Annotated in this window: 58 protein-coding genes (2 of these 58 cut by a window edge); 46 read left to right on the top strand and 12 right to left on the bottom strand. The window is 44.6% G+C overall.

Going from position 1 to position 57,671, the window contains the following annotated elements:
* The 6 genes from ACFVRY_RS18560 to ACFVRY_RS18535 form a co-directional block, all read left to right on the top strand.
* A protein-coding gene (locus tag ACFVRY_RS18560) for a response regulator transcription factor (protein ID WP_387501744.1) crosses the window boundary here: on the top strand, positions 1-27 show its end. The gene continues 1,050 nt to the left of window position 1, outside the view; 27 of the gene's 1,077 nt are visible here — the last part of the coding sequence; its start codon lies beyond the left edge, outside the window; its stop codon occupies positions 25-27.
* Positions 28-396: 369 nt separating this feature from the next.
* Positions 397-1,572, top strand: a complete 1,176-nt coding sequence (locus ACFVRY_RS18555) for an acyl-CoA dehydrogenase family protein (RefSeq protein ID WP_387501800.1) — start codon at positions 397-399, stop codon at positions 1,570-1,572.
* A gap of 43 nt (positions 1,573-1,615) precedes the next feature.
* A complete protein-coding gene (locus tag ACFVRY_RS18550) occupies positions 1,616-2,881 on the top strand; it encodes an ABC transporter substrate-binding protein (protein ID WP_387501742.1) in 1,266 nt (421 codons plus the stop codon).
* Between the two features lie 95 nt (positions 2,882-2,976).
* The gene (locus tag ACFVRY_RS18545; RefSeq protein WP_387501740.1) at positions 2,977-3,849 is read left to right on the top strand and encodes a carbohydrate ABC transporter permease; all 873 of its coding nucleotides are present in this window, start codon (positions 2,977-2,979) and stop codon (positions 3,847-3,849) included.
* Between the two features lie 2 nt (positions 3,850-3,851).
* The gene (locus tag ACFVRY_RS18540; protein WP_175370696.1) at positions 3,852-4,697 is read left to right on the top strand and encodes a carbohydrate ABC transporter permease; all 846 of its coding nucleotides are present in this window, start codon (positions 3,852-3,854) and stop codon (positions 4,695-4,697) included.
* Positions 4,698-4,730: 33 nt separating this feature from the next.
* Positions 4,731-6,143, top strand: coding sequence for a Sapep family Mn(2+)-dependent dipeptidase (locus ACFVRY_RS18535; protein ID WP_387501739.1), 1,413 nt, complete (start codon positions 4,731-4,733; stop codon positions 6,141-6,143).
* Between the two features lie 164 nt (positions 6,144-6,307).
* On the opposite strand, the gene gap is transcribed toward ACFVRY_RS18535, so the two are convergent.
* Positions 6,308-7,318 carry a type I glyceraldehyde-3-phosphate dehydrogenase gene (gap, locus tag ACFVRY_RS18530; protein WP_387501738.1) on the bottom strand — a complete coding sequence of 337 codons (1,011 nt, stop codon included), beginning with the start codon at positions 7,316-7,318 and terminating at the stop codon, positions 6,308-6,310.
* A gap of 234 nt (positions 7,319-7,552) precedes the next feature.
* Between gap and ACFVRY_RS18525 the strand changes: the two genes are divergently transcribed.
* The 5 genes from ACFVRY_RS18525 (at position 7,553) to ACFVRY_RS18505 (ending at position 11,465) form a co-directional block, all read left to right on the top strand.
* Complete coding sequence (locus ACFVRY_RS18525; RefSeq protein WP_387501737.1) at positions 7,553-8,152, top strand: TetR/AcrR family transcriptional regulator; 600 nt, start codon at positions 7,553-7,555, stop codon at positions 8,150-8,152.
* A gap of 199 nt (positions 8,153-8,351) precedes the next feature.
* Complete coding sequence (locus ACFVRY_RS18520) at positions 8,352-9,191, top strand: DM13 domain-containing protein (protein ID WP_387501736.1); 840 nt, start codon at positions 8,352-8,354, stop codon at positions 9,189-9,191.
* Between the two features lie 65 nt (positions 9,192-9,256).
* The gene (locus ACFVRY_RS18515) at positions 9,257-9,724 is read left to right on the top strand and encodes a DoxX family membrane protein (protein ID WP_387501735.1); all 468 of its coding nucleotides are present in this window, start codon (positions 9,257-9,259) and stop codon (positions 9,722-9,724) included.
* A 6-nt stretch (positions 9,725-9,730) separates the two neighbouring features.
* The gene (locus ACFVRY_RS18510) at positions 9,731-10,423 is read left to right on the top strand and encodes a response regulator transcription factor (protein ID WP_387501734.1); all 693 of its coding nucleotides are present in this window, start codon (positions 9,731-9,733) and stop codon (positions 10,421-10,423) included.
* Between the two features lie 4 nt (positions 10,424-10,427).
* Complete coding sequence (locus tag ACFVRY_RS18505) at positions 10,428-11,465, top strand: sensor histidine kinase (RefSeq protein WP_387501733.1); 1,038 nt, start codon at positions 10,428-10,430, stop codon at positions 11,463-11,465.
* Between the two features lie 67 nt (positions 11,466-11,532).
* Here ACFVRY_RS18505 and pdxR read toward each other — a convergent pair whose 3' ends face one another.
* Complete coding sequence (gene pdxR / locus ACFVRY_RS18500) at positions 11,533-12,936, bottom strand: MocR-like pyridoxine biosynthesis transcription factor PdxR (protein ID WP_387501732.1); 1,404 nt, start codon at positions 12,934-12,936, stop codon at positions 11,533-11,535.
* Positions 12,937-13,069: 133 nt separating this feature from the next.
* On the opposite strand from pdxR, the gene ACFVRY_RS18495 reads away from it, so the two are divergent.
* From ACFVRY_RS18495 to ACFVRY_RS18475, 5 genes are all read left to right on the top strand, one after another.
* The gene (locus tag ACFVRY_RS18495; RefSeq protein WP_387501731.1) at positions 13,070-14,326 is read left to right on the top strand and encodes an MFS transporter; all 1,257 of its coding nucleotides are present in this window, start codon (positions 13,070-13,072) and stop codon (positions 14,324-14,326) included.
* A 61-nt stretch (positions 14,327-14,387) separates the two neighbouring features.
* A complete protein-coding gene (locus ACFVRY_RS18490; RefSeq protein WP_387501730.1) occupies positions 14,388-15,242 on the top strand; it encodes an NAD-dependent epimerase/dehydratase family protein in 855 nt (284 codons plus the stop codon).
* A gap of 99 nt (positions 15,243-15,341) precedes the next feature.
* Entirely contained in the window at positions 15,342-15,647 is a 306-nt protein-coding gene (locus ACFVRY_RS18485) for an ArsR/SmtB family transcription factor (RefSeq protein WP_387501729.1), read from the top strand.
* Positions 15,648-15,866: 219 nt separating this feature from the next.
* Positions 15,867-17,045 carry an MFS transporter gene (locus ACFVRY_RS18480; RefSeq protein ID WP_387501728.1) on the top strand — a complete coding sequence of 393 codons (1,179 nt, stop codon included), beginning with the start codon at positions 15,867-15,869 and terminating at the stop codon, positions 17,043-17,045.
* A 260-nt stretch (positions 17,046-17,305) separates the two neighbouring features.
* Positions 17,306-17,479 (top strand): hypothetical protein, encoded by a 174-nt coding sequence (locus tag ACFVRY_RS18475; RefSeq protein ID WP_387501727.1) that lies wholly within the window; start codon positions 17,306-17,308, stop codon positions 17,477-17,479.
* Positions 17,480-17,877: 398 nt separating this feature from the next.
* Here the strand turns inward: ACFVRY_RS18475 and ACFVRY_RS18470 are convergent, their stop codons facing one another.
* The gene (locus ACFVRY_RS18470) at positions 17,878-18,081 is read right to left on the bottom strand and encodes a hypothetical protein (RefSeq protein ID WP_387501726.1); all 204 of its coding nucleotides are present in this window, start codon (positions 18,079-18,081) and stop codon (positions 17,878-17,880) included.
* Positions 18,082-18,375: 294 nt separating this feature from the next.
* Here ACFVRY_RS18470 and ACFVRY_RS18465 point away from each other — a divergent pair, with 294 nt between their 5' ends.
* The gene (locus tag ACFVRY_RS18465; RefSeq protein WP_387501725.1) at positions 18,376-19,038 is read left to right on the top strand and encodes a hypothetical protein; all 663 of its coding nucleotides are present in this window, start codon (positions 18,376-18,378) and stop codon (positions 19,036-19,038) included.
* A gap of 520 nt (positions 19,039-19,558) precedes the next feature.
* Here the strand turns inward: ACFVRY_RS18465 and ACFVRY_RS18460 are convergent.
* The 4 genes from ACFVRY_RS18460 to ACFVRY_RS18445 form a co-directional block, all read right to left on the bottom strand.
* Entirely contained in the window at positions 19,559-20,161 is a 603-nt protein-coding gene (locus ACFVRY_RS18460; protein WP_387501724.1) for a TetR/AcrR family transcriptional regulator, read from the bottom strand.
* A gap of 18 nt (positions 20,162-20,179) precedes the next feature.
* Entirely contained in the window at positions 20,180-20,785 is a 606-nt protein-coding gene (locus ACFVRY_RS18455) for a CPBP family intramembrane glutamic endopeptidase (RefSeq protein ID WP_387501723.1), read from the bottom strand.
* A 713-nt stretch (positions 20,786-21,498) separates the two neighbouring features.
* Positions 21,499-23,001, bottom strand: coding sequence for an alpha/beta hydrolase family protein (locus ACFVRY_RS18450; RefSeq protein WP_387501722.1), 1,503 nt, complete (start codon positions 22,999-23,001; stop codon positions 21,499-21,501).
* 300 nt (positions 23,002-23,301) lie between these two features.
* Positions 23,302-23,643, bottom strand: a complete 342-nt coding sequence (locus ACFVRY_RS18445; protein WP_387501721.1) for a winged helix-turn-helix transcriptional regulator — start codon at positions 23,641-23,643, stop codon at positions 23,302-23,304.
* 105 nt (positions 23,644-23,748) lie between these two features.
* Here ACFVRY_RS18445 and ACFVRY_RS18440 point away from each other — a divergent pair, with 105 nt between their 5' ends.
* The 12 genes from ACFVRY_RS18440 (at position 23,749) to ACFVRY_RS18385 (ending at position 35,274) form a co-directional block, all read left to right on the top strand.
* Complete coding sequence (locus tag ACFVRY_RS18440) at positions 23,749-24,606, top strand: arginase family protein (RefSeq protein ID WP_387501720.1); 858 nt, start codon at positions 23,749-23,751, stop codon at positions 24,604-24,606.
* Positions 24,607-24,751: 145 nt separating this feature from the next.
* Positions 24,752-25,552, top strand: coding sequence for a MerR family transcriptional regulator (locus tag ACFVRY_RS18435; RefSeq protein ID WP_387501799.1), 801 nt, complete (start codon positions 24,752-24,754; stop codon positions 25,550-25,552).
* A 165-nt stretch (positions 25,553-25,717) separates the two neighbouring features.
* Positions 25,718-26,971: a TraB/GumN family protein gene (locus ACFVRY_RS18430; protein ID WP_387501719.1), complete on the top strand. Its 1,254-nt coding sequence runs from the start codon at positions 25,718-25,720 to the stop codon at positions 26,969-26,971.
* Positions 26,972-26,992: 21 nt separating this feature from the next.
* Positions 26,993-27,304, top strand: coding sequence for a YbjQ family protein (locus ACFVRY_RS18425; RefSeq protein WP_387501718.1), 312 nt, complete (start codon positions 26,993-26,995; stop codon positions 27,302-27,304).
* A gap of 436 nt (positions 27,305-27,740) precedes the next feature.
* Entirely contained in the window at positions 27,741-28,508 is a 768-nt protein-coding gene (locus tag ACFVRY_RS18420) for a MerR family transcriptional regulator (protein WP_387501798.1), read from the top strand.
* A gap of 65 nt (positions 28,509-28,573) precedes the next feature.
* The gene (locus tag ACFVRY_RS18415; RefSeq protein ID WP_387501717.1) at positions 28,574-29,833 is read left to right on the top strand and encodes a TraB/GumN family protein; all 1,260 of its coding nucleotides are present in this window, start codon (positions 28,574-28,576) and stop codon (positions 29,831-29,833) included.
* Between the two features lie 139 nt (positions 29,834-29,972).
* Positions 29,973-30,767, top strand: a complete 795-nt coding sequence (locus ACFVRY_RS18410; RefSeq protein ID WP_387501716.1) for a CPBP family intramembrane glutamic endopeptidase — start codon at positions 29,973-29,975, stop codon at positions 30,765-30,767.
* A gap of 258 nt (positions 30,768-31,025) precedes the next feature.
* A complete protein-coding gene (locus ACFVRY_RS18405; RefSeq protein WP_387501715.1) occupies positions 31,026-31,328 on the top strand; it encodes a MerR family transcriptional regulator in 303 nt (100 codons plus the stop codon).
* Between the two features lie 104 nt (positions 31,329-31,432).
* Positions 31,433-32,374 carry an MFS transporter gene (locus ACFVRY_RS18400; RefSeq protein ID WP_387501714.1) on the top strand — a complete coding sequence of 314 codons (942 nt, stop codon included), beginning with the start codon at positions 31,433-31,435 and terminating at the stop codon, positions 32,372-32,374.
* A gap of 208 nt (positions 32,375-32,582) precedes the next feature.
* The gene (locus tag ACFVRY_RS18395; RefSeq protein ID WP_387501713.1) at positions 32,583-33,350 is read left to right on the top strand and encodes a MerR family transcriptional regulator; all 768 of its coding nucleotides are present in this window, start codon (positions 32,583-32,585) and stop codon (positions 33,348-33,350) included.
* A 92-nt stretch (positions 33,351-33,442) separates the two neighbouring features.
* Positions 33,443-34,234: a CPBP family intramembrane glutamic endopeptidase gene (locus ACFVRY_RS18390; protein WP_387501712.1), complete on the top strand. Its 792-nt coding sequence runs from the start codon at positions 33,443-33,445 to the stop codon at positions 34,232-34,234.
* Positions 34,235-34,482: 248 nt separating this feature from the next.
* Complete coding sequence (locus tag ACFVRY_RS18385) at positions 34,483-35,274, top strand: CPBP family intramembrane glutamic endopeptidase (RefSeq protein WP_387501711.1); 792 nt, start codon at positions 34,483-34,485, stop codon at positions 35,272-35,274.
* Between the two features lie 208 nt (positions 35,275-35,482).
* Here the strand turns inward: ACFVRY_RS18385 and ACFVRY_RS18380 are convergent, their stop codons facing one another.
* Positions 35,483-37,219 (bottom strand): sensor histidine kinase, encoded by a 1,737-nt coding sequence (locus ACFVRY_RS18380; protein WP_387501710.1) that lies wholly within the window; start codon positions 37,217-37,219, stop codon positions 35,483-35,485.
* Positions 37,216-37,950 carry a response regulator transcription factor gene (locus ACFVRY_RS18375; RefSeq protein ID WP_387501709.1) on the bottom strand — a complete coding sequence of 245 codons (735 nt, stop codon included), beginning with the start codon at positions 37,948-37,950 and terminating at the stop codon, positions 37,216-37,218. The genes ACFVRY_RS18380 and ACFVRY_RS18375 overlap by 4 nt, the downstream gene beginning before the upstream one ends.
* A gap of 177 nt (positions 37,951-38,127) precedes the next feature.
* Here ACFVRY_RS18375 and ACFVRY_RS18370 point away from each other — a divergent pair, with 177 nt between their 5' ends.
* From ACFVRY_RS18370 to ACFVRY_RS18360, 3 genes are all read left to right on the top strand, one after another.
* The gene (locus ACFVRY_RS18370) at positions 38,128-38,439 is read left to right on the top strand and encodes a YbjQ family protein (protein ID WP_387501708.1); all 312 of its coding nucleotides are present in this window, start codon (positions 38,128-38,130) and stop codon (positions 38,437-38,439) included.
* Between the two features lie 46 nt (positions 38,440-38,485).
* On the top strand, positions 38,486-40,822 hold the full coding sequence (locus ACFVRY_RS18365) for a M13-type metalloendopeptidase (protein ID WP_387501707.1): 2,337 nt from the start codon (positions 38,486-38,488) through the stop codon (positions 40,820-40,822).
* A 186-nt stretch (positions 40,823-41,008) separates the two neighbouring features.
* Positions 41,009-41,467, top strand: coding sequence for a tautomerase family protein (locus ACFVRY_RS18360; protein WP_387501706.1), 459 nt, complete (start codon positions 41,009-41,011; stop codon positions 41,465-41,467).
* Positions 41,468-41,585: 118 nt separating this feature from the next.
* Here ACFVRY_RS18360 and ACFVRY_RS18355 read toward each other — a convergent pair whose 3' ends face one another.
* A complete protein-coding gene (locus ACFVRY_RS18355) occupies positions 41,586-42,128 on the bottom strand; it encodes a TetR/AcrR family transcriptional regulator (protein ID WP_387501796.1) in 543 nt (180 codons plus the stop codon).
* A 267-nt stretch (positions 42,129-42,395) separates the two neighbouring features.
* Between ACFVRY_RS18355 and ACFVRY_RS18350 the strand changes: the two genes are divergently transcribed.
* From ACFVRY_RS18350 to ACFVRY_RS18315, 8 genes are all read left to right on the top strand, one after another.
* Positions 42,396-43,367 carry an alpha-L-fucosidase gene (locus ACFVRY_RS18350; protein ID WP_387501705.1) on the top strand — a complete coding sequence of 324 codons (972 nt, stop codon included), beginning with the start codon at positions 42,396-42,398 and terminating at the stop codon, positions 43,365-43,367.
* Between the two features lie 209 nt (positions 43,368-43,576).
* Positions 43,577-45,241 carry an ABC transporter substrate-binding protein gene (locus ACFVRY_RS18345; RefSeq protein WP_387501704.1) on the top strand — a complete coding sequence of 555 codons (1,665 nt, stop codon included), beginning with the start codon at positions 43,577-43,579 and terminating at the stop codon, positions 45,239-45,241.
* Between the two features lie 19 nt (positions 45,242-45,260).
* Entirely contained in the window at positions 45,261-46,670 is a 1,410-nt protein-coding gene (locus ACFVRY_RS18340; RefSeq protein ID WP_387501703.1) for an amidohydrolase, read from the top strand.
* A gap of 48 nt (positions 46,671-46,718) precedes the next feature.
* Positions 46,719-47,738: an ABC transporter ATP-binding protein gene (locus ACFVRY_RS18335; protein WP_387501795.1), complete on the top strand. Its 1,020-nt coding sequence runs from the start codon at positions 46,719-46,721 to the stop codon at positions 47,736-47,738.
* Complete coding sequence (locus ACFVRY_RS18330; protein ID WP_387501702.1) at positions 47,735-48,715, top strand: ABC transporter ATP-binding protein; 981 nt, start codon at positions 47,735-47,737, stop codon at positions 48,713-48,715. The genes ACFVRY_RS18335 and ACFVRY_RS18330 overlap by 4 nt, the downstream gene beginning before the upstream one ends.
* A 29-nt stretch (positions 48,716-48,744) precedes the next feature.
* A complete protein-coding gene (locus ACFVRY_RS18325) occupies positions 48,745-49,695 on the top strand; it encodes an ABC transporter permease (RefSeq protein ID WP_387501794.1) in 951 nt (316 codons plus the stop codon).
* 50 nt (positions 49,696-49,745) lie between these two features.
* On the top strand, positions 49,746-50,627 hold the full coding sequence (gene opp4C / locus ACFVRY_RS18320; protein WP_387501701.1) for an oligopeptide ABC transporter permease: 882 nt from the start codon (positions 49,746-49,748) through the stop codon (positions 50,625-50,627).
* Between the two features lie 53 nt (positions 50,628-50,680).
* Entirely contained in the window at positions 50,681-51,397 is a 717-nt protein-coding gene (locus ACFVRY_RS18315; protein WP_387501700.1) for a gamma-glutamyl-gamma-aminobutyrate hydrolase family protein, read from the top strand.
* 141 nt (positions 51,398-51,538) lie between these two features.
* Here the strand turns inward: ACFVRY_RS18315 and ACFVRY_RS18310 are convergent, their stop codons facing one another.
* On the bottom strand, positions 51,539-51,742 hold the full coding sequence (locus ACFVRY_RS18310; protein ID WP_387501699.1) for a hypothetical protein: 204 nt from the start codon (positions 51,740-51,742) through the stop codon (positions 51,539-51,541).
* 7 nt (positions 51,743-51,749) lie between these two features.
* Entirely contained in the window at positions 51,750-52,112 is a 363-nt protein-coding gene (locus tag ACFVRY_RS18305; protein ID WP_387501698.1) for a nuclear transport factor 2 family protein, read from the bottom strand.
* A 224-nt stretch (positions 52,113-52,336) separates the two neighbouring features.
* On the opposite strand from ACFVRY_RS18305, the gene ACFVRY_RS18300 reads away from it, so the two are divergent.
* The 6 genes in view from ACFVRY_RS18300 to solA are tightly spaced (at most 58 nt apart) and all read left to right on the top strand, a layout consistent with a single transcriptional unit that may run on beyond the window.
* The gene (locus ACFVRY_RS18300) at positions 52,337-53,950 is read left to right on the top strand and encodes an HAL/PAL/TAL family ammonia-lyase (protein ID WP_387501697.1); all 1,614 of its coding nucleotides are present in this window, start codon (positions 52,337-52,339) and stop codon (positions 53,948-53,950) included.
* 43 nt (positions 53,951-53,993) lie between these two features.
* A complete protein-coding gene (locus tag ACFVRY_RS18295) occupies positions 53,994-54,836 on the top strand; it encodes a transporter substrate-binding domain-containing protein (protein ID WP_387501696.1) in 843 nt (280 codons plus the stop codon).
* Positions 54,837-54,894: 58 nt separating this feature from the next.
* A complete protein-coding gene (locus ACFVRY_RS18290) occupies positions 54,895-55,572 on the top strand; it encodes an amino acid ABC transporter permease (RefSeq protein ID WP_387501695.1) in 678 nt (225 codons plus the stop codon).
* Entirely contained in the window at positions 55,559-56,281 is a 723-nt protein-coding gene (locus tag ACFVRY_RS18285) for an amino acid ABC transporter ATP-binding protein (RefSeq protein ID WP_387501694.1), read from the top strand. The genes ACFVRY_RS18290 and ACFVRY_RS18285 overlap by 14 nt, the downstream gene beginning before the upstream one ends.
* A gap of 15 nt (positions 56,282-56,296) precedes the next feature.
* The gene (locus tag ACFVRY_RS18280; protein WP_387501693.1) at positions 56,297-57,085 is read left to right on the top strand and encodes an IclR family transcriptional regulator; all 789 of its coding nucleotides are present in this window, start codon (positions 56,297-56,299) and stop codon (positions 57,083-57,085) included.
* 50 nt (positions 57,086-57,135) lie between these two features.
* On the top strand, positions 57,136-57,671 hold the start of the coding sequence (solA, locus tag ACFVRY_RS18275; RefSeq protein ID WP_387501692.1) for an N-methyl-L-tryptophan oxidase. 592 nt of this gene lie beyond the right edge of the window; the window shows 536 of its 1,128 coding nt (coding positions 1-536); the start codon lies at positions 57,136-57,138; its stop codon lies off the right edge, out of view.

Raw genomic sequence — 57,671 nt, 5'->3', positions numbered from 1 at the left:
CATTTGGAGGACGACTATATAAGATGAACAAAAGAAAGTAACAAAAAACGAGAAGGAACGAAGGGAAATGGTTGGAACTGTAGGAGCGAAAGCGATCGCCTAAAAGCTTTCCGCAGGAAAGCTCGCATCGGAAGCGGAAGCAAAGGCTGTGCCCAGATTTCAACTGCTAGAAGCGGTTTAATCGAAGAAATCTGGGGACAACAGCGACCGGAAGTCCAAATATTCACCGTAGTGACGACCGAAATTTAAGTGGAGAGCTTAAGCTAAAGTTCGTCTTATATAGTACGGTTTTTTACAATAAAAAACTCGGATTTTTTATATTCAATTTTTAAGGAAATAACATTACTATTAAACGAAGTAAACCACTATGGATTATGAGAAAGGCAGTTGTTAATGATGACATACTCTGATTCTTCAGATCGTTTTATACGAAATGAGCGGGAAGCGAAAATTGCAGCAAGAGCAGATCAGCTAGCAAAGATTTTTGCAGAGCGAGCTCCTAAGCATGATCTTGAAGGAACATTTCCCTTTGAGAATTTTAATGAATTAAGAGATAGCGGATACCTTGCTCTTACCGTACCAAAGCAATATGGAGGAGAGGAAGCATCGATTTACGAACTGGTTCTTTCTCAAGAGCGACTGGCAAGAGGAGACGGCTCCACTGCACTAGCAATCGGATGGCATATTGGTTTATTGAAGCAGCTTCATCTATCAGGTGCAATTCCAGAAGAGCTTTTTAGTGAGCTATGTCTTGAGGTTGTAAATGATGGGCTTGTATTGAATGAATTGGTAAGTGAGCGAGCAATGGGCAGTCCGACTCGGGGTGGAAAGCCTGAGACGAAAGCAGTTAAAGTTGAGGGTGGCTGGCGGATTACGGGTCAGAAATCGTATTGTACGTTAAGTCCGATTCTTAACAAGTTTATTATTGCAGCTACGATGTCAGATACCGATACTGTAGGATCATTTCTCGTAGAAGCTGGCGATGGCGTCAAAGTGCTGGAGACATGGAATACGATGGGCATGCGTTCTACAGGCAGTCATGATATTGCCATGAAAGAGGTATTTGTTCCGGACCGATATCTCATTCGTGGTAAAACAAGTGATCGACCGCGCAAGCCTGTACCAACAGATGGTAACATGCTACATATTCCTGCTTGTTATCTCGGAATTGCACATGGTGCCAGGGATTTCGCCCTTTCATTTGCAGCGAACCACCAGCCTAATTCATTACAGGTTCCAATCGCTGAATTGCCCAATATTAAGCGTCTAATTGGAGAGATTGAACTTGATTTAATTACAGCAAGAACCTTCCTTTATGATACTGCAGATCGTTGGGATAAGGAAATCAACAATCGTGAAAATTTGAAGATTGAGCTAGGTGTGGCCAAACATCTTGCTACCAATGCGGCACTACGTGTGGTTGATCATGCGATGAGAATTGTAGGCGGGTTGAGCCTTTCTAAGAATTTCCCGCTTGAGCGAATGTATCGCGATGTTCGTGCCGGACTTCATAATCCGCCAATGGACGATGTTGTCATTACGAATTTAGCCAATCGTGCATTAGGAAAGTAAGCTCCATGTAGTACATAAAAAGAAGTAGATAGGGGAGAAAGAGATGAGAAGAAGTGTAAAGCTATCGGTTACAGCTATGTTATTAATGTCCATAATTCTAACGGCTTGCGGGAAAGAAAACGTAGCAGAGAACGGAAATTCAAGCAAGAGTGATGTTGTTAAAATCGAGTTTTTCCAGCAGCAGGGTGAGGAAGCCATTCAAAATGCCTATCACGAAATTATATCTGATTTTACAAAGGAAAATCCGAATATCGTAATTAATATGAATACTGTGCCTGACCCAGTTAAAGTACTAACGTCTCGTTTTGCAACAAATGATATTCCACCCCTATTCACTGATTTCCCAACACAGCTTCAATTTAAGGAAAAAGTGAAAAATGGCTACATCGAAAACTTAAGCGATCAACCTTTTATCAAAGATGTTAACGAAAAATATTTGGATATGACTGCAGCAGATGACGGTGGGTACTACTCTTTGCCGTATGCTCGAAATTATATGGCAGTGTACTATAATATCGATCTATTCGAACAAAATAACGCGAAAATTCCAACCACTTATGCTGAATTTATCGAAGCGTGCAAATTGTTCCAAAGTAAAGGCATTACACCACTCTATCTTCCATTGAAGGATGTAGGCCATATCTTCCAAGCGACGAACATTGCTTTTGCCCCTGGTGGTGTGGAGGAAATGGTTAAGGTGGCTAAGGGCGAAGGTCAAGTGGAAGGTAATCCGGTATTCTTGGAATTTGCTAAGAAGCTCAAAGAACTAACGCAATATGCTAATAAAGATGCATTTGGTGTGAGCGCTCAAATGATGCAAGAAGCCTTTGCGAATGGTCAAGCCGCTATGATTATTTCTGGTTCTTACGGTCGTGGGAATATTAAGCTTGCTAACCCTAATTTGAAATTCGGTGCGTTCCCGCTTCCCAATGATACTGCAGATACAACGACTGCTTTATCAGGTGTCAATGCTTCCCTATCTATCTCGGCAAAAGCAAAGCCGGAGGAGAAAGAAGCTGCACTTACCTTCTTAAAATATATTGCTCGGCCTGAGGTGGCTCAGAAATGGTCTGATCTATCTGGCGAGCCTTCCATTATTAATGGCACAACCTATGGCGATCAATATTTGCAGCCTATCCTTGATTTTATCGACAAGGGTAGAGTTCATGACTGGATGTCATCAACGCTTCAAAGTGCGATCGTAACGGAGTTATATAGTACAACTCAAGGCTATCTCATTAATAACGAGACGCCTGAGCAATACCTGAAGAACATTGATGAAACAATCAAGCTTAACGCTGTTAAGTAAAAACAATAGCTTTGAACGGAGCGACAATTTGAGCATTCAAATTGTCGTTCCCTATTTACAAGCTTCACGTAACAATGAGATGAGGAAGGTGCAGCATGATAGGCAAATTTCTAGAACGCTCAACTTATTTCTTATTTACGGTTCCGGCTATCATTCTGTATACACTATTTTTTGCTTATGCAGTCATTGTAGGTATTCAATATAGCTTTACAGATTGGAATGGGATTAGTTCTAGTTATAACTATGTAGGGTTTAGTAACTATGTGGAGCTTTTGAATAATCCTAACTTTAAGCAATCATTATTAGTTACTGGAAAATATGCGGTGATGCTTGTAGCAGGAGTAATGAGTTTGTCATTAATTTTAGCTCTAAGCTTAAATTCTCTTAAGAAGCTACAAACCTTTACCAAGTCGATATATTTTGTACCAGCTATCATTAGTGCCGTAACGATTTCGTTAATTTGGGATCAGATCTTTGTGCGAGTCATTCCTCCGATGGGTCAGGCCTTAAATATCATGGAATTATTTCAAAGTCCCTTAGCCCATCCGAAGTATGCTTTGTTTGCCGTTGTGATTGTTAACATTTGGCAGGCGGTGGCCTTGCCGACCCTTATCTTTATTGCAGGCCTGCAATCGGTTCCCTCCGAATTGTATGAAGCTGGAAGAATTGATGGAGCCAGTACCTTTAACCGTTTTCGTTATATTACATTTCCATTTCTAATTCCGACGATTACCGTAAATATGGTGCTTGCGATTAAATCAGGTATCACTTCCTTTGACTATGCCTATACCCTGACAGGTGGCGGTCCAATAAAATCCACCAATGTTATTGGGATTATGATCTATAATGACGCATTTCAGAACCTAAAGTTTGCGATGGCTAATGCAGAATCAGTCATATTGTTTATTGTTATTGCAGCGCTATCATTCATCCAAATTAAATTAACACGTAAAGGTGGTGTCCATTAAGTATGAATGTATCAATACGAAAAGAAGGGCTTGGCTGGCGTATTCTCCGAAATATCATTTTACTTATTGGAATCATCATTATATTGGGGCCGATGTATCTCGTCATCATTAATTCCTTTAAGACATTAGAAGAAGCTGGTAAAGGTTTTTTCAGTTTTCCCAAAGCATTGAATTTTTCTAATTACGCAGAGTTACTGTCTAAGGGGAATTACTGGAGAGTGGTATGGAATACGGCCTTGATTACAGTCGGGTCTGTATTCATAGTTCTTGTTATTAATCCTACCGTTTCTTATGCTATTGCCCGTAATCGTCATAAGAAATATTATAAATTTTTGTATCTCTATATTCTGTTAGGATTGTTTGTGCCCTTTCAAGTGATTATGCTTCCTTTAACTAAAATCATGACCAATATGAATCTGTTAAATCCGTTTGGACTCATTTTATTATATGGAGCGCTTAGCTTAACAAGAGGGGTATTTCTACTCGTCAATTATATTGAAGGAATGCCTACTGAAATTGAAGAGGCGGCACGAATTGATGGCTGCAGCACCTTTCAAATCTATTATCTTGTTACATTACGTTTAATTATGCCGATGCTAGTGACGCTTATCATTATGGATTCATTATGGTTCTGGAATGATTTTATGCTTCCATTACTAATTTTGAATAAAGCGAAGGAGTTTTGGACACTACCCCTATTTCAATATAACTTTAAGACCGAATATTCCTTTAACTATACAATGGCCTTCACTTCATATTTAATGGCGATGTTGCCTATTATCGTGATCTATGCAGCCGGTCAGAAGTACATTATCGCGGGACTAACAGAAGGTGCAATTAAAGGATAATGCACAAGACACTCCAAGATCAGGGGGAAGCTAATGAGAGGTTTAGTTATTGAAGAGCAGATTGAACAATGGATTGAGAAGCATAAGGCAGAGCTATTAGAAGACATTGCCGGATTAGTAAGTATTTCAAGTGTAGCCAGCTACGATTCATCCTCTCCTTATCCATTCGGGGAAAAGTGTGCGGAGGCTATTGAGTACATATTGGATCTAGGTCAACGGTATGGCATGCAAACGTTCAATCGTGAGTACTATTGTGCAGAAATTCGTATTGGAGATGAATCAAACCGGTCTGTAGGCATTTGGGGGCATGTCGATGTTGTTCCTGCAGGAGAGGGGTGGACCTACCCACCCTTTTTTTGTACACAAAAGGACAGTTTTCTCATCGGCAGAGGTGTACAGGATAATAAAGGTGCTGTCATTGCCGTTCTTTATGCACTCAGATTTATTAAGGAGCTGGGTATCCCGTTAAACTATCAGCTTCAGCATATTATCGGTAGTGGCGAGGAAATAGGTATGCTTGATGCTGCGTATTATCGTGAGCATTATCAGGCCCCTGACTTTAATATTGTGGCGGACAGCGGATTTCCGGTCTGTTATGGAGAAAAGGGAATGCTCTCGGTTACCTTATGCTGTGATATTGCTGATTCATCCATACTTCGCATACAGGGGGGAGTGGCTTCTAATAGTGTACCTGGTTATGCTGAGCTTATTATACGACGGGATGAAGCAGCGCTCTCCAAGCTAAGCCTTCTGCCATCTCATATTCAGTATAGTCAGACGGAAGAAGAGATTACATTATTCGCAGTCGGCAAGTCCGGGCACGCAGCATTTCCTGAAGGGACGAGTAATGCGATAGCGATTCTTCTGGAGCCATTGCTGCAAAGTGACTGGTTTGAGGAGTCTATCCATAAGCAGCTGGAGAAAATTCATGATATTTGCAAGCATTATGATGGACGGGCATTAGGCATACAATGTGAGGATAAGCTATCTGGAGCTTTAACAAGTGTCGGAACGTTGTTGCAATTGCAGGATGGAAGGCTGGAGTTGGAGCTAAATATTCGCTACCCTATTCATCAGTCATCCCAGGTGCTGCAGCAGCAATTGCAGAAAAGTGGCTTTACCTTGACTAATATTCATGACAGTGAGCCGAGTTATTATGATCCCGATACGCCGGAGGTAAAGTGTCTCATGGATGTTTATCAAGTTGTAACAGGAGAGCAAGGTGAGCCATTCGTGATGGGTGGAGGGACTTATGCCAGAAAGTTGCCTTATGCGGTAGGCTTTGGCCCTGGTTTGCCGACGGATTTCTCATCGCTTGATTTACCTCCTGGTCATGGTCAAATTCACGGCCCGGATGAGGTGCAGTCCATTCCGAATCTGATTACTGCGTTAAAGATTTATATTGTAGCATTATTAGAGCTAAATGAGCTGTATCAATTGGGATAACAATATACCTGTAAAAATTCGTAAATATAAAAAAGAAGGGTCATCGGTATCTCCTAAAGGGTAAGCGACAAGCATGCTGGAAGGAGAGAAAACCGATGACCTATTTTGTCCTAATGAAAGTTGGGGGTCTATCCGGTACCATGAGTAGCCCCAAGCTAATCTGATTACTTGGCGATTTTTGCGAAGTATTCTAATGTTCTAACCAGTTGAGCGGTGTAAGACATTTCGTTATCGTACCAGGCTACGGTTTTCACCAGTTGCTGGTCTCCAACCGTTAGAACTTTTGTTTGCGTGGCATCAAAAAGGGAGCCGAATGTCATTCCCTTCACATCGGAAGAGACGATTTGGTCTTCTGTATATCCGTACGTATCTGGATCAGATGCTTCTTTCATAGCGGCATTCACTTCATCCACTGTTACTTTGGCGTTCAGTACAGCTACTAGTTCCGTTACAGAGCCTGTTGCCACAGGTACACGTTGAGATGCACCATCCAGTTTGCCCTTCAGTTCGGGGAGAACGAGACCAATGGCTTTTGCCGCACCGGTGGAGTAGGGAACAATGTTCTCTGCTGCAGCCCGTGCTGCGCGGAAGTCACCTTTTGCATCAGGCGCGTCAAGGGTGTTCTGGTTGCCTGTATAGGCGTGAATGGTTGTCATCAACCCGGATTGAATGCCAAACTTATTGTTCAGAGCATTAGCCATGGGAGCTAGACAGTTCGTCGTGCAGGAAGCGCCGGAAATGACGGTTTCCGTTCCGTCCAGTGTTTCATGATTTACGTTGTACACGATTGTTTTCATGTCGCCTGTTGCCGGAGCGGAAATGACGACTTTCTTTGCTCCACCTTTCAGATGAAGCTCAGCCTTTTCCTTGGTGGTGAAGAAACCTGTACATTCAAGTACGATATCTACGCCAAGCTCGCCCCAAGGAATTTCTTCAGGGTTACGGGTAGCTAACACTTTAACTTCTTTACCGTTAACAGCAAAGGCTCCATCATGAACTTCGATGTCTCCATGGAAAGTGCCTTGCGTAGTATCATATTTGAGCAGATGGGCCAGCATTTTTGCGTCAGTCAGGTCGTTTATGGCCACAACCTCGATATTTTCCACCTCTTGAATTCGACGAAAAGCGAGTCTTCCGATCCGCCCAAAACCGTTAATGCCTACTTTTACACTCATTGAATGTTCCTCCTGTTTTCGTTCGAAATCCATTCCATACATCAGTTTGCCCATTAGAACTTCAAGGTAAGCACTGAGCCGAAGCCAAACAAGTTTGCCTTTGAAATGGGTTTGTTTTAAAATAAAAGGTACCGATCGGTATCTTTATTATATCAGGATTTAAGACATTGGCAAGGCTTCGGTCGTAAAATTTGATATAATGTTAGATTAGAATACGTTCATTCGGAGGAACCCATGAAAAAAGGAGATCGAACAAGAGAGCACATTATTATGAAATCGGCAGCAATCTTTAATCAGAGAGGATATGCCGGTACATCATTAAACGATATTATTGCCGACACCGGAATTAAGAAGGGGGGCATCTATCGGCATTTTACAAGTAAAGATGAGATTGCGCTTGAAGCCTACAATTACGCCGCCAGTTTGGTTAGCGGGAAATTTGCCGAGGCGGTCGACCGAGAGCAGTCTGCGTCAGGGCGGTTACTTGCATTTTTTCGAGTGTATGAAAATGTTGTTGATAATCCACCATTTGTTGGCGGATGCCCCATGCAGAATACAGCAGTAGAAAGTGACGATACGCATATGGAGCTTCGTGATCGGGCAAGGCAAGGACTGCATACCTATTTGGATATGATGAAGAGCATCATTCTTGACGGGATGAATAGTGGGGAGTTTAAGGAAGATCTGGATGCGGAGGCCCTTGCTTCATTTGCTTTTTCTTTGCTTGAAGGAGGCATTTTGCTCAGTAAGCTGGATGGGGATAACAAGCATATGCAGATCAATACAGCATGCTTTGCGTCCTATTTGCAGAATTGTTGTTTAAAGACTAAATAGCCAGAGGGAGTACTTTAGCGGCGATCTATTACCGGATTTTAACGGTGATAGGTCGCCGTTTTTTTTTGAATTATAGAAGACTTAATACTTAATTAAGAAAGTTGTAATGGGCGTTTAATTACAATTGCAAAAGGCTTGTTTTACAATTCAACTGTAAGCAAAATACAGAAGCATAAAACTTTTGAGGAGATGACGAAAGATGAAATTATTAGCGACAACAACAGCAATAGTGGCCTTATCCATAGCTTTGGCGGGATGCGGAGCAGCAAATACAGCATCTAACAAAGCAACTATCACATCTACTACGGGGAATGCGGCCGCAACAGCGACGGCAACCGCCATGCCGGGCTCCGATTCACCTGATAAAGCAGCTTCTAATGCCAATGCAGGGACCAGTCAGGAAACTGCTGCAATGATGGTGAAGTACGGCATGCTCAGCGGCAGCAACAAGCAAATATCAGAAGGCAATGTAGAAATTAAGGATGGCAAGGTGATGCTGACGAATTTCAAAACATCTAAAGGTCCAGACCTCCATATCTACCTGACGAAGGGAAAAGACGTGCAAATGGGTAAGAGCTTGGGCAAGATTGACCTGGAAAAGAGTGAGCAGGCCTTCGATCTGGCTGGAGCCAATCTGAATGATTATGATTCCGTTATTATCTACTGCGATAAAGCACATGTTACATTCGGTACAGCAGATTTGACTGACACACCAATGGATAAGCCAGCGACACCTTCGGCGATGGTCACGAAGACGGGTATGCTCAGCGGCAGCAACAAGCAAATATCTGAAGGGAATGTAGAAATTAAGGATGGCAAGGTGATGCTGACGAATTTCAAAACATCTAAAGGTCCAGACCTCCACATCTACCTGACGAAGGGAAAAGACGTGCAAATGGGTAAGAGCTTGGGCAAGATTGACCTGGAAAAGAGTGAGCAGACCTTCGATCTGGCGGGAGCCAATCTGAATGATTATGATTCCGTTGTGATCTACTGCGATAAAGCCCACGTGGTATTTGGCACAGCAGATCTCAGCTAAAATAAATATGCTGGGTACCATACTTGTTTTGAGGATGGTACCTTTTTTAAAAGGAGATTATAGTAATGATAAAGGGTGCTCAATACGTAACCAGTTGGATATTAAGTGTAATTCGTGTACTGTTTGGCTGGATGTGGCTTAAATCCGGTTATGATAAGCTTTCAGGCGGTTTTGGCGTTGAAGGCTTAATCCCGGTCATTGCAGCAAATCATGATTCCCCAGAATGGTACAAAGCATTTTTCAGTCACGTCGTTAGTCCCTTTTCAGGAGTCTTCGACGTTGTAATCCCATGGGGCGAAATCCTGATAGGGATTGGGCTTATAGCGGGTTTATTTATTGTACCTGCGCTAATCATGTCGGTGTTCGTGAATGCTAATTATATATTGGCTGATATGATATTTACCTATCCAACGGATATACTTATAGCAACCATACTTCTTACGGGGAAGAGGTTTACCTCTCACGTGAGTGTGGAACGCTGGCTTTATGCGAAATGGCAGAAAGACTGGAATGGTGCAGAAAAAAGGATGTGATCATCGTTGTTATCCACATTGATTATTGATGACGAACAACCGATAGTAGATGTTTGTAAGTTATATTTACAGAATGATGGTTATAGGGTATATACGGCGAGCAATGGAGAAGAAGCTATGCATATTGTTCATAACCATGCTATCGATTTTATAATTATTGATGTGATGATGCCTAAAATGAATGGCTATGAATTCATAGAGTCGCTCCAAACTCAAGGTTTAGATATTCCATTTTTATTTTTGACTGCTCTAAATCAGGAGAAAGACACGTTATACGGGCTGACTTTAGGGGCAGATGATTATATGACCAAGCCATTCAGCCCACGAGAGCTTGTTTTCCGCATAAAAAATATTATCAAGCGATCACAAAAGTCGAAGCCTCGCGTAGCCTTCCTTAATGAAGGGGAATTGTATCTGAATCGGGAAGAGCGGGTGGCAAAGCTTTATGGAGAGGCACTTGATCTCACCAATAAAGAATTTGATCTGTTGTGGTTCCTTGTTCAGGAGAAGCATCGCGTTATTCCAAAGTCGGAATTACTGAAAGAGGTATGGGGTTATGAATACTATGAGGACGCCAATACCGTCAATGTTCATATCCATCATTTGCGGGAGAAGATAATTTCAAAAGCCGGTCAGGAGTCGATATTCATTAAAACGGTGTGGGGGCTGGGCTATCAGTTCAAAAGAGAAGGAGAGTAGTGTCATGAAGCTGCGGACCTTGGTTTTTTTATCATATCTGATTAGTCTGATCATCGTGACACTGCTGCTATTTGTTGCGTATAAACAGATGTTCCTAGACTATGACAGGCTTAGGATGGCCATGATGATTACGGTTTCGTCCAGTGTACTGTCATTGTTGATTAATTCACTGTTTATTTTCCCTATGACACGGAATATTGCCCAGCTGAACCGGCAGAGTCAGGGGATCTCCAGAGGGCACTATGATCAGCTTTTAAATAAGAGTCGGGTAGTGGAGCTACGAGAGCTTGCTGAATCTATGAACGATATGGGACTTGAGATTAAAGCGCAAATCAAAGCCCTTCAGGACGAAGAGCGCCGCCGGAATGAACTGATTGCTAATCTATCCCATGATATTAAAACCCCAATTGCCTCTATCCGGTCTTACTCGGAGGCTCTGGTCGATGAGGTGGTCACTGATCCCGCCGAGGTGCGGAATTATTTGCTTGGGATTGGGAAGCAAACGGAGCGGGTGGTTTCATTTGCCAATGAGCTATTGGCTATCGCGGCCATAGATGATAAGGAGATTGTTTTCAAGCCGGAGGAGGTGTGGCTGGATCAGCTAATCCTGGATACGTTACAGGCATTTGAAGCTCAAATTTCACGGGAAAACCGTCTGATTGATGTTCATATTAGCGAGGGCTGCGTATCTGTGAATACAGACAAGGTGTGTATTCAACGGATTCTATATAATTTAGTAGGAAATGCTATCAAATTCTCCAAACCAGGCACCAGTATTAAGCTTCATATTTATTGTGATAGTACGTTCACGTATATGGAAGTTAAGGACGAAGGCATTGGAATTCCTGAAGATGAAATGGAAAGAATTTTTGAACGATTTTACCGTGTTGAAAAATCCCGAAATCAGCAGTACGGTGGCTCTGGATTAGGACTTGCGATTGCCAAGGAGCTGACCGAATTCATCCACGGCAAACTGGCAGTGTCTTCGGGTCAAGAGGTAGGAAGTACTTTTATTGTGCAGATTCCAAATCAACGGGTGTAAGCCGCGGTAGCCGAGAGTTTTTCTCCTGGGCAACCGCGGTTTCGTGTATTCGTGCAACAAGACAAAGTCATAACAAATCGGCAATCGTCCTGATCCCCTCCGCAATTTGTGACTCCGTTACATTACCGAACCCCATAATCAGACTCTCCTCGTATTTTCCTTTGGCGATGGTATATCTCTCTGCAGGATAAATTTTAATATTCCGTTCTTCAAGCTGCGCGGCTGTCAGAGAATCAAACTGGCGTCCGGGCAATTTGGCAACCAGATGCAAGCCTGCGGCATCCCCTGAAATGTTCACTCTGCTACCGAATGCTTCTGTCAAAGCGGAGATGAGTTGCTTCCGTCTTTTGCCATAAATACGCTTCATGCGGGTGATGTGACGTTCCAAATGACGGTCGGCTATAAACCGCGCAAGCGTGATTTGGGACAAGGTCGGGCATTGCATGTCCGTCATTCGTTTTAACCGAAGCAGAGGGTCACTTAATTCCTGGGGAACGACCATATAACCTAAGCGTAGTGATGGATATAAATTTTTGCTGAAAGTCCCGACATAGATTACTCGCTGGGAATCGAGTTCTCGGAGGGCATGAACCGGCATTCCGGCATAACGGAATTCACTGTCGTAATCGTCTTCGATAATATAGCTTCCGGTTTGCCGGACGTAGTCGAGTAGTTGAATACGTCTGCTGATGGACAAGATACTTCCGAATGGGAACTGGTGCGAAGGTGTAACGAAGACGCATTTAGGCCGTACATGGGTGGGCAAGCCTTCGACACACAAACCGTGATCATCAACAGGGACGGGGATAATATCGGCACCCGTTGAGGCGAAAATGGTGTGGATGAAGCTGGCAGTAGGATCTTCTATCGCTACAGCGTCTTCCGGCATCAATAAAAGCTTGCACAATAAGGAGATCGCTTGGGTAGCTCCGGCTGTCACGATTACCTGTGAAGGTGAACATTGTATTCCTTTGACATCCAGCAGATACCGGCAAATATTTGCCCGAAGCAGCCTATTACCTGCCGGATCTTCATCATAACCAAAAGCTGAAGCGTGGGCCTGATCATAGACGCTCAGCGTAACTTCTTTCCACTTTTTGTGCGGAATATGTTCAAGTGACGGAAAGCTCGGACGAAAATCAATGCCGTTGAAAGTAGCTGCAAATTCGGGAGAAGTCATTTCAACGGGATTCTCTGATTCCATGGACTGCGCCTGAACCGGCCTTCTTACACCTAAATCCAAGACATAGGTGCCGGACCCTTGGCGGCCTTCCAAATAACCTTCGGCGATGAGCTGTTCATACACTTCGACGATAAGAGCCCGCGACACCCCTAATTCACTTGCCAAATCCCTCGTTGACGGGAGGCTGCTTCCTGCTGCATACCTGCCTGAAAAAATACGTTCCCGGAGCAGCGTATAGATTTGTTTTGTTTTTGTATCGGCTGTAAAAGTTCCAAAGGCATCGGTCATATATTGCGCTCCTTCCCTATGTTCGAATTGGTATATCAATATCGCCGTAAAAGTGGTACTTATTCATACCAATTTAACATGCTAACATGATTCTTGTCAGCACGAAACCATTACAGAAGGAAGCGTTTAGCCGATGAGTGAACGACAAGATAATCCCCGGGTGCCTTCGGGATCAGATACAACACGAACAGCAAATAAATCCGCCGTGAGGACCGATAACAAAGCAGGAAGTTGGCTGGCGGTCGCAGCCCTTTTTACGGCTTCACTTAATTTGCGTCCGGCGGTTACTTCCATCGCCCCTGTGCTGGAAAGTATTCGAAAAGATCTAGGTATAAGCGGAGTAGCTGCCAGCTTGCTCGTCTCGATCCCTGTTCTATGTATGGGGCTTCTCTCGCCATTGTCTGTTCGTTTCGGCCAGCGGCTGGGAAATGAACGGGTGATTGCCTGGTCGCTAGTTCTGATTGGCGGAAGTACCCTGTTACGTATCGTCGTTCATACCGAAGCCTTGTTATTTTTAACGACTGTATTAGCTGGTGTCGGAATCGCAACGATGGGACCTTTACTGTCGGGTTTTATTAAAAAGCATTTGGCAGCTAGGATGCCGCTCATGAGTGCACTCTATTCCATGGCCTTATCGCTTGGTGCGGCGCTGGGCTCCAGTTTCTCAGCCCCTTTTCAAATCAAATTTCACTCGTGGCAAACGGCACTTTCGTTCTGGGCCATTCTCGCCATTACGGCTGTACCGTTTTGGTTGGCAATTCTGCGGTGTAGCAATGTTCGAAGTGAGAGGGCGGCTGTACCTGGGACAGCGAAATTACCGTGGAAAAATAAGAAGGCGTGGTTGCTCTCCATCCATTTTGGACTCTTGGCTATGGTTTTCTACTCGATCATGGGTTGGTTGCCGCTTATCCTGATCAATGCAGGCGATTCGCACCTGCATGCAGGGATGATGCTGACGGTGTTTGCTGTGGTTCAAATTCCGAGCGGGCTTATGCTACAGATGCTGCTACGCCGCTTCCCGTCCCGGCGGATATGGTTGTTGGTCTCGACTTCCATGCAGGCGATCGGCCTTGCCTTTCTTTTTAGTTCTATGCTGTATTGGCCCGCGGTTCTCCTTTGCGGATTTGGCTCGGGAATGTTATTTGCTCTAGGTAATTTGCTTCCAATTGAAGCAGCGTCAAGTCCAGAAGAAGCGGTCTCTTGGGCAGCGATGACTCAATCGGTGGGGTATTTAATAGGAGCGGCAGGCCCGATCTTGGTTGGCTTTGTTTTCGATAGTATGGGGCAGTTCAGCCTGGGGATACTAGGCATGATCTTGGTTTCACTCCTTATGCTAATGCTTCAATTATTCATAGTTCCGCGAAAAGAAAAAGAGAAAGCGAGCTTCTAAGCTTCTCCGTAATTGGTGAACATCGCGCTTAATCATATATAAATTTGGAGGTTTTTCGATTATGAAAATTTTTGTAGCTGGTTCTACCGGAGTTATTGGACGTATTCTGCTTCCAAAGTTAGTGAAGGCTGGTCACGAAGTGATAGGAATGACGCATAACCCGGAGCAGCAGAAGACGATTGAGGCTTTGGGCGCAAAGTCTATCATTGCAGATGCCTTTGATCCGGAGGGAATGATTAAAGTCCTTAGGGACATCAAACCGGATGTAGTTATTCATCAGCTTACCTCGCTCAGTAATTCGAGTTCGGCTGATAATGCTCGGATTAGAATCGAGGGGACCCGGAATCTAGTGGATGCCGCTAAGCAGGCAGGCGTAAAAAAAATAATCGCTCAAAGTATCTCCTGGGCTTACAAACCGGGCGACTCGCCTGCTACGGAAGAAGTCTCATTGGATGTTCAAGCACCTTCGCCACGCAAAACAACAATTGATGGCATTATCGCGTTAGAAGAAGCTGTTGCAGAAATTCCGAACCATGTTATTCTTCGGTACGGCACATTATACGGACCAGGTACTTGGTATGACAGAAGGGACGTGATGGCAGAAAAAGCGCTGAATAGCGAGCTTCAGGCAACGAATGGTGTGTCCTCTTTTGTACACGTGGAGGATGCGGCGAATGCAGCTTTATTGGCTTTGGATTGGTCGACTGGGACACTTAACATCGTAGACGATGAGCCTGCTCCCGGTACAGAATGGGTTCCTGTCTATGCTGATGCTTTGAAAGCTCCTGCGCCTGAAGTTCAGTCGGGGGGAAGTGGCTGGGAACGCGGTGCTTCGAATACCAAAGCTCGGAAAGAGTACGGCTGGGAGCCGAAGTTTCCGACTTGGAGAGCGGGGTTTTCGCAAGCTTTGAGCTAAAAATGCATTATAGAGCTCGGTTCAAACTTCACTCGGTGTAGATTTTTCATTTTGGGATTTCAAATTGACATATCGGCAATTAACGATATAATAACGAATATGGAACCTATCGAAATTTTAAAAGCATTGTCTAACGAGTCCCGTCTCCAAATTTTGCAATGGTTGAAGGAACCTGAGCAGCATTTTAAGCCCCATGAAGGGATTGATATGAGAAAAATCGGGGTATGCGTCGGTCAGGTGACCGGAAAATTGAGTATGACACAGTCAACCGCTTCCCAGTACTTGACGATCCTGCAACGAGCAGGGCTGGTTACAAGTGAGCGTATAGGTAAGTTCACTTATTACAAAAGGGATGAGGGGAAAATAAGCGAAGCATTGGCTCTGTTGAAAAACGAGCTTGAATAAAGCACACTTAGCGTCGATGAAGCCGCGGAGTTCGGTGAAGCGATCTTCGCCGCTTTCGCGCTTAAGATCTTTACGATTTTATTATCCAAGTGTATAGGGAAATGCAAGTCTTCGGATAATCTTTATATTTTTTTAATATAACATATCGACAAATACTAATATATCAATTTGTTGATTTGTGTATTATGAACGAAACTTGAATAAAAGGAGTAAGTTTAAATGAAAGGTACATGGAAAGTATACTTATTGGCACTGGTTAGTTTTTTGGTGGGGACGTCCGAATATGTTATTTCAGGTGTTTTGGATAAAATTTCTTTATCTTTAGGTATAACGATTACTTCGGCGGGTCAATTGGTGACGATTTTCTCTTTCATTTATGCCATTTGTACGCCGGTGGTTATGGCTTTGACAGCAAAGATTGAACGACAGAAGTTACTAGTTGCCGCACTCGGCGTATTCGTGATTGCCAATGTGTTAGCGTTTGTGTTGCCAGGATTTGGGCTTTTTGTTGTCGCACGGGCATTGATGGCTTTAGGTGCGGGGACCGTTGTTGTATCAGCACTGGCTATCGCCGCCAAAATTGCACCTGAGGGTAAACAGGCCAGTTCGATTGCCAATGTCACCATGGGTTTCACCCTGTCATTAATTATTGGTGTTCCGCTCGGGCGAATGATTGCTGCTGAATTTGGATGGAGAGCGGTATTTGGCCTTCTATCTTTGGCGGGGCTGTTGGTCATGATCGTTATATATTTCACCATTCCTCGTGTGAAAGGTGATGATCCTGTACCCCTTTCCAAACAACTGGGCTTCCTTAAAAATAGCAGAGTTGCTCTGGGGCTTTCGATTACTTTCTTTTGGCTCGGTGGTTACTCGATCGCTTATACGTATATTTCACCGTATCTTCTTACAGTTGTGGGTTTAAATGATAAGATGCTGAGCAGCGTTTTGCTAGCTTTTGGTATCGCCAGCTTGATTGGCTCCAAATTCGGTGGTTATAGCGCCGATAAATGGGGAGTTGCCCGTACCTTGGGCGGGGGAATGTCACTGCATGTAGTTGCCTTAATCTTACTAACGGTTACGGTGATGATTACAAATTCATGGATACCGATTGTCGTTATCCTGATGCTGTGGTCGTTCGCAGCTTGGTCTACCGGTCCTACACAGCAGTATAACATGGTGCGAATTGAACCTAATTATTCAGGTGTTATGCTTAGTCTTAATCAGTCCACGGTGCAATTAGCAATGGCTGCAGGAGCCGGGATTGGCGGAATCGTTGTCAACCAAGCTTCCTTATCGAACACTACATGGGTTGGCGCGATCAGTGTATTCATTGCCATTCTGGCATCGTTCTTGTTGAATGCCAAAATGAAACAAAAGGCACTGACACCTAACAATTAAAGTAACTGACTCCATAATATGAGACAAATCAAAATACCTTTAAGAGAACGGAACCTTGTCGTAAGATAGGGAAATAATCTTAGAGGTGTTTTGCGTTGGAAAGCAGAGTGGATTTTTCAGTAGAAATTAAAGTGAAGGCCATTGAGATTAGATTAACGAGAGGTCATGGATCAAATTGAGGTACGGAATAAGACACGGCTGAAGACGTGGATGAAATGGTGTCGGAATGGATATGTATATCGCTGAAGTAATGCTTTTGTATGAAAGAGAACTATGACCTGCGAGCTGCTAGACTGTTAGGTCTATTTATAGAATATGGAATAATAGGTACGCCTTCTTACAAAACTATTATTGGATTAAAAAGGGGAAAGTACTATCTTGGACGTTTTAGTAATCTTGAGCGCGCGGTTCAAGCTAGAAAAGAAGCTGAATAAAATACCAGAACCAATATATTCAAAAATTGAAAGAACGTAAAGGAAGACCGCCTAATAAATAAAGTAGGCGGCTTTCCTTTGTGCGAGTAATATATATCGAAAGAAATCATGCTTGTATTCTCGTCGCCTCCACAATACAGAAAATACGGTGTTTGGACAACTTTTCACAGCTTTAATTTTATAAGTGCGACTTAAATGGCTATTGGATACTACAAATTCAGTAGCTTCTATATCAGGCGAAACTGTAACAATACGTACATTTAAATTACAGACGTTGGTTATTTAACGGGCATGACAATCAACTGAGAAAATTGCATCCAAATTGCTAGAGTTTCGATAAAGATTAATTAACTTACTCCCTAGAATATCGTGTCTAGTCATACAAGGCCTCTGTGACCTCAACGTTTTTTTAGCTTTAATATAAAATTTGCAATCGATAAAAGAACTAAAATTGCTAACAGAATATTAGTCACAGATAAAGTCTCATTTAAGTTATTTATGCTAGTAGTAGACCTAACAGTTAATTGGCCAATACTATCCGCGACACGACCTATATTGCTAGAAATTCCATTGAGATATTGAACAATATCCTCTTCACTCATAACATATCTCCTCCCACAAAGTAGGTCTATAGAAAAACCTGTATTTTTAAAAACCAATAAATAACTTGAATATATTACTAATTATATATTTAAAATGGAAAAAATACACATAATCCCCTTGTTTATTACAAATTAGATGCAGATGAAGTGGTTCAGAGTTCCTGAAAGGGCTCTTATTATTCATTGTTTAATATCCTTTTAATAAATAAAATATATATTTATCTTTACAAAGGGATAATTTTACATTATTATTCTATTGTTAATATTCCAAATATAGTTATTAGAGGGTAGATTATGAAATGGAAATCAGTAATACCGGCATTAGTAATAACAATCGGGTTGTTAGGAACAACATTAGGGTTTACTCCTTCAGCGAGTGCAGAAGAATCGGGTACGACAACAATTAAGCTCGATGTTATTTCTGTGGAAGTCCCATATACTGAGCCCAGCTATTCTTTTAATAGAATAGAAACACCAACCGAGGTTAAGGTAGAGGTACTGAATGAAGTGAAAGAAGTTGTTGATGCTTATGGTGAAATAAAGGAACTTAGTAGTTCAAATTCTAAACCCACTCTGTTTGCTGCCGCTGCTAATCGTACTGTACTTGCATACCGTGAACTTGTAACGAATGGTTTTGTAGCAAATCGTCTATATAGCAGTCTCGTTGTTAGAACAATACCAGGGAGCTCTTTTGCACAGATCCAATCCGTTAATGAAACTTACTGGACCCCTTCTAATTCCGATGGAACTTGGACGCTAGAGGAAAGACACGCTTATACTACTCCAGTAACTGGGTCGTATCCAACATGGCAGGTTAGCGTAACTGGTACTGCAGTTGTTGACACCGTAAGAACTGAATACGGCGGTGTACAACTTGGTAAGATTGGGTGGAGTCAAACATCTGATGGCCATTATCGTAAACTTATCGAACTTACATTTTCTTACTCTACACTATGAATATGATAACAAAGTGACTGTAGAATCTTAACTAAACTAAAGATATGTTTATTAACAACTCCCGCCATGATTACCTTGGCGGGAGCTTATCGTTTAATAGTAAGAAGTGAGGAGGCCGTTCGTTAAGGGGAAACGCCGTTCTTATATGTCGCCTTCTCTATAAATAACACTACGAAAAGTGTTTATAACGATTCGCATTGATGGTTACCCCACTGTTTCGTTTCCAGGAGGTGGCAGTATTACATTTAGTCATCTAGTAAATATGATACTATTACCGGAAACTCAATCGTAAATTGGTAAGAGGGATTTAAATTAAGAAAAAAATTTCTTAACATTCAGTTTTCGAGCTACATTTTACTACAGTCATACGTTTGAAACTAGATTGTGGAAATATACTACAATAAGCATCCTTTACACAATGCAAGCGAAATAAAAAGTATAATTGCCTCTTTAGAAAAAAACTTCAAGCGGAGCAGGAACCTTTTCAATAACCACTAAGCGGCCACTATATAAGATGAACTTAATGTAGCAAAATACCCTTGAACAGCAGCTTGATCGCATTGACATGCAGGGAGGCGTATTCGTCCCCGCTTAATTTTTCCGGCTTCGCCAGGCAGAGCTGTGTTGCCCCAGTCAAGGTGGAAATCACACTAAAACTCAACGTTTCGAAATCCTCATTAATGAAAACACCCTGCTGTACTCCTTGTTGCAGTACTTCTCGAATAGCACGATAGACTACTTCTACAATCTCTCGCAATGTAACCAATGCTCCGGAATCGCTGGAAAGCGTCCTTCCATACTCTTCAAGAGCTTGGATTAAGGGGTTTTCACATTCTCTTCCGAATGAATCCGCCATTTCAAGCAGCTGTTCGCTGGGGGATGTGGATCGCTCGGCCAATTGAAGCCACTTTTGTGAGGATTCTGCGGAATACTGGGACAGCAACTGGAGAAAGAGGACCTCTTTATTTTTAAAATGATGATATAAATTGCCTTTACTCATCTGTGTAAGTGTGCATAAATCATCCATTGTAGCCCGATCATAACCTTTTTCAATAAATAACAGCTTGGCATGCTTTAAAATAATTGCTTTTGCTTCCTCTGCCGGTAATCGTCTTCTGGTCATAAGTCCCTCCTGGGAACCTTACGAACGGCTCCTTGTATGCTTGAAAAATTGAAAAACACCATATGAGATAACGATAGCAAAAATCCCGCAGAATGCAAATGGCATATCCAGCGTGTGGCGGTAAACGATACTTTGCAGCCCCATATGATCCGCCGTCGATGTACCATATCCCCAAATCGTGAAATTAAAAATATTCGTGGCAAAATGGATGCCGAACGTCGCAGCCAGACCATTGGTACGATAAGCAACAACCCCTAGAAAGAATGCCCCTATCAGATAATACAGTGGTCCCCAAATGCCGTTGCTGAGCATCTCAGGATTCAAACCATGGACCAGGGCGAAGGTGAGGGAGGAGATAAAGACTGACCAGAATGTACCGCCTTTTGATGATCTGAACATCCGGTACACATAGCCTCTGAACAAAATTTCCTCAGAAGCACTCTGAACAAAAATCAAAGGGATGACAACAATGAATACGCCTAACCAGCGAAGCGGATCAAAATGAAGCGTAAACGCTTGCCGATGTACACCGATATCGACAAGTAAATAAAGGATCAGTGCCGCGAAATACCATGAAAAATAAGTCGCGAATTTTCGGAAATCGGGCCGTTTATTTTCAAACAAAAATGTTCGAAAAGGAATCTTGAAGAAATACCTGGTAATAAGGAAGACCCCGAGAATCAGGAACCAAAAGGTTAAGAAAAGCGCGATAAAACTAGGTAAGCCTGAGAGCGTAGCGGGAATCAAGGAGTTCACTAGATTTAACCATAAAAATGAACCGCCTTGCCATATGACAAAAATGAGGAGGAATCCCGCTAAGGATTTGAGGCCGAAAGGGATCTTCGGCTGAAGACCATAATTATTTTCCATGACATGCACCCTTTTCTTGTTATTATACCGACTTTAAAGTCGGTAGTTACAATATAGAGGCATCGTCTCATTCTGTCAACATGTTACATGATCTTAAAGGGGGCTATAGGGTGCTGAAGATTTGAGAATCATGTGCATAACAGAAGCTAAACTTTGGAGGCGAAATTAAGCAATTGTTCTTCGATCCGTTTAACGGAGCCTACACAATTGGCGGCAAATAAACTGTTTATTGGCGGATTTATGGACAATTATGGGGGTATATTAAATCTGTTGTCGAAGGATATGGCACAAATGGCAGCTAAAGGACGTGAGCAAACAGGGGGATGAAGCCACTAAGGGTAATATTGCAAAAATTAAATCGATAAACAGCCTATATAAGACGGAAAACTCCCCATCAAGTAGTGGTTTATTTATTAAACCTGTCTGCTTGATGGGGAGCATATCAAAATCGTTAGCCTGTTCTGTAATTATAATAGCGAGGTTCCGAATTTCACCTCCGGAAAGCGGCTATCCGGTCCTTTTATTAAGGTTCCGCCTTGATTTTTCAGATACCTATCGAAGAAATCCAGCATATAGGCATTGATAACGGAGTTCGCTCTTTCGGGCGCAATCTTTCCTGTAATGCCCAGCATTTTGAATATCGGAGAAATGTATTGTACATCGGTAAAATTCAAATGCTCTGAATTTTCGATATAGAGGAATTGCCCCCCTGAGTCGACCGATTCGCGCATCCGTTCAAGCTCTAGCTTTTTGTCTTCTGTTACTTGATCCATCCATTCTCTTGTGTTGCCCATCCGTTTAAGCTCTGCCTCCGTGTAGGTGTGGTTATCCATTACCTTCTTTAATCTATCGAATTCGCTTTCCGAATTCATGAACAAGAACGGCTTTCGCAGACCCTCTCTGTCGCGCAGCCGGTAAAGCGCTCCATCCAAGTCTATTCCAACCGCGATTCGCGGATCGTAAGCAGCGTCATAGGCCGTCGCTCCGCCGATGGAATGACCGAATACCCCGACATGACCGAGATCCATCTTCCCTTTTAGATGACTTGGAATCTGCCCTGATTGGATGAGCGCGAATTGGTCCAATGTAAACGTCACATCGTCGGTTAACACTTTTCCGAGCTTGTCGCGGTTTCCGCTTTCCGTCCGGTAATCATGGTCGGGCGAGAATAAGTCGTTGGTTGAGCTAGTCGTGATTCGGCCGTCCGGAAACTCGGTTGCAAATGTATTGTAGGTGTGGTCGATCACGGCCACGATATATCCGTGACTCGCGAGATCTTCGGCTTGCGACGTGTGGAGGAACCTGGAAGAGCCAAAGCCGGGATTCGCAAGGATCAGCGGGTATGAAGTCTGTGCCGGAGAGACTTCGGCCCCTGAATAAGCATGACTGGATACGTACTTCAGGTGTTGCAAAGTAAACCCGGGAAGACCATAGTTCGCGGCCATATAACGTAAAATCTGGGTATCGGGAATAAAGGGTGTGTACTTGCCGGTGCCAGCTTGAGCCGGATACCATACCTGAACCATTAATTCTCTCTTACTATTCCTGGCTTCACCGAAAATCTCTTCCCTATTTGTATCCACGAAATGAAAAGCCTGCGTTCCTACCTTAAATTCACCTGCCGGTTCAGGCAGTTTAAATACAGGAAAAGCATACATGAGACCCGCTGTTGCGACCAACATTATCGCTATAGCGGTATAAGCTGAACCCAACAAGACTCGAGGGATCTTTTTGGGTCCGGTTTTTTGGAAATAGCTATAACCTGAAATGACTAAAAAAATGATCGTTATGCAATATGGGAATAATAGCTGAACTCTGTATCCTTCCACCGTCCAATGAATGACCAGTAAAAGTGTGGCGATTCCGCTTGCAACGAATACTGGAATTCTACGCTGTCCTTTTTTTAATAGGACTGTTAATGCAAACAAGCCGATGTTGGACAAAAAAAGCAACAGTTCAAACAGCCTCATCTCGATTCTCCTTTTTAAAAAAATTCTGATTTATTTGTTCCAATCTTATCCTGCCAGACTGGCCTAAACTATCGATTTGTCTTACATCTACCTTAAATCTATCTTAAAGCTACCTTACAATTTTGTAATTCGATCTTGTGGTCCGGGAATGCGACTTAAACACAATATACTAATATGTACGTAATGCAGTTCATGGCAATGTAACAACAATTCGTGTTCCTGTGCAAGGTTTGACGCTTACGAATAAAAAAAGAAAGCTGCAGGTTTATTAACCTTGCAGCTTTCTTTGCGGTAGTAAATTTAATGCTCCTGATTCTGTACTCCCCACTCACATAACCCTTCCAAAACAGGCAATAAGGATTCCGCTTTTTCCGTAAGACTATATTCGACTTTTGGGGGAACTTGAGGGTATTCCACCCGTTTTACCATGCCATCTGCTTCCAACTCTTTAAGCTGGGAACTGAGCATTTTATATGTGATCGCTCCGACCTGTCTCTTCAGATCATTAAAGCGAACGGGCTGGTTTTCGGCGAGGAGATAAATGAGAACCATTTTCCATTTTCCACCGATAACCGATAATGTATAGCCAAAAGGCGTATCTTGAATATGTTTAACTTTACCTTTATATTCAGCCATACTCATGTTTACACTATCCTTTCTGATAGTACCTATCAATATTGTGCGTACTGTTTTTTTGTATGCTCACATTCTATACTAGCTTTACTTTAAATAAAAGGAGAGAAAAAAATGACTAAGCAAACCATACGCTTACTGATGCCGCAATGGCAAGGGGGAAATAATCCTAACTACTCTTTTGGAGCCGAACTGCTTGCTTGGCTAGCTCCTGATAATGATCAGCCCCTTATTCATGTTCCCGTTCAAGCTTATGCCGGAACTCCGCTTGAGAACGAGAACGGTGTATATGGAAGGAAACAACTGCTTGAGCAATTAGAGGCCGCTCATCATATCCTTGATGCTTATAAGCCGGATCGCATTGTTATGTTCGGTGGTGACTGTTTGGTGGAACAAGCTCCATTTGCCTATTTGAACGAACGATACAATGGGGAATTAGGTTTGATTTGGATCGATGCTCACAGCGATTTAGGTAGAATTGTCGGGTATGATTATGGACACACCTTACCTCTCGGCAACTTGTTGGGAGAAGGCGATGAAGAGTTCGCCAAACATGTGAAGATTCCGCTAAAGACTGAAAATGTGTTTATTGCAGGTATAAATGTACAAACTGATTTTGATGCAGAAATCATTCAACGACTAGGTATTAAAACTGCTGGAACTGAAGAGTTAATGAACAGTACAGAGTCTATTAAAGATTGGATTAAGCAAAATAACATTAAGCATCTGGCCATTCACATTGATCTAGATGTGCTTGATCCTAAGGCATTTCGATCTTTGATCTTCGCCAACCCTGAAGCACATAATGATTTTTCTGCTGCTGGAACTATGCAAATGCCGGGACTGCTTAAGCTGCTTAAAGAGCTATCTGAAGAAACAGATGTAGTTGGATTAGGAATAACGGAGCATATGCCATGGGATGCTATGAACTTGAAGCAACTGCTTGGAGAAATACCTATTTTAAATAAGTGAAGTCATTAAAGATGAGATAATAGTTCTGTCCAATAATACTAAAAAGATCCGCGACTCACGCGGGTCTTTTTAGTTTAATGTTTGTTTTCTGGATAACATATAAAAGAATGCTTGCGCCTGACGTTACGTCAGGTGCTACACTTTTATCAGAAAGGAGCTGAGAAAGATAAGTAAGACGTATTATACGATTGGCACATTCGCCAAACTGACCTCGACGACGGTACGTACGCTGCACTTTTATGACCAAAAGGGTCTGCTTAAGCCAAGCAGCTACAATGAGCAGGGACACCGAACCTATAAGGATGACGATTTGTTCCGACTCCATCAAATATTGACCTTAAAATATTTAGATTATTCCCTGGACGAAATTGGCAAGTACTTGGAGCAGGACAGCAAGGATTTTAAGACTTCTCTGGAGAGGCAATACGAGCTGTTGATGGAGAAGCAAGAACATATCCAGCGTGTTGTGGCTTCGGTTGAACGGGTAAAAGCGATTGTTAAGGATAACGACACGATGGATCCTGCGCTCATTATGCTACTGATTCATTCCATTCAGCACGAGGAGGCGCAGAAGCAGTGGTTCTCCGATCGTGTGCCGGATGAGGTCGTACAATCGGTGTTTATGAGTGAATCAAGTTTGGAAGAACGGATCCGGGTAGAACGTGAGTTTACGTTAGAGATTAACGATCTGCTAGTGATGTCTAAGCAAGGACTGCCGCCGGAACATCCGCTTGTTCAGGAGCATGCGCTTACTCTATTTATGATGATCGAGCGGATGCTCGGGCAAGAGCTGTGGAATAGCGAGACCGGAAAAGTGCTGGAAGAGATGGATCCGCAGCTTTTTCCGAACCTGGAACAAGACTTTAAGAACTACTTGATTGAAGCGTTTGGTCATATGTTGATTCATCAATGGGGAGAAAAAGAAAAAGAAAAAGAAAAAGAGTAGGTTAGGTTAACTAGGTTAGATTAACACGGACCCCTACGATTCCCCAAAGTCAGTGTCAGACCGCGCTTAACATTACAACTATATAAGCTGAACTTAAGAATCAGACAAGCTGAGTGTTGAATGGCGTATTCTTAAGTTCACTTCGACAGAGGGAGCTATATATCAATGAAAAAACTTAGCGCTACAATACTAACCCTGGGCTTACTTACCTCTGGACTGTCTTCCGTTCATGCAGCTGAGAAGGCCTCGTCCGTATGGCTAAACGGTGAGCAGATCCAGTTCAGCAATTCCGCACCGATTGTAGAAAAAGGGGTGACCCTTGTCCCGCTGCGTCCCCTTCTGGAGAAGCTGGGCGTCAACGTGAAATGGGATCAAGCGACACATACCGTCAGCGGTTCCAAAGGAACCCTTTCCTTGTCCCTGAAGATTGGCAGCACAAACGCCACTGCAAACGGTAAAGCTGTCAAGCTGGATGCAGCGCCAAAACAAATCCGGAATGTAACCTATGTGCCGCTACGCTTTGTAGCTGAAACTACAGGTTATCAAGTGGGCTGGAACCAATCACTGCGCCAGGTTACCCTTACTGCCAAGCAACATTCCGAAGGCCGCGGATTTTTGTGGAAGGTTGAGAATAAAGGTAACACGGTGTATGTGATGGGTTCAATCCATCATGTACCTGAAGGGATGTATCCGCTTCGTCCGGAGATTGAGAATGCGTTAAAAGCTGCCGACTACTTGGGCGTGGAGGTCGATATGTCGACAGTCACCTCCGAAGATTTACAAAAACAAGTGTTGGAACTGGGTGTTTATAAAGATGGAACGACACTGAAGGATCATATCTCCGCAGACACGTATAAAAAAGTTACATCATTCCTGAAAGCAAATGGAATGCCTGAAAATAGCTTCGATATTTTCAAGTCATGGTTTGTCACACAACAGATCATGAACATTCAAGTTGCAAAAGATGGCTTTACACCAGAGAAAGGGATTGATAATTATCTGATTGAAAAGGCTAATACAACGAAAAAACCGATAGTCTCACTAGAAACTATGGAATCCCAAATGAAGATGAACAACAATTTCTCAGACGCCTTGCAGGAAAGGCTGCTGCTTCAGAACCTGGATCCTAAAGCTGTGACGCCTCCTTCTCCAGATGTAACGATAGATTATCTGAATAAAATGTGGATCCAGGGCGATGAAAAAGCCTTGAATGAGTTCACCACTACTGGCTGGGATGCTGAATACTTCCAAGGTCTAATCAATGACCGCAACGAAGAAATGACCAAGAAGATTAAAGGCTATCTGAATGGTGATAAAAAAGAAACCTATATGGTTGTCGTTGGAATGCTGCATTTACTGGGCAACGAAGGAATCGTTCCATCGCTGGAAAAGGAAGGCTTCAAAGTAACAAAACAGTAGCAGTTGTTAGGAGGAAAATACTTGATTATTACAACAACCGCAATCGTTGAAGGTTCCCCAGTCAGACAATATGTCGGCGTGGCAACCGGTGAGGTCATCATGGGAGCTAATGTCGGGAGGGATATTCTTGCCTCATTTAGAGATCTGGTAGGCGGACGTTCGAAAGCCTATGAAACCAAGCTAAGGGAAGCAAGAGATGCGGCCTTCAAAGAAATGACCCAGCACGCTTCGACGATGGGGGCCAACGCTGTAATCGGCGTGGGGATCAATTACGCAGTTGTCCGCCAGGACATGATGATGGTCGCTGTTAGCGGAACAGCAGTTGTTATCTAAGTAGTCGTTCATAATACTGCAGGGCTAACCATTAGGTTAGTCCTGTTTTTTATTTAGTTTTTTTAGTATTCAGGCAGCTCCATTTGATATAAGGAGTTTGACTAGGGAGCTCTTTTTTTGACTATATAAGATAAACAAAAGAAAGTAACAAAAAGCGAGAAGGAGTGAAGGGGGAAGTTTGGAACTGTAGGAGCGAAGCGCTCGTCTGAAAGCTTTCCGCAGGAAAGCTCGCATCGGAAGCACAGGCAGTCTCCGGATTTTATCCGCTAATAGCGGTATAATTCAAAAATCTGGAGACAATAACGACCGGAAGTCCAAACATTCCACCGTAGTGACGACCGAGCCCTATGTTAGGATTTTAAGTTCATCTTGAATAGAATAAAAAAATGCTTGAGTGTAACGTAACGTTACACCTTATACTGATGCTAGAAAGGGGCTGAGAAAGATAAATAAGAGACATTATACCGCTGGTGCATTCGCTAAACTGACCTCAACAACAAAACGGATGCTGCACTTTTATGATAGCAAGGGATTGCTTAAGCCAAGCAGCTACAGTGAAAAGGGATACCGTACCTATTCCGACGAGGATTTGTTCCGGCTCCATCAAATATTAACCTTAAAATATTTAGACTACTCGTTGGATGAAATCCACGAATATTTGGAGCAGGATGGCAAGGATTTTAATGCTTCTCTGGAGCTGCAATATGAGCTGTTGTTGCAGAAGCAGCAACATATCCAGCGCGTTGTCGATACGGTTGAGCAGGCAAGAGCGATTGTTAAGGACAACCATACGATTGATCCAGAGCTTATTATGCAGATGATTCGTTCCATTCAGCATGAGGAGGAGCAAAAGCAGTGGCTCTCCGAGCGTGTGCCGGATTCACTCGTACAATCTATATTTAGTGTTGAAGTAAACCTGCAAACTGAGCTGATGATAGTGTTTAATGATCTACTCGTTATGTCCAAGCAGGGGCTGTCGCCGGATGATCCACTTGTACAGGAGCGTGCGCAAGCTCTAAAGCTGTTTTTCGAGCAGATACTTGGACACCCGCTAGAGGAACTAGGGACGAACGAGACGGGAAGAGTGCTGAAGGAGGTGGATCCGCAGCTCTTCCCGAACTTTGAGCCTAGCTTTGCGAAATACTTGTCTGAGGCGTTCGTTCATTTGTTCCGTCGTATGTGGGAGGAGAAGATGGATGAATAGGTTACATCCTCATATGAAGTTGTCCGTCGTTTTTTACTATTCTAACTAGAAGGAGTTATATACCAATGAAAAAAATTAGCGCTGTATTACTTTCCCTAATCTTGCTTACTTCTGCATATTCTTCCGTTCAAGCAGCGGAAAAATCCTTATCTGTAAAGTTAAACGGCGAGCAAATCCAGTTCAGCAATTCCGCACCGATCATTGAAAAAGGAGTGACCCTCGTCCCATTGCGTCCCCTTCTGGAGAAGCTGGGCGTCCAAGTGAAGTGGGATCAAGCGACCCGTACCGTCAGCGGTTCGAAAGAAGGTCTCTCCTTCTCCCTGAAGATTGGCAGCACGAATGCCACGGCAAACGGGAAAACGGTCAAGCTGGATGCAGCACCAAAGCAAATCAAGAATGTAACGTATGTACCGCTCCGCTTTGCTGCTGAAACTACAGGCTATCAAGTGGCTTGGAATCAATCGCTGCGCCAGGTTAGCCTTACCTCTGGAAAGCAATCCGAAAACAGCAAAGGCTTTCTGTGGAAGGTAGAGAATAAAGGCAACACCGTGTATATGCTTGGTACAATCCACACCGTCGACAAGACTATATACCCGCTGCGTCCTGAGATTGAGAATGCGTTCAATGCTGCGGACTACTTGGGCGTAGAGATCGACTTTACAAAGATCGTTCCTGACGAATTAACTAAATTGATAACTGATGTGAGTGAATATAAAGACGGAACTACACTGAAGGACCATATCTCTGCAGCAACCTATAACAAAGTTCAAGCATTCCTAAAAGAAAATGGACTGCCGGAAAATAGCTACGATAACATCAAGGCGTGGTACGCTTCGCAACAGATGGGGACCATTCTATCGGCAAAACAAGACTTAGACGAAGGTATGGGGATTGACATGTATTTCATGGGCAAAGCCATCAATTCGAAAAAACCAATTATTGGGCTAGAGACTTTTGAGTCCCAATACGATGTTTTTAACAAATTCTCCGACTCGCTACAAGAAAAGCTGATCCTTCAAATGCTGGATCCAAACTCTTTGCCTTCTTCTGCTACGGAAATGTCGATGGATGATATTCTGAAAGTATGGAAAACTGGCGATGAAAAAAACTTGGTTAAATTTGTCGATGCGCTTCGCTGGGATGATGACTATTTCAAAGGGATGCAGACGGACCGTAATTTAGCAATGGCTGAGAAGATTAAAGGCTATCTGAACAGTGATAAAAAAGAAACGTATATGATTGCCCTTGGCGCTTCACATTTTGCGGGCGACTCTGGTCTAGTTACAATGTTGGAGAAGCAAGGCTTTAAGGTGGTAAAACAGTAACATTTAAGCAGCTATCATTTCTGCTTCAGTATGTTATATAAATACCTATAACAATGATAGAAATTCAGTTCATGGATTAGGGATTGAAAGGGAATATTAATTTATAATGGGAGTGTTTATGATGTCATCCAATAGGGACATGCTACAAGAATCTTTGGATACCGGCCTTCGAGTTCGTCCCCGCGTACGGTGGGGTGTTCTCACCTATTTCCTCTACATCGCAGTCTTCTACGCGATCTTCGTGCTCAACGGAGTCGACTACATGCGAATAGCAGAGAGTGAACGGACCCTTCTACTCTGGGCCGTAGCACCGATATCCGGCGGTGCCGTGCTGACCATCACAATGGTCACGCTCTACGGATGGTGGCACCCCAGCCTGGTTGAAAAGCGGCGGCTTTCAGGGTGGGCGATGTCTCTCCCGATCATTATGATGGTCATTGCGGTCGTGAACATGCTGATCGCCGATTTTACCCATATCACACCCCTCATGTGGCTGTATCTCATCGTCAGCTGCATCCTGGTCGGCCTCAATGAGGAAACGATCCACCGGGGTCAGTTGATAGTCGCTCTGCGCAGCCGATTCGGCGAAACCGGGGTTTGGTTGCTCTCAACAGCGATGTTCTCAGCTTTCCACCTGCCGAACTTCTTCCTGGGCGTCGGGGTGGGTGCTGCCCTGCTCCAGTTAATGAGCACTTTCGGCCTTGGTTCGATCTTCTACCTTGTCCGGCGGTCTACCGGATCGCTCGTGTTTGCCATGCTCCTGCACGGACTTTGGGACTTTAGCATCTTCACTACGAATGGCTCGTCGTCGTTTCCCATCGCTGGTGTACTAGCTCCGGTGTTGGCGATCGCTGGAGCAATCACGGTTCCGATCATTCTCCGCCGTGAAAGAGGGCGCGATAACGCCCAAAGCGTGTCACAATCAGTCGGCTGATTCATTCGTGCGGGCGGGCGAGATTCGTAAAGATGAAGTTTTGAAAATAACCTGATGAAGAGTCATACCATCCCCTTCAATTGATTGTTGTTCAGGTAACATCATTCAATTGGAGAGGTTTGGCTATGGCTCTTTTTGTTATAGAGGGCTAACCGTGAGGTTGGCCCTGTTTCTTTGTGTAGTTTAAAGGCAGCAAAGATCGAAAGAAGTGCTTGCCCCTGACGTAACTTCAGGTGCTATACTGGCGCTAGAAAGGGGGTGAGCACGATAAGTAAGACGTATTACACCATTGGTTCCTTTGCAAAACTGACCTCGACCACGGAAGGAACGCTGCGCTTTTATGAGCGGAAGGGGTTACTCAAGCCGAGCGGCTACAATGAAAAGGGACATCGTATCTATTCTGATGACGAATTGTTCCGGCTCCATCAAATATTAAACTTAAAATATTTTGATTACTCCTTGGATGAAATCAGCAATTATTTGGAGCAGGACAGCAAGGATTTCCATGCTTCTCTGGAGATGCAACATGAGTTGCTGCTTCAGAAGCATTTTCAACGCTAGGCTCAATCATTGCCGGTTTAATTATTGAAAAGCTGTCTTGGCATTGGATCTTCTGGATTTCCGGCACAGTTCTTCTTATTTCGTTAGCCTTCGGCATAATCTTCTTGAAAAATATATCCGTGATTACACGTCCCCCAATTGATATCCTTTCTCTATTGCTTTCAACAATCGGTTTCGGCAGTCTTTTATTTGGCTTCAGCAAAGCCGGAGAGAGTGGCTGGAGTAGTATGTTAGTAATATCTTTCATAATTATTGGCGTAGCAGCACTTTTTCTCTTCACTTGGCGTCAATTGAGTATAGAATCGCCCATCATGAACCTTCGTACGTTCCGTTTTCCAATGTTTAGTTTGTCGGTGGTCCTATTCATTGTAGTGATGATGCTGCTTTTGTCATCCATGTTATTGTTACCGATGCTTTTACAGAACGGTCTTGGAAAAAACACCTTACAGGCCGGGTTGCTCTTGTTACCTGGTACGCTCCTTAGCGGTATAATGGGTCCTCTGATGGGTAAAATGTTCGATAAGTATGGACCAAGAAGGCTAATTATACCTGGACTGATTTTAATTGGGGCAGTTATGTTTCTCTTCTCAACGATTACGGTGAATACCTCAACCGTGTTTATTGTTGCCCTGCATTGTACGTTTTTGTTAGCTTTGTCGATGGTTATGATGCCAGCGCAAACCAATGGGATGAACCAGTTGCCGGCTGAGTTATATCCACACGGTACAGCTATAATGAGTACATTGCAGCAAGTGGCTGGAGCGATAGGCAGTGCGCTGGCGATGACGATGCTAGCGACAGGTCAGTTAAATTATTTGCGTGATCAAGGATTTGATATGAGCAATGGGCTTAATCTTGCTCAAGCAGATTCCGCGATATTAGCGCATTTGCCATCTTCCTTTGTTTTTGGTATCAAAGGCGCCTTTATTTTTGCTGGTGTTATGTCGATCATCGCCCTGTTCATCTCGTTATTTATGAAGCGTGTCAAACCAAGTGAACAAGAGGCCAGATTAAATCAACCTGAAAGTGGAACGGTTCTCCATTAGTAAGGCAGGCTTCACAGGCACTTTGTAAGTTTAATCAGTCAGTCGCCGGAAATCCAACGGTGACTGACTATTTTGTTTACCTAGCAAATTCCATTCGTATGGGGAGTTTGACTAATAGGGAGCTCTTTTTTAATTAGAGTCCAAAAAAAGGACTTGAGGTTAAAGTAACTTTAAGCTTTATACTGAAACTAGAAAGGGGCTGAGTAAGATGAGTAAGAAGCATTATACCGTTGGTTCATTCTCGAAATTGACCTCAACGTCGACACCTACTTTGCGATATTATGACCGCAAGGGGCTGCTCAAGCCAAGCGGATACACCGAGGGTGGATACCGTACTTATTCTGATGAGGATTTGTTCCGACTCCATCAAATATTGGCTTTAAAATATTTAGATTACTCCTTGGATGAAATCAGCGAGTATTTGGAGCAGGACGGCAAGGATTTTAATGCTTCTCTGAAGCTGCAATATGGGCTGCTGCTGAAGAAGCAGCAGCATATTCAGCGCATTGTGGATACGGTTGAACGGGCAATAGCAATCGTTGGTGATAACGACACGATTGATCCAGGAATTATGATGATGATGGTTCGTTCCATTCAGCATGAGGAGGAGCAGAAGCAATGGCTCTCCGAACGTCTGCCGGATACATTCGTACAATCGGTGTTACTAAGTGGATTGAGCCCGGAAGAACGAGATCAGGTAGAACGTAAGATCATGATAACGGTGAACGATCTGCTCGTGATGTCCAAGCAAGGGCTACCACCGGAACATCACCTTGTGCAGGAGCGTGCGCTTACTATAAAGCTGATAATCGAGCAGATGTTGGGCGAATCGCTACAGGAACTGGAGACGATCGAAACGCTAATAGCGCTAGGGGAGTGGGATCTGCAGCTTTTTCCGAAATTCGAACCGGAACTTATGAACTACTTGGTTGAAGCGTTAGTTCATCTACTCAGTCATGATATTTCTAGCTCTTGAAGTATTCGAAGTTGAAATTTTAAGAAAACAAGAGCAAATGAAAAAAATATTAATATATAGTGGGAGTGTTTATGATGTCAAATAATAGGGACATGCTGCAAGAATCTTCGGATCCCGCCCTTCGAGTTCGTCCCCGTGTACGATGGGGTGTTCTCACCTATTTCCTCTACAGCGCAGTCTTCTACGCGATCTTTGTGCTCAATGGTGTCGACTACCCGCGAATAGGCGAGAGTGCGCAGACCCTTCTTCTCTGGTACGTAATACCACTGTCCGGCGGTGCCGTGCTGACCATCACAATGGTCACGATCTACGGATGGTGGCGCCCCAGTCTGCTGGAAAGGCAGCGTCTTTCACGATGGACGATGACTCTCCCGATCATCATGATGGTCATCGCGATCGTGAACATGCTGATCGGTGACTTCAGCCGTGTCACGCCCCTCATGTGGCTGTATCTCATTGTGGGTAGTATCTTGGTCGGCTTTAATGAGGACATGATCAACCGGGGGCAGTTGATAGTCGCTCTGCGCAGCCGCTTCGGTGAAACCGGGGTCTGGTTGCTTGCAACCGCGATGTTCGCAGTCTTCCACCTGCCGAACATCTTCCTGGGCATCGGGGCGGGTGCCCTGTTCCAGGTATTGATCGCTTTCGGCCTCGGTTCGATTTTTTACCTTGCCCGGCGGTCTACCGGATCGCTCGTGTCCGCCATGCTCCTACACGGACTCTGGGACTTGAGCATTTTCTCTACGAATGGCTCGTCGTCGTATCCCATCGCTGGTGCACTAGCTCCGTTGTTGGCGATCGCTGCAGCGATCACGGTTCCGATCATCCTCCGTCGTGAGAAACGACGCGCTAGCGCCCAAAGCGTGTCACGACCAGCCGGCTGATTCAACTGTATATCTTCAATCAGATATTGAGTCATACCAAAATTCCTACTTCATTCGATATGAGGATTTTGGTGATGGCTCTTTTTTGTGGATAACATAAAAAGAATGCTTGCGCCTGACGTAACGTCAGGTGCTACACTGACGTTACAAAGGAGCTGAGAAGGATAAATAAGACGGTTTATACCAAGAGTAAATGAAAGAAAATATAATTTATAATGGGAGTGTTTATGATGTCAAACAATAGGGACATGTTGCAAGAATCTTTAGATCCCGCCCTTCGGGTTCGTCCCCGCGTAGGATGGGGTGTTCTCACCTATTTCCTCTACAGTGCAGTCTTCTACGCGATCTTCGTGCTCAACGATATCGACTACACACGAGTGGGGGAGAGTGAGCGGACCCTCCTTCTCTGGTATATAGCACCGCTGTCCGGCGGTGCCTTGCTGACCATCATAATGGTCACGGTCTTCGGATGGTGGCGCCCCAGCTTGGTTGAAAGACGGCGTCTTTCTCGTTGGACAATGACTCTGCCGATCATCATGATAGTCATCGCGGTCGTGAACATGCTGACCGGCGATTTCACCCGTATCACGCCTCTCATGTGGCTGTATCTCATCTTCGGCAGTATCATGGTCGGCTTCAATGAAGAGATGATCAACCGGGGTCAATTGATAGTTGCGCTGCGCAGCCGCTTCGGCGAAACTGGGGTCTGGCTGCTCTCAACAGCGATGTTCGCAGTCTTCCACCTGCCGAACATGTTCTGGGGCATCGGGATGGGCGCCCTGTTCCAGGTAGTGATCGCTTTTGGCCTTGGTTCGATCTTCTACCTCGCCCGGCGGTCTACCGGATCGCTCGTGGCCTCTATGTTCCTGCACGGGCTCTGGGACTTTAGCGTCTTCTCAGCGAATGGCGAGTCGGCGTTACCCATCGCTGGTATACTAGCTCCGTTGTTGGTGATCGCTGCAGTGATCACGGTTCCGATTATCCTCCGCCGTGAAAGAGGGCGCGATAGCGCCCAAAGCGTGTCACGATCAGTCGGCTGACTCATTCGTGAAAGACGGCGATAGAATGTACATTGCCCCCACAGGATAGAATTACTCTTGGGTAAAATAGGATATGCTTAAAAATGAAAGCTGCGGGGTTATTAACCCCGCAGCTTTTTGCAACAAAGACGCTTTTATTTTTGCTGGTCTAATGTCGATGTTTGGCCTCTCATAGGATGAAAAGAAATCAGGCGTTGCCAGTGTTCGCTTAGCAGGGCAACCAAATTTCAATTTTCGTACCTTGCCACACTTTGGATTGAACAAGGATTTCGCCGCCATGCGCTTCCACGATGGTTTTGGCGATGCTCATCCCGAGCCCGGTGCCTTCTGTCTTTTCTTCAGTATTCGTTCCCCGGTAATAGCGCTTGAACAAATGATGCAGCGTTTCCTCGTCCATCCCTTTACCATTATCAATTACTCGTATGCATGCCTTGTTGTCCACCTTACGGATAGAGACGGTAACGACCACGCCTGGTGGATTATGCTTCACGGCGTTGGACAGCAGGTTATCCATCAGCCGCTGCAGCCAAATCTCATCTGCCTGTACCAACAGGGGAAGCTCATCCCCCACATAGTGAAATTGATACTCCGACATGGTGGCATCGTTAACGTACTTCAGTACAGAGCAGCGTATTAACTCATCCAGATCCATTTCCCGAAGCTCCATGATTGAATCTCCCTGTTTGAGCTGATGAATCATAGAAAAGTCGGAGATCAGCTCAAGCATATACTCTCCCTTTTCCCGAATCGTCATGCCCATAGTCCGCATATCCTCATTGCTCCATTCAGGCAAGCTCTCCAGCATATAACCATAACCTTGAATCGTAGCCAGGGGCGTGCGCAGATCATGCGAGATCCCTGACATCCACTCCGATTGCGTCTTCTCCAGCCGCGCCCGTTCCTTCTCGGTTTGAGCCAATTGACCGGCCATCTGATAGAAGGATTCTATCACTTCCTTATAGAGCCTGTAGCGAATTCGCATCGTGCCGTTGCGGCGAAATATTTTACGCTTATCCTTCGCGGTCAGTACCTCGTTGTATTGTCCACGTCCCATGCGTTCGAACCAGCCTGCGAACAGAATCAGCGGCTGTCCGTAACGGTTGCCATGCCAGATGGATATGGGCACCACCAAGAGCAGGGCAAGACCTGCAAACCAGGTGAGCTTACGCGTTGCCGAATCAAACACAGGGTGTTTTAGTGGTTTTCCCTTTGTATTGGTCGTATAAAAAATCCATTTCATTCCGCTCTGCTCGTCCCGATGAGTGACAATATTTGTGTCATAGTAGCTCGGTGATTGCTGGATAGTCAGAATATCCAATGGACGATACGCTTTCTTTTCATAAACTTTATCGCCTATGCCTTGTACAATATGGCTCTCGGAGTCAAGCACCTGGAGGTAGCCGCCGGTCTCACGCAGCTGTTGCTCCAAGAGGGGAATCGCACTACTCTGCACCTTCCCCTGCTGCCCATAGGCATTGAACCAGGCCATGAGTTGGTCAAGTTCAGTGCTATGGTAGCCCAGCATGTACAGGAGCGGCCCACTAGGAGCAAAATTCAGCTTAGTGTGTACGGCATACGTTCCAACTGTCCGTGTCTCTTGGATATCCAGCAGCCCGGCAGTGGAGTAAGAGACCGGCAACGATGGATGAAGAGCATTATTGACGTTATAGATAACCTCGCCTTCAGCATTGACAACCTGAAGCCACATTCCTTTCTCCGTGATGAGCTTGTCCCACTCGGGGGAGAGATGAATCGCACCGTTCTTAGAAGTTGCTTCTTGGGCAATCAGTTGCAAAGCGCCATCCGGAAAATTTCGGCGTAAATCATTATTTGTGATGTTCTGGTAGAACAGGACGCTGGCAGCCAAAGAGAGGGCGAGAATCACCAAGGCATAAAAGATCAATTGATAGGTGAAATGGAATGTGATGCGTTGTTGGATCTTCATCGCTCCTGCGACTCCTTCACCAGTTTGTAGCCCAGTCCACGTACATTAAGCAATAGCTTCGGATTACCGGGATCAATCTCAATCCGCTCCCGGATGCGCCGGATATGCACCATCACGGTTGAATCGTCGCCCTGTCCGTTGATTCCCCAGACCTTGTCATAGAGTTGTGTTTTGGAGAATACGACCCCGGGAAACTTGCAAAAATGCAGCAGCAATTGAAAGACTTGTGCGGGACAAGGAACGGGCTGTCCCTCCACGATCAGCTCACCTTCTGCCTCGTTGACGGTGAAACGGCTGAACCGGTAAATCCCCGAATCGGGTCGCTGCACTGGATTTGCTATGGGAGCTTCCGGCTCCAGACGACGTATGCGTGCTTGAATTCTCGCGGTCACCTCGAGGGGATTGAAGGGCTTCGTAATATAATCGTCCCCACCCATGGCGAAGCCGCGCAGAACATCGAGATCGGAAGCCTTGGCAGTCAAAAACAAAATATGTGGATTACCGTATTCGCGAAGCTTGGAGCAGAGCTCTAGTCCGCTGCCGTCGGGGAGCATTATGTCGAGTAGGACGATGTCGGGGGCTATGCGCTCCGCTAAGTCGAGTGCTTCTGCACAGGTGGAAGCTGCGTACAGCTGATGGAATCCTTCCCTGCGCAGCACCATTTGCAGCATCGTGACAATCGAAGGTTCGTCGTCGACGATTGCGATTTTAATATCAGATAGATTTGTCATCATTTTCACCCCTTACCATAGTAGCCTACTCACATTAACAGAACCTAAACGGAGGCGGCGAACTTAAGCTAATGTTTATCTATTCGTTTAGGCTCTGTTTCGATAGGGCTGGTAGGATAGTCAATAAGGAACCTACGAACAACGGATAACGAATTCATGTTTCCAGGAGGAAGCCAGATGATTATTACAACAACCGCAATCGTTGAAGGTGCCCCAGTAAGGCAGTATATCGGCGTGGCAACCGGTGAAGTTATCATGGGTGCTAATGTCGGGAGAGATATTCTTGCTTCATTTAGAGATCTGGTAGGCGGGCGTTCGAAAGCTTACGAAACCAAGCTAAAGGAAGCAAGAGACGCAGCCTTTACAGAAATGACACAACAGGCTTTGCAGATGGGAGCCAATGCGGTTATCGGTGTGGGTATCCATTACGCAGTTGTCCGCCAGGACATGATGATGGTCGCTGTCAGTGGAACAGCAGTTATTATCTAAGCACATCCAAGTATCAATGATTTTACGAAAAGGAGCTTACATGCAGATGAAAAAACTTAGTGCTACAATACTGACCCTATCCTTACTTACCTCTGGATTATCTTCCGTTCATGCAGCAGGACAGGCTTTATCCGTATCATTGAATGGTCAGCAGATCCAGTTCAGCAATTCCGTACCGATCGTAGAAAAGGGGGTCACCCTTGTTCCAGTGCGTCTTTTTATGGAGAAGCTCGGCGTTAATATGAAGTGGGATCAAGCAACCCGTACCGTTAGCGGTGCGAAAGAAGGTCTCTCCTTGTCCTTGAAAATTGGTAGCACGAATGCAACTGTAAACGGCAAGGCCGTCAAGTTGAATGCAGCACCAAAGCAAATCCGGAATGTAACCTATGTACCACTCCGCTTTGTTGCTGAAGCTACAGGCTATCAAGTGGCATGGAATCCGTCACAACACCAAGTTACGCTTACACCTAAACAGCCAACTAATGAAGTTGCAGTAACTAGACTGCAAGACGACTTCTATGAAGCAGTAAATGCGAAGTGGAAGGTTTCGACAGAAATACCGGCAGGTAAAGTAATTATAGGCGGATTAAGTGACCTTGATGCTGTAGTAAGAAAACAGCTGTTAAAGGATATGATCAAAATGTCAGCCGAAGGGCGTGACAAAATAGATGACGAGCTCGGCAACATGATTAAGTACTATAAACTTGCTGCTGATCGGGAAAAACTGAACAAACAGGGATATGAAGCCATTAAAGGTGATATTGCAAAAATTAAGTCCATAAACAGTTTGGCGGATTTTGCAAAAAATCAAAAAGATCTCTATGTTAGAGGGTTTGCTTTACCCTTTACTTTGGATATCTTGTCTGATATGAAGGATGCAACGAAAACGATATTGTACCTTAATTCTCCTAAACCGAGACTTGAAAAGAGCATGTATGTGTCTGGAAACCCTCAAGGTCAAGCCATGGTAGGGATGTACAAGAATATGCTGGCAGATCTATTGGTGAGTGTTGGGGAAACCAAAGAAGCTGCAGAGCGAATTGCTGGTGAAGCGGTAGCGTTCGAAGCAGAATTTACGCAATATACAATGACTGCAGAAGATGCGAGTAATGTTGAATCAATGTATACTCCAAAAACACTGAAAGAGCTAAAGGGATATAGTAAAAACATTGACCTGGAAAAATTCATAGTTGATGTTACCGGTAAAAAACCAGAAAAGGTCTCATTAATGAAAATGGATTATTTCAACAATTTGGATAAGTTTATCAATGAAAAAAACTGGGAGAAAATGAAAAGCTGGACCTACGCAACCTTTGTATTAAACTCTGCTACTCTACTATCCGATGAGATGATAGCAAAATCAATGCAATTGAGCAGAGGGGCCGCTGCCCAAGAACAAATGGTAGTAACGGATGACACGATTTATGATATTGTCAACGCTGATTTTAAAGAGATTGCTGGACAATATTATGGCAAGACTTATCTCGGGGAGAAGGCCAAGCAAGATATTTCAAAAATGGCTGAAAACATGATTAAAGTCTACCGAAATAAATTTCAAAAAAATGACTGGATGTCTGAGAAAACCAAGACAGCAGCGATTAAAAAACTGGATAACTTGAAAGTACACATTGGTTATCCGGACAAGATCGATGCGGTGTATGCGTCGCTTAAGGTTGATGCGGGCAAGACATTGTATGAGAATAACCAGGAAATCCAAGCGATTATTATGAAAAACAAATTTGCGAAAATCGATCAACCCATTGACCGGAACGATTGGAGAATAACCGCCAACACTGCGAATATGATCTCGGAACCGTTGACCAACACCATCACATTCCCTGCCGCAGCTCTTCAGGCACCATTCTATGATAAAAATCAAAGCCCAAGCCAGAATTATGGCGCTATAGGAGCGGTTATTGGGCATGAAATCTCTCACACCTTTGATTCAAATGGCGCCAAATTTGATGGGGTTGGGAATCGGACTGACTGGTGGACAGCAGATGATTTTAAGAAATTCGAAGCCAGAGCTAAGGCTGTTGTTGACCAATACAGCAACTTAGAGTATCTGGGTCAAAAAATCAATGGACAACGGACACTACCCGAAAATATTGCCGACATTGCAGGACTACAGGTTGCTCTTGAAGCGACAAAACAATTGAAGGATGCCAATCTGGAAGAGTTCTATAAATCATGGGCAACTGTGTGGAGACAGAAGGTTGTTCCTGAAATTGAACCATTGCTGCTAGCCATCGATCCTAATCCGCCTGTGAAATTCAGGGTAAATGTCGTGGTTGGTAACACCGACGAGTTCTACACGACATTTGGCGTCAAAGAAGGCGACCTGATGTACAAAGCTCCTAAGGACAGAATTAAAATTTGGTAAAATAGGATCTGAATATCGTCGTTCATGACATGACAGGGCCAACCATTAGGTTGGCCCTGTGTTATATGTTAAAAGAAATCAATCACATAAGTAGGATCAAAGGGAAGAAACTATTGACTATGACGATCGTCATAATATATGATTATGATGATCGTCATAATCGTACTTAAAAAGGAGAGTTACACTATGCCAATGATCGATGTCTACACACCAGAGAATCTTTTTTCTGCAGGTGCAGAAAATGAATTAGGAACAGCATTGGCCCTTGCAATTCTTAGGGCAGAAGGCGTTGTTTCACCGAGCCCATTTCATTTGGACAATACAGCAGTTTTTATTCATCGGCTGAAAGCCACAGATATTCATACCGGAAACACAAACTCGGCGAATAATGTACGAATCCAAATTATTACCCCACCAGGTGTCCTGAATCGGGAAGGGCAGAAGCAGATTACGAAGGAAGCGACAGAAATTGTAGCGCGGATTGCTGGTGATGATGCGCTTCTCAAGCGCACTTGGGTCATTCTTACAGAAGCTTCCGAGGGTGGTTGGGGAATGCAGGGAACTGCTTTTGGCGTTGAAGAATTTAGTGCATTGGCAGCTCGTGCGGCCGCTGCTCAGGCGGCTCAAGCAGCCAAAGAGGATTAAGAAATTTATATAAAAAACTTGGCCTGTAACGCTGCATGTTCCAATACGGAATTGCAGATTACAGGCCAAATTTTTTAGGCAGGGGAACTTTGTTTAAGATAAGGAATTATTCAGTTTCTCATTGTGGGTTGGATGCACTTCTTATCATAATAAGCAGTTGCTCGGCTACCGTATCGAAGGTATCGAATGACTTTTGCGCTTTACTGATGGCTACAGCACCTTCGCAGGAAGCAATAAGGACACTTGCTAGCCCCTTTGCCTTGCCCTGGTCCAGACCACCGGCAGATAACATTGCTGTTAAGTGGTCTCCCCATTGCTTAAACACAGTTGCAGCCTCATCCAACAAGTCTGACGAGTCCGATCCTACAGTTACCGCAAGCACAGAACAACCCATTTCAAAGTTGGAGTGACTTAATAGCATTCTCCATAGTGAAATGAACTTCTCGGCTACGATTTCAGCGGGTTGTCCTTCAAACGTATTAAGATAGCTTACAGCGCGTTTCCCAGCCAAATCTATAGCTTCTTTGACCAGTTGGTCTTTACCTTCAGGAAAATGATGGTAGATTGAGCCTCTTGGTGCTCCAGTAGCTTTCATGATTTCAGTAAATGAGGTGGCATGCACCCCTCGTTGTCCTAGGAGCTGTATAGCACCTTCAATCATTAGTTCTCGAGTGTTTAGAGTCATATTTAACACCTTCCTTTTGCCTATGCCCTTCTAAGCTTGTTAGCTTCTATAGTAACGATTGTACATTTCAAATATGCAAACGTACAGAGTAGGGACATCAAGAAACATGTAGCCCTTCCAGATAATTATGTAGGAATTGTACTATAGAATGTCGATTTTGTTAGCTGTAACAGAGGATGTAATTATATAGAGTGGTAGATATTATACGATTCTGTTAGTAATTATAATTGGGAGGTAATCTTCATGAGTAATCAAGGATTAGTTCAACAACAACAATGGTTCGTCAATCAAAGGTTTGGGATGTTTATTCATTTCAATAGTGCTACATTTCAGTTCGCAGATACGGAAGTGGAAGATTGGGAGTATGGCCACGAAAATAACGATGAACCCCGCAGATTTATTTTCGATCCCAAGGACTGGAACCCAACGCAGTTGAACTGTGCCCAATGGGCCAAGGCTGCCAAATCTGCAGGGATGAAATTTGCTGCGATGACAGCGAAGCATCATGAAGGATTCAGCTTATGGCCGACACAATATACCGATCATTCTGTGAAAAACGCGACGCTAAAATCAGACGTAGTTAAGGAATATCTTGATGCATTCAGGCAAGAAGGGATCGAGGCGGGGCTGTATTTTTCCGCACTAGACCTGCATCACCAAATCGGCCGGAAGAAATGTACAGCTGAAGACAAGCAGTTTATTAAAAATCAAATTGAGGAGCTGCTGACCGGCTACGGTGAAATCCCGTTCCTGATTATTGATGGGTGGAATGCGCCCTGGGGTGGCCCGAGCTACGAAGATCTTCCTTTTGAGGAAATCGACGCTCTGGTCAAAGGATTACAACCACAGTGCTTGTTGATGAATATTGGCTGTGAGTCAGGAGTAGAGCAAACGGACATTGCATTTTTTGAAAATGCTGCCGGGCAAGAGGTTGATCACTCTTTTAACGGTCCTGGAGCGAGCTGCAATATTTTAACGAAAACCTGGTTCTGGAGAACGCCAGATACGACTATGGAGCTTAGAAGCGCTGACTGGGCGTTGGAGAAAATCGTTGAATGTAACAAGCACAATGTATCCTTCTTGCTGAATGGTGCGCCGAACCAGCAAGGTGTGCTGGACGATAACATTCTGAAGCGCTTTAAAGAAATCGGCGAACGGTACTATCACCCAGCTAATCTCACTACGATTCCGGAAAATTGGTCATATAGAAAATAAGCTTTCACATTTAAAAAATCGCTGCTTGGTTCATTCATTGAACCGGTAGCGATTTTCTATTTTCAAATCCTCTGATTTGCTCGCGAGATTCAATATTTTGGATAATCTAATTGAACAAATCTATTGGACAGTCGAGATTTAACAATGGTAAATTTAGCTATAATTCATATTAAACAAATTGGAATAATCAAAATTAGGGGGTTGAAATTATGAATCGTCATTATCGTCGAACCATGCTCTTGTTCGTTATTGCACTTATGTTCGTGTTATCTGCGTGTGGTTCCTCAGCCAATACATCTTCTTCTTCGGCAACGCAGGCACCAGCTACGGACAAGCCTAAAGAAGCTGAACCTTCTGCAAAAAAGGAAGAGAAAGAGAAAGTTGTATATATAGGCATTGTTAACGTACCCGTCACGCTGAACCAAATCAATGATCAGGGCGATTCTGCTGCTGATAATGCGATTGCATTAATAAATGACTCCCTTCTGGATTTAAATGAGAAGTTTGAATTTCTGCCAAAGATTGCTGAATCCGTAGAGACAACGGATAACCAAACGTTTGTCGTCAAGCTGAATCCTGCGGCTAAATGGAATGATGGGCAGCCGTTCACCACAGCTGATGTTGCTTTTACACTAAAAACAGCCCTTAACCCGAAGGTAGAAACCAACTTTAAGCTGAACTTCATCGAAGGCTTGAACGATGCCGGTAAGCTGGAAGAAGGAACGACCGAAATCAGCGGCTTGAAGATTGTAGATGACAAGACATTCGAGGTCAAAACAAAAACACCCATTGATCCTCTTATTTTCAAGGAGCGCTTCGGTACCAAAGTGTTCTTCTTGCCAGAGCACATTCTGAAGGACGTAGCGCCGGAGCAAATCTCCACGAACCCATATTTCCAAAAGCCAGAAGTTACGATAGGCGCTTTCAAGATCGCTAACTTTGCCCAAGGACAGTATGTTGAGGTGGTCAAAAATACCGACTATTACCGCGATGTCGCCAAGCTGGATAAAATTTTTATCAAAGTGCTGCCAGCCACCAACCTTGTCGCGCAGCTGCAAACTGGGGAAATTCAGATGAACTCTGTACCTGTAGGTCTCATCCCTATTACAGATTATGAGAAGGTCAAAGGATTTGAGAATGTCGACCTGGCCTCAGGAAACCCTTCCGTACCTCCTGAAATCTTTTTTAACAGTAACAAAATTGCAGATCCAAAGGTACGCCAAGCCATTGCTTATGCGCTCAACCGCACCTTGATTGTGGACCAGCTGCTTAAAGGTCAAGGAGAGGTCATTGACGGAGGTATTCCGAGCTACCACCCTTACTTTAATAAGGATATTGAGAACTATAGCTATGACCCGGAGAAAGCAAAGCAACTGTTAGAAGAGGCCAATTGGGATAAGAAACAGCCGATTGAATTCCTCGTTCCGGTAGGCAACAAAATCCGCGAGCAGGCTGCTGATATTCTTGTGCAAAACCTGACGGCTATCGGCCTCAACATTCAAGTGCAAAAGTTTGATTTCCCTACATTAATCCAAAAGGTACTAAAAGGCGATTACGACATTACCATCTTCACCCGTGACTTTTATATTGAGCCGAGCTCCTACTTCACTCTGTTCAAGAGTACCAATCCGGGCAACTTCTTGAATTATAAAAACCCGCTGGTTGATGAGCTGATCACTAAGGGCGAAACGGAAGCTGACCCGGCTAAACGCAAAGAAATTTATAACAAGCTCCAGGAGACCCTTCATGAAGATGTACCATCCCTGGCTGTTTATTCGGAAAAAAGATTACTAGCAGTGTCCAAGGACGTACTCGTTGGCAAGCCGCTCGATATTGGGATGTTCAACAACATTAATGAATGGGATCTTAAATAGGAGGAGGAGAGCATGGAGCATGAGTAAAAAACAACTGGTGAACTGGCTTGAAACCAATAGAACGACTTATGATGAGCTTGCGCTGCGCATCTGGAATCGCCCTGAGGTAGCTTATACGGAAGCCTTCGCCTCAAAGCTGCAGTTAGAAACACTGGAGGCAGCGGGTTTCCGAATTACTTCTGCCATAGGTGGCGTACCAACAGCTTTCGTAGCTGAGTATGGTTCGGGTGCACCAGTGCTCGGGATTCTTGGGGAGTATGATGCGCTTCCGGGGCTTTCACAGAAGGTTAGTGCGGTTCGTGAGCCTATTACTCCTGGCGGACCTGGACACGGCTGTGGCCATAATTTACTGGGGACGGCCGGTGTGGAAGCTGTAATCGCATTAAAGCAAAGTCTGGATAAGGAAGGATTGTCAGGTACGATTCGTTATTATGGCTGCCCGGCAGAAGAGGTTTTGTCCGGCAAAACATTTATGGCGAGAGCCGGTGCTTTTGATGATCTGGATGCTGCGCTCACCTGGCATCCCGGGACCTCGAATGCCGCTTGGAGCATTCGAACATCAGCACTTACTTCGGTTGAATTTTTCTTCAAAGGTCGTGCTGCACATGCAGGCGTAGTTCCGCACTTGGGACGCAGCGCGCTGGATGCAGTCGAGTTGACTAATGTCGGGGCAAACTACTTGCGTGAGCATGTGCCAGAAGGATCGCGTATTCATTATACGATTACCAATGGGGGAGAAGCACCGAATATTGTGCCCGATGAGGCAAGCGTCTGGTACTACCTCCGCGGCGTCAACCGCAAGCATGTGGACGAACTGCTGGAGCGGTTGGTCAAGATCGCTCAAGGTGGTGCACTGATGACAGAGACATCAGTCACTTGGGAGATTAAAGCGGGTGCTTATGATTTGAATGTAAACGAAACGCTAAATCAATTGCTTGTGAAGCAACAGGACGCTGCAGGGGGGCTGAACTTCTCACCTGAGGAGCAAGAGCTGGCGACAGCTCTTGCAAGCACCCTCGATCCGGACTTGTTGCAAGCTGCTAAGAAACGTCATCAGGAGTGGGGAAAGACGGACGAGCTTCTGCCAACGGGTTTCTACGAAAACCGATCTACTTCACAGACAACGGGTGGCGGTTCCAGCGATGTTGGTGATGTTTCTTGGATTACGCCAGTGGGCCAGATTACGACGACCTGTGCGCCACTTGGCGTACAGGTGCATACCTGGCAAGCGACGGCTGCTTTTGGTTCGCCAATTGGTCTTAAAGGTATGCACCATGCCGCCAAGCTGCTGGCCCTTGCAGCTTACGAGCTGCTAACAGACGGCGGAGAGGGACTGAACAAAGCGCGAGCAGAGTTTCTAAACTCGACACAGGGCAAGCCCTATGTTCCGGCGATCCCGGAAGAAGTGCAGGCACCGGTTCTTATTTGAGAAGTTGAACGCGGACGGCGTCATTTTGTCAGAAGGGCGGTGAATCATATCACTAATCTATTGGAAATCGATCGGCTGCAAACTGTATTTTGGAATGGGAAAGAAGACGTAGTTGCTGTTCAGGATATTAGCTTCAATCTGAAAGCAGGGGAGACAATAGGTATTGTAGGTGAATCTGGATGCGGGAAAAGTGTGACCTCACTGTCAATCATGAGACTGCTCGGTAAGAATGGTCGAATTAAGCAGGGGGAAATTCGCTTTAACGGCCAGAATATAGCTGCGAATTCCGAAAAGGAGCTCCGTACCCTAAGGGGGAAGGAGATATCTATGATCTTCCAAGAGCCGATGAGCTCGCTGAATCCGGTTCTGACGATCGGACATCAGCTTGTGGAGATGATTCAGTGTCATACGAGTCTTACCCGCAGGGAAGCCAAAGCTTATGCGATTGAAATGCTGCATAAAGTTGGATTGCCTCAGGGTAAGAGTCTAATGAACACCTATCCGCATACGCTTTCTGGCGGGATGCGCCAGCGAATTATGATTGCTATGGCATTGTCTTGTAAGCCTAAGTTACTGATTGCCGATGAACCGACGACAGCACTTGATGTCACGATCCAAGCACAGATTTTGGAGCTGATGAAGGTGCTTCAGGAAGAGAGCAAGGCAGCGATTATGCTGATCACCCACGATCTGGGGGTCGTAGCCGAGATGGCGGATCGTGTAGTCGTTATGTATGCTGGCCAAATTGTAGAATCGGCGGATGTATTCACGCTCTTCCGTGAACCAAAGCATCCTTACACGCAAGGCTTGATGGCATCCATCCCGAGTATTCATGGAGAGAACGAACGCCTAGAGGCTATTCCCGGCACGGTGCCCTCGATCACCAAGATGCCTGAGGGCTGCCGCTTCCATACCCGTTGTGCCTGGGCGACCAACCGTTGCCAGCAAGAACAGCCTGAGCTTAAAAGTGTGGAGGGTGAGCATCAAGTACGATGCTGGGTCGTCGAAGAACAGGCTATCGCTTTATCACACACCGCAAATTCCCAGCAACAGGAGGCTAGCGTATGATGACCGCAGATTCTCCGCTGCTTCAAGTTGAACAGCTGAAGACGTACTATCCGATTAAAAAAGGCGTTTTCTCGCGTACTGTCGGTCATGTAAAGGCGGTAGACGATATTAGCCTGAGCATCCATAAAGGCGAAACGCTCGGACTTGTTGGTGAGTCCGGCTGTGGCAAGTCCTCCTTTGGTCGCTCGATTGTGCGACTTGAGGATCCTTTTGAAGGGCGGATATGGTTTGAAAATGAGGATATTACTTACCGGAAGCAAAAGGAACTGAGGGAGGTTCGTACCCGGCTCCAAATCATTTTCCAAGATCCATATGCTTCGCTTAATCCACGTCAACGAGTGGCTGACATTTTGGCAGAGCCGTATATTGCGCATCATTTAGCAGCAGGCAGTCAGGTACAGGCGCGTGTGAATCGATTGCTTGATATGGTAGGACTGCCACAAGCTTATAAGAATAGGTACCCGCACGAGTTCTCCGGTGGTCAGCGTCAGCGGATCGGAATCGCCCGGGCTATCGCATTTGAGCCTAAGCTGATCGTCTGCGACGAGCCGGTATCTGCGCTGGACGTATCCATTCAAGCACAAATACTGAATCTCCTGTCCGATCTGCAACAAGAATTGAATCTGACCTATCTATTTATTGCCCATGGAATCGGTGCAGTGAAATATATTAGCACTCGAGTGGCTGTGATGTATCTGGGGAAAATCGTCGAGATTGGCGATAAGGATGAACTATTTCGTAGTCCGAAGCATCCTTATACGCAAATCTTACTTCAAGCCTATCCGAAGCCAGATCCGACCCTGCGTGCAGACAAACGAATTGTCATTCAGGGCGATGTGCCGTCTCCGGCCAATCCTCCCAGGGGCTGCCGATTCCATACCCGCTGTCCGTATGCGCAGGAGCTATGTCGCCTTGAAGAACCGGCATTAGATGAGAAGCCGCATGCGGTTTCTTGTCATTTTCCTCTTGCCCAATAGAGTAATGAAAGAGAAGGGAGGAGCCGGCCATTTTTCAATACATTATCCGCCGAATCCTGATTGCGATTCCTGTCCTATTGGGGATTACAGTGCTTAATTATTTCATTATTAAGCTTGCGCCTGGAAATCCAGTTGATATGTTCATTGATCCGAATACCCCCAAGGAAGTCCTTGAGCTGAGGAAAGAGATTCTGGGTCTGAATGATCCTGTGATTCTGCAATATTTTAAGTGGCTGCTGAATCTGCTGCATGGTCAGTTAGGTTACTCTTTCAGCTCTTATGCACCCGTTACGAAGATCATCGGGGAAAGAATCGGTCCAACTTTACTGCTGGCCTCTGCTGCGCTCATCTTCGGTATGCTTATTGCCATTCCTGTGGGTATTCTTAGCGCGGTTAAGCAAAATACGAAGTTCGATTATATTATGACAGGCCTATCTTTTATCGGCACCTCTATTCCGCAGTTTTTCCTCGGTTTGGGGCTTATTTATGTATTTGCTGTGCAATTGAAATGGTTCCCCACGGGCGGGATGGCTACACTCGGCGGCGCAGGGGGCTTCTGGGATCGTCTTAGCCATATGATTCTGCCTGTGTTTGTACTAGGCATCGTCATTGCAGGGAAAAAAGTGCGCTATGTGCGGGCGAGTATGTTGGATGTAATGAATATGGACTACCTGCGTACAGCGAATTCTAAAGGCCTGCATCCGTTTATTGTCACGAATAAGCATGCGCTACGTAATGCGCTCCTCCCCATCATTACAGTGGTTGGCATGGAGATTCCCCTGTTGTTAGGCGGAAGTATTCTTATTGAGCAGATATTCCAATGGCCAGGTATCGGTCAGCTAACGATTCAATCCATATTGTCTCGCGATTATCCAATACTGATGGGGCTGAACCTGGTAGCGGCGCTGATTGTACTTACGACCAACTTGCTTACGGATCTACTGTATGCAGTAGCTGATCCGCGTATTAAATATACTTAGAGAGGGTGTTCGACTTGGCATTATCTCCGTATGAGCTTAATGAGGGCTCAATGTCTGCAGTGATCCCTGCTGAGAGCGTTAACCCGGAGACAGAGGATGCTTTTTTAAAGCAGTTATTTACTCGCTTTATTCGGCATAAGCTGGCCGTTGCTGGGTTAGTAATAACTGTGTTGCTTATCCTTGTGGCATTGCTGGCACCGTGGATTGCTCCGAACGATCCCAAAGAAGTAACGGGAATTTTCTCAGCAGCTCCTTCGGCAGAGCATTGGCTTGGGACGGATCAGGTTGGACGCGATGTTCTGAGTCGTCTCATCTATGCGACGCAAATTTCACTTATCGTCGGGTTCGTGACAGTAGCTCTATATGTGACTGCTGGAACGCTAATCGGCATCGTGTCTGCTTATTTTGGCGGCTGGCTGGATATGGTGATCATGCGGATAACGGATATGTTCATGGCGTTTCCCTTTCTGATGGTTATTCTTGTAGTCATTAGTATTCTAGGCTCGAACATGACGACGATTATTCTCGTCCTGGCCCTGTTCTCCTGGCCAAGCGTCGCACGACTCGTCAGAGGTAGCGTGCTTTCTATCAAGCAGCTTGACTACATTCATGCAGGCGTCGCTCTCGGACTGAGTACGCCGAGGATATTGTTCAAGCATATCTTCCCTAATGCTGTTGGACCCATCATCGTGAATGCGACCTTTGGCATTGCTTCTGCCATTATGAGTGAAGCGGGCCTTAGCTTTCTTGGTATGGGGGTGCAGCCCCCGACAGCTAGCTGGGGGAATATGCTCACGGACGCACAATCCTTGACGGTATTAACCGATCAGCCATGGCTGTGGGTACCACCGGGGGCAATGATTCTGCTCACGGTACTTGCAATTAATTTTGTAGGTGATGGTCTGCGCGATGCGCTGGATACCCGCCAGTAGCATGACGTTTCTTACATAAAAGGCCCATACCATGAGCGTAAAAGGAGTTTATCATGAAACCTGTTATCGGCATTACAAGCACATTAGCCAGATTGAACGCTTACAGTGAAGGGGTATACGTTCATCAGGATTATCACATTGCGGTAGAAGCGGCGGGCGGTCTACCCATCGTTCTGCCGCTTGCTTCAATTGAGACAGTCAAACAATTGATCGAACTATGCGACGGTCTGATTTTTACAGGAGGAGAAGATATCGACCCTTCCAGATACGGCGAAGAGACCTTACCTGAGCTTGGACAGACACTGGCGATTCGTGACGTGATTGAGCTGGAAGCGATTCGTTATGTTCTAGCAGCCGATAAGCCGCTGCTCGCCATCTGCCGCGGAGTACAGGTTCTAAATGTTGCCCTCGGCGGCACGCTCTATCAGGATTTGCCTAGCCAGTATGAGGGAGCTTTAGAGCATGTACAGCGAGGTGTTCCAAGAAGCAGCGATACTCATGATATTGTAGTTGCCCCGGATAGCCGATTAGCTAACATATTTGGGAGCACCCAAGTAAGGGTCAACAGTCTTCATCATCAGGCCCTTCGAGAACTCGGAGAAGGATTGCAAGTGACGGCAACATCACCTGATGGTGTGATTGAAGGGGTTGAGCATACGGGGAGAACGTTCACAATCGGAGTGCAGTGGCATCCGGAAAATATGGCAGCAGTTAACGAGCCACAAATGACGAAGTTATTTGCAGCCTTTGTGGAGCAGGGCCGTACGTAGGGAGATTGGAGTAAACAAAGTAACGGTGAATAAGGCTACGATTAGTATGATTAGGCAACTCCGCTGCTCCAGCTTGGATTGAAACCGCTGGTCATTATAAAAGTAAATATATGATACGAAAAAAAGGATTCGATACATGTGTTATCCAGGCAGGTTGGCTTTGCAAGAGTGACTGCCCTTAGCGCCGATGCCGAATCCTTCTAATCGCTTGTGGTACGCTTGAGACGTATATTGGAAGCCTTGATCCGAATGGAGCATGGCATCCGAGGTACGTCTATTTTGCTTGTCCACTGCTTGACGGTATCCAGTACGAACTGCACTTTGTTGCGTTCTGACAACTGCCAAGCACTGCTTAAATTTCGAGTTTTACATTTTCCTCACCTGGAACAATTTCTATATTGGAAATCAGGTTATTTGCGACTGTAAAGAAATAATAAAACAGTTGGGGACTTCCCGGAAAATTGCCGCTGGTTAGGGAAGTTACAATGACTATTCCGTGTTTGTCTTCCACGTGTATAACCTCGGATCTCAGCTTAAATTCGTCATTGGAGTCTCCGCGCCACTTCTTAATAGCCTCAAGTCCATTGAAATGGTTGTTTTCACCAATATCGTGAACGTGAGCGTCTTTTGCCATGCAATCGTCAATGACAGAATTGTCATTGGTATTTAGGGTATCCATGTAAATTGCAATTGGTGTTGGTAGTTGAAAAGACATGATTACTCCTCCTTTGTAATTCAACTGTAACATTCATAACTAGACTACAGTATGTCATGTTATGAATGGTCTTATGATTCCGACCTGCAAAACAAATTCCGACTAAACTTATGAGTTAAGTATTGACACGAAAACGTCTATCTCTTACACTTAACTAAAATTAACCAAATAAAGAAACATCTGTTTCTATTATAGAAACAGATGCATGATACGGGGGATCGATTATGAGCGAAGTAATGCTAGATGGAGAGAATATAGAAATTGAAGATATTGTTAATATCTCCAGACATCATGTTCAGGTTCGAATTGCTGAATCTAGTAGAAAAGAAATTATTAAAGTCAGAGAATACATAGAGAAGAATTGGATCAGAAGTGACGCCCCCCCAATCTATGGTTTTAATACTGGCGTAGGTAAATTGAAAGATTTCAATATTTCGGTTGAAGATAATGATTTGTTCCAAAGAAATATTATTTTGTCGCATTGTGGGGGCGTTGGTGACCCTGCATCAGAAGAAGTGGTTAGAGCGACAATGGCGGTAAGACTAAATGCTTTTTGTCAGGGCGTGTCCGGGCTCAGAATTGAAGTGGTAGACAGGTTGGTCGAAATGCTGAATAAAGGCGTTCATCCTGTAATTCCTGTGCAAGGCTCAGTTGGAGCTTGCGGCGATCTCGCGCCTTTGGCACATATGGCCTCGGTTCTCATTGGGTATGATGCTGCTGAAGCCTACTACGAAGGTGAGATATTATCTGCTCCGGAAGCTTTAAAAAGAGCTGGGATCTATCCGATCAAATTCGAGCTGAAAGCAAAGGATGCACTCGCGCTCATTAATGGAACGACCATGTTCGCAGGGATGGCTGTGCTTAATTATTACGATGCTGCCAAGCTAGTAAAAGAAGCAGAGGCTTCTGCCTCGTTAAGTATTGAGGCTATGCGTGGAGAACTGGCGGCATTTGATGAGAGAATCCATCTTGTAAGACGGCAAAAAGGGCAAATAGATAGTGCCAGCAATATTAGAAGACTTGTCAGAGACAGCGAGCGCACGACCGAAGATGCAAGGAAAGTTCATCTGAAGCATGATGTCCTGCATCCAGAGTATCAGCCGCGCGTGCAAGATTTATATTCCATTCGCTGTCTGCCGCAAGTACATGGTTCATGTAGGGATAACCTTAACTATGTCAGAGAAATTCTGGAGCGGGAAATCAATGCGGCTACAGATAATCCACTTGTGTTTTGGAATGAACATGGGGAGCTTGATTTCTTAAGCGGAGGGAATTTTCATGGTGAACCGATTGCCTTTGCAATGGATATTCTAGCCATGAGTCTAGCGGAAATCGGGAATATTTCGGAACGAAGAATTTTTGCACTATGTGATTCAACGCTTAACTATGGATTGCCTCCAATGCTTGCCGGAGAACCTGCGGGTCTGAATTGTGGGTACCCTGTTATATCATGTGCAGCCGCAGCAATTGCCTCCGAGAATAAAACACTATGTTTTCCTGCCAGCGTAGATACCCTGTCTACTAAAAGCAATCAAGAGGATCATGTAAGTATGGCTCCTTGGGCATGCAGAAAGACAAAGCAAATCATAGATAATCTACCCAAGATTATTGGGATCGAATATTTGCTTGCCTCAAGAGCCATCTATATCACAAGAGATGTATTGGGGGATTTTAAACTAGGGGCAGGCACGCAAATCGCCTATGACGTGTTACTAGATAACATTCCGTTCACAGATAATGATACCTATATGCCTTCGCTTTCTAAGGGAGCTATAAAACTAGCTGAATCTGGTGAGATTGTAGGGAAAATCGAAGCTGCCATTGGAGATTTAATTTAGTAGATTCATGTTTCAAAACATACAAATAAGGGAGTGGATTTTCATGAAAAAGAGAGTTCTCAAACAATGGTTACTTATTAGCTTAGTAGGGGCGTTAGTGTTGGTATTATCGGCTTGCGGGGATAAAAATGACGACACTCAGGATGCACTGGCGGCTATAAAGGCAAAAGGGAAAATCGTGGTTGGCAATAATGCTGTATTCGCTCCATTTGGATTCCATGCCATTGTTGACGGCGCAGATAAGAGAGTTGGCTTTGATATTGACCTAGCTAAAGAAATTGCCAAGGATATCGGAGTAGAAGTGGAGTTTAAACAACTAGACCTTGATGCATTAATTCCAGCCCTCAAAGCTGGCCAGACTGACATCCTGATTTCAGCCTTATCAGCAACAGAAGAGAGAAAGAAGCAGGTAGATTTCTCGGATATTTATTATCTGTCCCAAGACATTGCGTTGATTCAAGCTTCGGACAAGGACAAATACAAAAGCCTGGACGATCTAAAAGGGAAGAGAATCGGTGTGCAGCTGAACTCTACGGAGCAAACGTTAATGGAAGCTCAATTCCCGAATGAAAATCTTGTGCTGATGGACAACATGAATACGCTAAACCTTGCTCTAAAAGCTAAGCAGGTTGATGTTGTTATTAGTGAAGGTCTTGTTGCAAAAGTTGCTGTAGCTGCAAATCCCGAGCTTGCGATTGCTGATGGAATCGTTATAGATGATTCTGCTTTAAACAGCGCTGGAGTTGGAGTTGTCGTCAAAAAGAATGAAGATGCTTTGCGTGAATCGATCAACAAAACCATTAAACGACTTCAGGATTCTGGAGATCTTGATAAATATATTCAAGCCGCTTCCGAATTGGCCGCAAAAAATCAGAAAAATGAATAGAGAGTCCGAATTAAATATGCCTGGATAAGGTTTACGTGCATGAAGAGGAGGCATATCATTGCTTGATTTTAGTTCTCTAGATCGCTATATTCCTAAATTTCTTGAAGGTTTGAAAGTCACCATAGGCTTATCAATAGCAACCGTTATTTTAGCAACGATTTTAGGTTTCATCATCTATTTCATGAAAGCCTCCAAGTCCGGCATCGGGAAATTTAGACCTATAAGCGCGTTTGCTGTGGTTTTTATCGAACTGATGAGAGGAACTCCATTGCTATTACAGATACTGCTTGTTTTCTCGGGTGGTAAAATGCTGCTGGGTATTGATATCTCAGCCTTTGAGTCGGCTGTTATTGCTATTACCTTAAATGCCAGTGCATTTATAGCTGAAATTGTAAGAGCAGGTATCGAGGCTGTTGATAAAGGGCAAATGGAAGCAGCAAGAAGCTTGGGCATGTCTCGTAGCTTGGCTATGAGGCTTGTCATTATGCCACAGGCAATCAAAAATATTTTACCGGCTATCGGCAATGAGTTTGTGAATATCATAAAGGCTTCATCCATGGCCTCCGTAATTGGCGTTGGGGAATTGACATTAGCAGCCAAGATCGTGCAAGGAGCCACCTATCTTGCTCTTGAACCATTAATAATTTCGGCCGTGTTTTACCTTATCCTAACCTTCTCATTGGGCAGGTTGATGGGCTGGATCGAAAGGAGACTTAAGAGCAGTGATATACGTTAAGGAGCTGTATAAAAACTTTGGGAAGACCCCTGTATTATCGGGCATCAATCAGCATTTTAAAAAAGGGGAAGTAACGGTTATTATTGGTCCCTCCGGTTCGGGTAAGTCAACTTTGCTGAGGTGCTTGAATCTGCTGGAGACCCCCACTTCTGGATCGATTATATTCGATGGTGGGGATATTACGGATAAAAAAGCGGATATCAATAAGATTAGGCAGAGAATGGGCATGGTATTCCAGCAATTTAACCTGTTCCCCCACAATAATGTGATCAATAATATTATGCTCGCTCCTGTCCATGTGAAGAGGATGTCTCAACAGGATATTTATAAACGTGGGTTAGAACTGTTAAATCGGGTGGGCTTGTCCAGTAAAGAAAAGGATTACCCGGCTTCTCTCTCAGGGGGACAAAAACAGCGAATCGCAATAGCGAGAGCCTTGGCCATGGAACCGGAAGTCATGCTCTTTGATGAGCCTACATCTGCGCTAGACCCTGAAATGGTGGGGGAAGTACTGGATGTCATTAAAAATTTGATTAAAGAAGGGATGACAATGGTGATTGTCACCCATGAGATGGGGTTTGCCAGGGAAGTTGGCGATCGGATTCTATTTATGGATAGAGGGATCATTCTAGAAGAAGGCACTCCAGAGGAAGTATTTTCTAACCCTAAGCATCAAAGAACAATAGAATTCCTATCGAAAGTTTTATAAGGATAAGGAGAATTTATGTCAGGGAATGATACAGACCAACTGCAAACACTGGATAAGGGATTAGAAGTTCTAATGAGACTGGTTGAACGGGATGGAGCATGGGGAGTTGCTGAACTCGCAGCTGCTTCCGGCTTTAATAAATCAACCACTTTTCGTATTCTTCGTACACTTCAACGGCGGGGATTCGTTTCCCAGTTGCCGGATGGAAAGTATGAAGTACGTGTGGAAATATTTCAATTTATTATGGAGCGTTTGTCCGGGAGATTGAACTTCCAGCGGATTGCACGTAACGAATTAGAACGTCTGGCTCATGAAGTGAGAGAAACGGTTACCTTATCTACTATTTCTAATCGTCAGGTGAAGTGTCTGGACAAAGTGGCTAGTCCGGCAGCCGTCCATGTCACACATTTGCTCGGACGTTTGAGTCCAATGAATAAGGGATCGTCGGGGAAGGCGATGCTTGCTTTTCTTGACCAACAGGAGCAGGAAACATATATGGATTCCTCTGCGTCGAAGACATCTTCTGAACATGAAACTGTGGATCGCCAGAAATTATTAAATGACCTTGTGATCACCCGTCGCATGGGATATTCGGAATCACACCAAGAACTGGATCAAGGTGTCAGTGCGGTAGCAGCTCCGATATTCGACCGTTTTGGCCGGGTGATCGGTAGCCTTACCGTTCTAGGTTTTACGCAGGATTTCACACCTGATATTTGCATACAATATGGATCAGCCGTTAAAAAAGCAGCAGCTACAATTTCAGCGTCCCTCGGTCATTCCTTGACACCAAAACCAATTTGACAGAAGCTTGATATTCAAATATTTTAGTTTTGGCATGGAGGTTAAAGGGTATGAACTTTGATGTAATTATCATCGGTGCAGGTTCAATGGGAATGGCGGCAGGTTATTTTTTAGCCAAGAGTGGCAAGAAAACCTTATTACTAGACTCCTTTAACCCACCACATAATAAAGGAAGTCATCACGGGGAAACTAGAATTATTCGACATGCTTATGCCGAGGGTGAGGAATATGTTCCATTTGTTCTGAGAGCGCAAGAATTATGGAGTGATCTAGAACAGGCTACTGGAAAGCAATTGTTTCTTCAAACAGGGGTTCTCAATGTAGGTGAGGAAGGGTCCGATTTTACACGGAATATTATTTCTAGCGCTAAAAAATATTCGTTGCCACTCGATATTATGAATGCTGAGGAAGTTCATCATCGTTGGCCTGGGATCACCTTACCTGACGATTATATTGGGTGCTTTGAACCTGCGTCGGGAGTGCTGAAAAGTGAGGAATGTATTCAAGCTTATAAAGAACTTGCCGAATCGCACGGGGCGATAATCCTCACCAATAGTAGAGTACAAGATATTTCCGTTCTAGACGA

It is taken from the genome of Paenibacillus sp. NPDC057934 (assembly GCF_042887565.1).
Taxonomy (GTDB): domain Bacteria; phylum Bacillota; class Bacilli; order Paenibacillales; family Paenibacillaceae; genus Paenibacillus_AQ.
The sequence above is the reverse complement of the archived record's forward strand: the minus strand, read 5'-3'. Positions and strand labels throughout refer to the sequence as shown.

What these genes read in the sequence shown, in the direction of transcription:
- ACFVRY_RS18555 (WP_387501800.1), top strand. Translation starts at nt 397, where the DNA reads ATGACATACTCTGATTCTTCAGATCGTTTTATACGAAATGAGCGGGAA.
- ACFVRY_RS18550 (WP_387501742.1), top strand. Translation starts at nt 1,616, where the DNA reads ATGAGAAGAAGTGTAAAGCTATCGGTTACAGCTATGTTATTAATGTCC.
- ACFVRY_RS18545 (WP_387501740.1), top strand. Translation starts at nt 2,977, where the DNA reads ATGATAGGCAAATTTCTAGAACGCTCAACTTATTTCTTATTTACGGTT.
- ACFVRY_RS18540 (WP_175370696.1), top strand. Translation starts at nt 3,852, where the DNA reads ATGAATGTATCAATACGAAAAGAAGGGCTTGGCTGGCGTATTCTCCGA.
- ACFVRY_RS18535 (WP_387501739.1), top strand. Translation starts at nt 4,731, where the DNA reads ATGAGAGGTTTAGTTATTGAAGAGCAGATTGAACAATGGATTGAGAAG.
- gap (WP_387501738.1), bottom strand. Translation starts at nt 7,318, where the DNA reads ATGAGTGTAAAAGTAGGCATTAACGGTTTTGGGCGGATCGGAAGACTC.
- ACFVRY_RS18525 (WP_387501737.1), top strand. Translation starts at nt 7,553, where the DNA reads ATGAAAAAAGGAGATCGAACAAGAGAGCACATTATTATGAAATCGGCA.
- ACFVRY_RS18520 (WP_387501736.1), top strand. Translation starts at nt 8,352, where the DNA reads ATGAAATTATTAGCGACAACAACAGCAATAGTGGCCTTATCCATAGCT.
- ACFVRY_RS18515 (WP_387501735.1), top strand. Translation starts at nt 9,257, where the DNA reads ATGATAAAGGGTGCTCAATACGTAACCAGTTGGATATTAAGTGTAATT.
- ACFVRY_RS18505 (WP_387501733.1), top strand. Translation starts at nt 10,428, where the DNA reads ATGAAGCTGCGGACCTTGGTTTTTTTATCATATCTGATTAGTCTGATC.
- pdxR (WP_387501732.1), bottom strand. Translation starts at nt 12,936, where the DNA reads ATGACCGATGCCTTTGGAACTTTTACAGCCGATACAAAAACAAAACAA.
- ACFVRY_RS18495 (WP_387501731.1), top strand. Translation starts at nt 13,070, where the DNA reads ATGAGTGAACGACAAGATAATCCCCGGGTGCCTTCGGGATCAGATACA.
- ACFVRY_RS18490 (WP_387501730.1), top strand. Translation starts at nt 14,388, where the DNA reads ATGAAAATTTTTGTAGCTGGTTCTACCGGAGTTATTGGACGTATTCTG.
- ACFVRY_RS18485 (WP_387501729.1), top strand. Translation starts at nt 15,342, where the DNA reads ATGGAACCTATCGAAATTTTAAAAGCATTGTCTAACGAGTCCCGTCTC.
- ACFVRY_RS18480 (WP_387501728.1), top strand. Translation starts at nt 15,867, where the DNA reads ATGAAAGGTACATGGAAAGTATACTTATTGGCACTGGTTAGTTTTTTG.
- ACFVRY_RS18475 (WP_387501727.1), top strand. Translation starts at nt 17,306, where the DNA reads ATGAAAGAGAACTATGACCTGCGAGCTGCTAGACTGTTAGGTCTATTT.
- ACFVRY_RS18470 (WP_387501726.1), bottom strand. Translation starts at nt 18,081, where the DNA reads ATGAGTGAAGAGGATATTGTTCAATATCTCAATGGAATTTCTAGCAAT.
- ACFVRY_RS18465 (WP_387501725.1), top strand. Translation starts at nt 18,376, where the DNA reads ATGAAATGGAAATCAGTAATACCGGCATTAGTAATAACAATCGGGTTG.
- ACFVRY_RS18460 (WP_387501724.1), bottom strand. Translation starts at nt 20,161, where the DNA reads ATGACCAGAAGACGATTACCGGCAGAGGAAGCAAAAGCAATTATTTTA.
- ACFVRY_RS18450 (WP_387501722.1), bottom strand. Translation starts at nt 23,001, where the DNA reads ATGAGGCTGTTTGAACTGTTGCTTTTTTTGTCCAACATCGGCTTGTTT.
- ACFVRY_RS18445 (WP_387501721.1), bottom strand. Translation starts at nt 23,643, where the DNA reads ATGAGTATGGCTGAATATAAAGGTAAAGTTAAACATATTCAAGATACG.
- ACFVRY_RS18440 (WP_387501720.1), top strand. Translation starts at nt 23,749, where the DNA reads ATGACTAAGCAAACCATACGCTTACTGATGCCGCAATGGCAAGGGGGA.
- ACFVRY_RS18430 (WP_387501719.1), top strand. Translation starts at nt 25,718, where the DNA reads ATGAAAAAACTTAGCGCTACAATACTAACCCTGGGCTTACTTACCTCT.
- ACFVRY_RS18415 (WP_387501717.1), top strand. Translation starts at nt 28,574, where the DNA reads ATGAAAAAAATTAGCGCTGTATTACTTTCCCTAATCTTGCTTACTTCT.
- ACFVRY_RS18410 (WP_387501716.1), top strand. Translation starts at nt 29,973, where the DNA reads ATGCTACAAGAATCTTTGGATACCGGCCTTCGAGTTCGTCCCCGCGTA.
- ACFVRY_RS18395 (WP_387501713.1), top strand. Translation starts at nt 32,583, where the DNA reads ATGAGTAAGAAGCATTATACCGTTGGTTCATTCTCGAAATTGACCTCA.
- ACFVRY_RS18390 (WP_387501712.1), top strand. Translation starts at nt 33,443, where the DNA reads ATGCTGCAAGAATCTTCGGATCCCGCCCTTCGAGTTCGTCCCCGTGTA.
- ACFVRY_RS18385 (WP_387501711.1), top strand. Translation starts at nt 34,483, where the DNA reads ATGTTGCAAGAATCTTTAGATCCCGCCCTTCGGGTTCGTCCCCGCGTA.
- ACFVRY_RS18380 (WP_387501710.1), bottom strand. Translation starts at nt 37,219, where the DNA reads ATGAAGATCCAACAACGCATCACATTCCATTTCACCTATCAATTGATC.
- ACFVRY_RS18375 (WP_387501709.1), bottom strand. Translation starts at nt 37,950, where the DNA reads ATGACAAATCTATCTGATATTAAAATCGCAATCGTCGACGACGAACCT.
- ACFVRY_RS18370 (WP_387501708.1), top strand. Translation starts at nt 38,128, where the DNA reads ATGATTATTACAACAACCGCAATCGTTGAAGGTGCCCCAGTAAGGCAG.
- ACFVRY_RS18365 (WP_387501707.1), top strand. Translation starts at nt 38,486, where the DNA reads ATGAAAAAACTTAGTGCTACAATACTGACCCTATCCTTACTTACCTCT.
- ACFVRY_RS18360 (WP_387501706.1), top strand. Translation starts at nt 41,009, where the DNA reads ATGCCAATGATCGATGTCTACACACCAGAGAATCTTTTTTCTGCAGGT.
- ACFVRY_RS18355 (WP_387501796.1), bottom strand. Translation starts at nt 42,128, where the DNA reads ATGATTGAAGGTGCTATACAGCTCCTAGGACAACGAGGGGTGCATGCC.
- ACFVRY_RS18350 (WP_387501705.1), top strand. Translation starts at nt 42,396, where the DNA reads ATGAGTAATCAAGGATTAGTTCAACAACAACAATGGTTCGTCAATCAA.
- ACFVRY_RS18345 (WP_387501704.1), top strand. Translation starts at nt 43,577, where the DNA reads ATGAATCGTCATTATCGTCGAACCATGCTCTTGTTCGTTATTGCACTT.
- ACFVRY_RS18340 (WP_387501703.1), top strand. Translation starts at nt 45,261, where the DNA reads ATGAGTAAAAAACAACTGGTGAACTGGCTTGAAACCAATAGAACGACT.
- ACFVRY_RS18330 (WP_387501702.1), top strand. Translation starts at nt 47,735, where the DNA reads ATGATGACCGCAGATTCTCCGCTGCTTCAAGTTGAACAGCTGAAGACG.
- opp4C (WP_387501701.1), top strand. Translation starts at nt 49,746, where the DNA reads ATGTCTGCAGTGATCCCTGCTGAGAGCGTTAACCCGGAGACAGAGGAT.
- ACFVRY_RS18315 (WP_387501700.1), top strand. Translation starts at nt 50,681, where the DNA reads ATGAAACCTGTTATCGGCATTACAAGCACATTAGCCAGATTGAACGCT.
- ACFVRY_RS18305 (WP_387501698.1), bottom strand. Translation starts at nt 52,112, where the DNA reads ATGTCTTTTCAACTACCAACACCAATTGCAATTTACATGGATACCCTA.
- ACFVRY_RS18300 (WP_387501697.1), top strand. Translation starts at nt 52,337, where the DNA reads ATGAGCGAAGTAATGCTAGATGGAGAGAATATAGAAATTGAAGATATT.
- ACFVRY_RS18295 (WP_387501696.1), top strand. Translation starts at nt 53,994, where the DNA reads ATGAAAAAGAGAGTTCTCAAACAATGGTTACTTATTAGCTTAGTAGGG.
- ACFVRY_RS18280 (WP_387501693.1), top strand. Translation starts at nt 56,297, where the DNA reads ATGTCAGGGAATGATACAGACCAACTGCAAACACTGGATAAGGGATTA.